A 43917-nucleotide genomic window follows, 5' to 3' on the forward strand; every position below is an offset into this window, starting at 1 on the left:
CGATTGCTGGCAGCTCGATCACGCCGTGGGGTGCCATAAAGGCGAGTAACTCGGCCAGTTCGACTTCGGTGCGGGCGACAACACCGATGGCGAGTCCGTTGAACGCGAGCGTGACGATTGCCGGGACGACCGCGAAGAACCCGGCGAACGCCATCGTCAGTGCGACCGTCCAGTTGTTGCCGAAGAACTCGGCCGCGGCGACTGGTGCCGAGTGGCCGACCAGCCGTCCGGCGATAGAACTCTCGACGGCGCCCGCGAGTGGTGCTGCGAGGAACCAGCCCGCGACGACACCCCCGACGAGCGTCACCGTCGCGATAGTGTGGACGCCGGGCGCCGCCTTGACGAACCCGAATAGTTCGCGCAGACTCCGACCGAGGCCGCGTACCACCTGACCGACGAGCGACCGCTCGACCCGGGCCGGCGGGTCGATGGCGAACCGACCGCCCCCGTAGAGCGTCGTCTTTACGAGGTCGAGCAACGGGAGGACGAATAGCGCGTAGCCAAGCCCCGTTCCGGCTGCGACGCCGAGGCGCCCGAGTGCAGCCGTGACGACGCCGAACCCGACGAATGCGACGATCGCGACGAGGTAGTACCCGGCGGCCTCGATCGGTCGGTGTCGCACGTAACTGGCTGCGTATCGCAGGCCCGAGAGGGCGCCCGTCTCGTCGACGACGACGGCGACGGGGGCGAACGCGAAGATCGCACGGACCGAGATGGCGCCGACGAGCCAGCCGAGGACGGCGACGAGGACGCCGATCGGACCGGCCTGCGCGAGGAGGACGGCCAGCAGCGTGAGACCGATCCAGGCGACCAGTTCGAGCACGTACAGCGCGAGGATCGAACGCCAGTACCGTCTGGCACCGGCGAGGCCGGCCACGAGGCCTCGCTCGTCCCGGAGTCGACCGAGGCTGCCGGCGAGCCGACCGGCGGTGACAGCGGCCGTGGTCAGGACGGCGACGAGCACGACGGCGAGGGCCGTCCCGATCCCGATCACGCCGACGGGAAGCGTCATCGCCGGTTCCAGGGCTGCCCCGAGTGATTCGGTCCACGCGGCGAACGCGTCGGGCGCGCGCTCGGGGTCTGGTGGGCCGCCGAGTCTCGAGAAATTGTCCCGAATCGTCTCGAGCCGGCCGGTCAGCGAGAGGTAGAGGCCGATCAGTGCGGCCCCGAGAAGGACGCCCGCCTGCGTGAGCCCGCCGATTGCCAGCCCGAGGACGTACAGCGGAAGCAGATCCGACGGCCGATTTCTCAGTACGTGCCAGGCCGTCGAAACGGCACGATCCAGTCGCATAGCGGGGGTTGGACGAGCCGACAGTTAAACTATCCGTCCGATTTCGCCGGGCGACGTGTGGACAAGTGTCCGTGTCCGGACGGACGATCGGCGACGGATCGCCAGCAATCGCGTGGTAGAATCCCTCGCAAACGGCAACTCTTTTCCACTACCGACCGAAAGTCAATGGTATGGCTGACGAGCTCACCAAAGGGCTAGAAGGTGTACTCGCCGCGGAATCCGAGCTGAGCTCGATCGACGGCGACGCGGGCCGGCTGATCTACCGTGGCTACGACATCGAGGACCTGGCGGCCGAGGCATCCTTCGAGGAGGTGCTCTTCTTGCTCTGGCGGGGCCACCTCCCGACGCGGGACGAACTCGACGAGTTCACGGCCGCGATGGCCGACGAACGGGCGATCGACGCCGCCGTTCTCGAGACGATTCGTTCGCTCGCGGCGGCCGACGAGGAACCGATGGCCGCGATGCGAACCGCCGTCTCGATGCTCTCGGCGACCGACGGAGACGCCGACGCCCCCGCCGACGATCGCGAGGCGGCCCGCCGGAAGGCCCGCCGGATCGTCGCGAAGACGCCCACGATCCTCGCTGCGTACGATCGCGTGCGCCAGGGGGAATCGCCGATCGATCCCGACCCCGACCTCGGGCTCGCGGCGAACTTCCTCTACATGCTCACCGGCGAGGAACCCGACGACGTGGCCGCCGAGACGTTCGACCAGGCGCTGATCCTCCACGCCGACCACGGCCTCAACGCCTCGACGTTCACCGCGATGGTCGTCGGCTCGACGATGGCGGACATGTACGCGGCCGTCACGGCCGGCGTCGGCGCCCTCTCCGGCCCGCTCCACGGCGGGGCGAACCAGGACGTCATGGAGGTCATGTTCGAGATCGACGAGAGCGACCTCGGCCCCCGCGAGTGGGTGCAGCGCGCGACCGACGAGGGCCGACGCATCCCCGGCTTCGGCCACCGCGTCTACAACGTCAAAGACCCGCGTGCGAAGATCCTCCAGGCCCGGAGCGAGGAACTCGCCGCGAACGGCGACGATACCTGGTACGAGATCACGACGACCATCGAGGACTACCTCTCCGAGGAAAAGGGCCTCGTCGAGAAAGGAATCGCTCCCAACGTCGACTTCTACTCCGGGTCGGTCTACTATCAGCTGGGCATCCCGATCGACATGTACACGCCCATCTTCGCGATGAGCCGCACCGGCGGCTGGACCGCACACGTCCTCGAATACCAGGCGGACAATCGCTTGATCCGCCCGCGCGGACGCTACATCGGCCCCGAAGAGCGGGAGTACGTCCCGATCGACGAGCGATAACGATCGCTGGCTGTACCGCCCGTCGCGGTCGTCAGGATGCGAGCGCCGACACGCCTATTGTCGCCCGTCTACACGTCCCCGTATGGCCTCCGAGCACCCGGTCATCGAGTCGCGGCCGCGACGTCTGCTCGCGTACCTGCGGCACAACGGCGGTCGGATCGTCGCCGACGCTGCCCTGTTACTCGGCTGGATGTTCGTCGCGTCGGCGACGTTCGACTGGCTCGAACAGCCCTCCTGGTTGCTCTACGTCGTCATCTTCTCGGGCGTCGTGCTGTACACGCGGGTGACGCCCACCTGGGAACGTCCGTACCGAAGTCCGGATTGAGGTCGTCGACCCCGTTCACATGCCGAGATAACGAAGCAGCGGGATGCACATCGCGGCGGCCCACAGCAGAACGCCGGTCCGGACGTGCCCCGGCTCTACGACCGGCGATCGGGCGGTCTGGGAGGCGCCCGCAGCGACGAACCCGAGTGCCGTCGCGAGAGCGGCTTGGTGGACGATCGTGTTGAGCGGGAGTGTCGTTACGCCCATGCTCGTGTAATCGAAGAACATCGCGACGACGAACCCGAGCGACGCGGCGGTAAAGGCGTGCGTCGCCGAAAGCTGGCGTGCGCTCAGGTAGGTGACCACGGGGAGGCCGAGGACGAGTGACGGATAGAGGACGGCCACGATCACCTTCGGCGGGGCGTCTACGAGGAACTGCTCGGCCTCGACACCGGCTACTCTGATCGCCGTGTAGAACGCGACGATGGCGGTTACGACGACGAGCGCCCGCACGCTCTCCTGAACACTATCGTTGTTCCACCAGTCAGTGAGCGATTCGCGTCGCCAGGAGTGGAGCGAAATCGAGCCCAGCAGTAACAGCGAGAGTGCCGCCTGCGATCCGCTTCCACGCAGTTTGACGACGGTCATCCAGCCGTCGGCGTCGGCGCTGCGGTCGTTGCCGACGTGCTGGCGATTCAGTTCCTCGACGAACCAGCGATCGAGGAACTCCGATTCGACGTACGACTGGGAGTCCTCGATGCCGTGGACGGTGTGGCGAAGCTGGAACCAGTCCCAGTGCTCGCGGTGGGCCTGCATCGCCGTCCAGTTGCCGTTCGCCGGATCGGTGTATGCCCGGATGTGGTGACGGTCGCCGAGGTACGTCCCGTCTTTGAGCTGGTAGGACTCGGGGAGCCAGTGGCCGGTCCCCGAGGGCGTCTCGACGTAGGCGTAGCGGTTTGCCCCGTCCGCCTGCCCCCAGGCGGTCGTCGACTCGTTGTTCGTCGCGGGGACGGCCTCGTCGTCGGGGGCGACGTCTCTCGATTCCGGTTCGAGCTCCTCCCAGTTGCCGGTCGAACGTTCTCGCAGGTATCGTTCCGTCACGTCGGCGTCGCCGTAGACGATGACGTTGAGTGCCAGCGTGCGCTGACCCGTCGTCTCGCCGCGACTCGTGTACGGCCAGAGTTCCGAGCCGTCTTCCAGCGGTTCCGTCGTGATCTCGCCACGCTGAGCGGGTTCGTCGAGTTCCGAACTCGCGATCGACCCCCCGACGGTCAGTAACAGGACGGCAAAGAGCAACGCGACCGCCAGCTGGGGTCGAATTTCGATCCGCACGACCGTGCGTATGGAGGCATTCGCCGAAAACCTTTCCCCATATCTTGGCCCGTCTCTCGTCGAACTGTCTCTACCGGACCGATCAGCTGCGTTCCGAACTCGTGCGTTCGTCCATCATCCGCGCCGCCTTCCCGGCCCAGTCGCCGTACCTGAAGCCGACGGTGACGACGAGCAACGACCAGGCGAAGTAGCCGACGATGCCGGCGCCGACGCCGGCCGCGCCGTAGCCGAGGGGGATGGCGGCGACGTACGAGCCACAGAGGTAGAACAGGAAGAGTCCGCTCGCCCGGGCGACGAACGGAATCTTCGTCTCCCCGGCGCCCTGGAGCGCGCCGGCGATGACGATGTAGGTGACCAGGAACGGCGCCCCGAGCCCGTAGGCGACGGCGAAGGTGATGGCGTACTCGACGGTCTCGGTGTCGTCGGTGAAGATTGCCACGAACGTGTCAGCCTCGAGGGCGAGTCCGATGCCGATCACGCCGACGGTCGCGAGGCCGAGCGCGGCGATCGCCCACCCCTCGAACCGCGCCTGTTCTGGTTTCCCCGCCCCGAGCGACTGCCCGACCACGACGCTCGCAGCGACGTTGTAGCCCCGGCCGAGCGGGCTCGTGATCTGCTGGTACACTCGCCGACCGACCTGATAGCCGGCGTTCACCTCGGTCCCGAGGAGGAGCAGCAGGGAGTTGAAGGGAAACTCGATGGCCGTCGCGACCATCCCTTCGCCGACGCGCGGCGTACTCACCGCGACGAGCTGTTTCGTCACGACCCAGTCCGTCGGGCGGACGAGGCGTCCCTGCCGGAACGGGCTGGCGATGACGCCGACGAGGACGATGGCGGTGAAGACGTTGGCGACGGCCGTCGCGATCCCGACGCCGACGATCTCCAGGCGGGGCGCGCCGAAGAGGCCGAGTCCCAGAACGACCGACCCGGTGACGTTGGCCACGTTCGCGACGACGTTGACGACCATCGGCGAGACGGTGTCACCCGTGCCCTGCAGCGCACGGGCGGCGATCAGGCCGACGTGCCGTGCCGGCGCCGTCACCATGACGAGTGCGAGGTAGACCGACCCGTAGGCGACGACGGCGGCGTTTCCGCCGAGAACGCTGATCGCGAACTCGGAGAGGACGAGCCCGAAGAGGACGAACGGAACGCCCGCGATCGCCCCGAGCACGATCGCCTGCGTGATGGCCTCGTCGCGGGTATCGCCCGCTCCGCGGCCGGTATCCTGACTCGACAGGGCGATCGCGCCACCGCCGAGACCGAGGCCGATGCGAAGCGGGAGGCGCGCGTAGAGGTCCGCCAGTCCGATCGCGGTGATCGCCGCCGGCGAGAACATGCCGCTGATGATGATGTCGACCGTCCGCATCAGCGTTCGCGTCGTCTGCTCGGCCATGATCGGCCACGCGAGGCCGATGACGCGCTTCCAGACGGCGAGCATCCGCGAGCGAACGCCCCCATCGCTCATACGATCCGAAACATCGGTGGTGATTTGAGTGTGCCGATAACGGAAAGTGGGGTGGCGTTCACCCTCCGATAGTGACGTTCGAACACACCTGCTTCGTGTACGGTACGCTCACCGAGCCAGCACGCGTCGAGACCGTCGTCGGTCCCGCCGATGCCGCGCAACTGGGACCCGCGATACTCGACGGACTCCACTGCGTCGAAGGCGAGTACCCGACGCTTGCACCCGGCGGGTCCGTCGAGGGATCTCTCCTTGCCGTCGACGATCCGGGCCTCAACGCGCTCGACGAATACGAGGGCGTCGACCGCGGGCTGTACGTCCGCGTCGCCGTCTCGTGTTCACATCCCGATATCGACGCTGACCGCGTCTGGACGTACGTGGGAGAGCCGTCCCGTCTCGACGCTGACGCCGAGTGGCCCGGTGACCGATCCTTCGAATCGCGGGTCCAGGACGAGGTCGCCGACTGCGACGTCGTCGGGCCGCGGTCGTAACGTCCTGCGTGTCCGTTGATCGGTTCCACCGCTCTCTGTATTGCCATCACGAATGACGGCCGTCCGCTTTCCGTCTGACGATCGATTTTCCCCGACGCCGTCTTCCGGTTTCACTTTCACTCCGGGGCCCCTACGTTTATGTGGGCCCCGGCCCCGAGTACAGATGCACGACACACGCCGTGCATCCAGTATTCCCTCTCGCACGTGAACCGACCCGCAATCCTGTCTGATCCGGGTCACCACACTGGGGGTGGGCGGGCCTGGCGCTATCGGGCTACGCCCGCACCGACTACAATCCTTAACAGTGACCTGTGTGTAGGCTACGGTATGCTCGAACTCGCAGACATCGAGGCCGCCCGTGAGCGCGTGGCCCAGACGGCCCGCGGGACACCCCTCGAGTATTCACACACCTACACCGCGATGACCGGCGCGGAGGTCCACCTCAAACACGAGAACTTCCAGCGCACCGGCGCGTTCAAGATTCGCGGCGCGACCAACCGCATCGCGACGCTCTCCGACGCGGCGAAGGAGAAAGGCGTCGTCACCGCGAGCGCCGGCAACCACGCCCAGGGCGTCGCCCTCGCCGCGACCCGCGTCGGTGTCGACTCGACCATCGTCATGCCCGAACACGCGCCCACGGCGAAAGTCAAGGCCACCGAGAACTACGGCGCCGAGGTCGTCCTCCACGGGGCGAACTACGACGCCGCGGCCGAACGCGCCCACGAGATCGAGCGCGAGGAAGATCGCACCTACGTCCACGCCTTCGACGACGAGCAGGTCATGGCCGGCCAGGGAACCCTCGGCCTCGAGATCGTCGAGGAGTGTCCCGACGTCGAGACCGTCGTCGTCCCGATCGGTGGCGGCGGCCTCATCAGCGGCATCGCGGCCGCCGTCAAAGGCATCGACCCCGACATCCGCGTGATCGGCGTCCAGGCCGCCGGCGCCTCCAGCGCCGCCCCCTCGCTCCAGAAGGGCGAACGCGTCGTCATCGACGACGTCGAGACCATCGCCGACGGCATCGCCACCCGCTCGATCGGGGATCGGACCTTCGATCACATCCGGGAGTACGTCGACGAGGTCGTCACCGTCACCGACGCCGAGATCGCCGTCACCATGGTCTACCTCTTAGAACGCTCGAAGACCGTCGTCGAGGGCGCTGGGGCGGTCGGTCTCGCCGCCACCATCTTCGACGCCTTCGACTACGACGAAGGCGAAGTGATCGTCCCGCTGCTCTCCGGCGGCAACGTCGACATGAACACGCTCACGACCGTCATCATGCGCGGCCTCGTCGAGATGGGGCGCTATCTCAAACTGCGCACCGTCCTCAAGGACCGCCCCGGCTCGCTCGAAGAACTGCTCGCCATCGCCGCCGACCACGGCGCCAACATCTACTCCATCCACCACGACCGCACCTCCCGCGAGATCGAACTCTCGGACGCCGAGATCGAACTCGAACTCGAGGTCCGCGGCCACGACCATGCCGACGCCCTCGTCAACTCGCTCCGCGAGTCGGGGTACGAGGTAGAACAACTCGACTAACAACCTTTTGCGCTGCGGGCGCGGCACGGCCGCGCCCTCGGCAAAACGTTGATGAAAAGCCTCCTTCTTCCCCGCCAGCGCCGCGAAGCGGCGCTTCTGGGTCAGTCGTCGGCCCGCTCACTCGTCCGCAACGCGGACTCGCTCGCGGTGAAATCGCCAGTATCTACCTGCCTTTCCCCGTGCTCGCGCGGATCGCTGTCGCGATCACGCGCTCCCGGCCATCCCGTCTCTCATTTATATAAGTTCAGAAACAAAAACACGGTTCAGGGAACGATTTTGTTATCTGCGCTGGTGCTTGTTCGCATGGAATCAGATGCGAACGAGGCTGATGCGGACGGGTTCGTCCCGGTCGTCGACGCGGCAGCACTCGAATCGGAGGGTCGGAAACTCGTCACGCCGGAGGGGACGGCTATCGCGCTCTTTCATCACGAGGGAGCGGTGCGAGCGGTGGATAATCGATGTCCGCACATGGGGTTCCCGCTGTCGGACGGAACCGTCGAGGAGGGCATCCTCACCTGTCACTGGCATCACGCGCGGTTCGAACTGTCTTGCGGGGACACGTTCGATCCGTGGGCGGACGATGTGCAGACCTACCCCGTCGAGATTCGCGACGGGACGGTCCACGTCGATCCAAATCCACCACTCGACCGACCGCCTGCGGAACACTGGGCGGACCGGCTGGAGAGCGGCCTGCAGGAGAACCTCCGGCTCGTCGTCGCGAAGTCGACGATCGGGTTGCTCGACGCCGACGTCGATCCGCAGGACCCGCTTACCACGGCGCTTGAGTTCGGCACTCGGTATCGCGAGGACGGCTGGTCGTCCGGACTGACGATTCAGGGTTGTATGGCGAACCTGTTGGGCGTGCTCGACGAGGACGACCGCAAGCGGGCCCTGTATACCGGCATTCGCCACGTGGCGGCCGACTGTGCCGGCCAGCCCGCCAAATTCGACCAGCCGTCGTTCTCGACGGATGAGGTATCACTGGACAGGCTTCGCTCCTGGTTTCGCGACTGCATCGAGGTCCGTGATCAGGATGGCGCCGAGCGCTGTCTGCGGACCGCCGTCGCCGCCGGATACGACGACGCGGCGCTCGCCGACCTCGTCTTCACGGCGGCGACCGATCACCCCTACCTTTCGACGGGCCACACGCTCGACTTCGCGAACAAGGCGTTCGAGAGCCTCGACACGGTGGGGTGGCCCGACGGCGGCCGAGTCGGGACAGAAGCGGCGGATGCGAGCGCGGCCGGCACAGGAGCCGGCTCGTCCGCCACCGGCAGCGGTGACGGGCTGGTCGCCGACACGCTCGCCTCGCTCGTCGAGCCGCTCGCGACCGCGACGCGCAGTGACGAGTCCTCGTCGTGGCGCCAGCCCGTCGATCTCGTCGCCCTCCTCGCCGAGGTCTACGGCGGCGACGTGACCGAGACGAGCGGAATCGAGTCGCTCGTCGAAGCTGGGCAGGGCGAATCGTGGTCTCGCTCAGACGGCTTCCGGGAGACGCTCCTGGGCGACGATCCGGCGGCCATCGTCGAGACGCTCACCGATGCGATTCGAGACGGCGCGACAACTGCGGACCTCGCCGCCGAAGTCACGCGAGCGGCCACGACGCGGGTCGCACAGTTCGGCACCGCGAACGAATTCGGCGACTGGAACACGGTCCACCACACGTTCACCTACGCGAACGCGGTCCACCAGGCGGCCCGCCGGACCGACGCCGTCGCGCTCTACCGCGGCGTGTTCGACGCCGCACTGAGCGTCTACCTCGACCGCTTCCTGAACACACCGCCGGCCCCGATCCCGGAACCCGGTGACAACGAGACCGGTCGCAACCCGGGCGACGTTCGCGACGACCTTCTGGCGACCTTCGACGAGAAGGGACGGGTGAACGAGGCGGGTCGACTCGTCGCGGAGTACTTCGACTGCGGCGGGGAGCCGGCCGACCTGCAACGCACGCTCGGTCACGGACTCCTCCGCGAGGACGCCGGCTTCCACACCCTCCAGAACGTCGAAGCGGCGTTTCGCCAGCATTCGCTCGCGGAAACCGACGCGGACCGACGGCTCCCGCTCGTCGCGACGGCACGCTACATGGCTGCTCACTTCCCGACGAATCGGGAGGCCGAACAGACGTTCGCCATCGCGGCCCGGTTGAACCGTGGCGAGCGCGTTCACGAGGGGTGAGCGCCACCGGCGGTTCGGCTACCCGACCAGTCGGAACCGACTCGCTTTTCGCCCGCGGCCCGTAGGACCACACGTGGAGGGGCAGGGATAGTGGAGGTCCACGTTTACTACGAGGGCGACGACGACCCGAAGAAGTGCACGGCTCGGCGGCTGGAGCGCTTCGACGAGGCGATCCTCCATCGTTCGATGGGGCAGGTTCCCTACGGCGTCGTTCTCAATCCCCACGCCGAACGGGCGCTGTCGCCCGCCGACCGGGATGGAGCGCTCGAGACGCTCGTCGCGCTCGATTGCTCGTGGGAGTCCGCCGGCGAAGCGGCCTTCTCGATGCCCGGCGAACACCGCGCACTGCCCTTCCTCGTCGCGGCCAATCCAGTCAACTTTGGCCGGCCGTTCCGCCTGACCACCGTGGAGGCGCTGGCCGCCGGGCTGTGGATCCTCGGCGAACAGGGCCACGCCGAGGAACTGCTCGACCCGTTCCGTTGGGGCGAAACCTTCCTCGAACTGAACGAAGAGCCTCTGCGACGGTACGCCGACTGCGCGGATTCGAGCGAGGTCGTCGCCGTCCAGGACGAGTATCTCGTCGACGAGTGAACGTCTCGGCGCGGTCGCAGCCTGTGCGTCCTGAAATTATTTCAACGTGTATCGCATAGCGACACGCATGGTGAGCCTCGGCCGCGGTGACTCTTCGACGATCGGGACCGCACTCGGTGCACTCGTCGCGATCATCGCCGTCGTCGGCACGCAGTTTCTCGGCTGGGAGTGGGGCGACGGCCAGCTCGTCCCGACGATCATCGGCGTTCTCGCGGCAGCGGTTGCGATCGTTCTTCTCAGTCGTCGGTTTCTGTAGCGTCGCGTGGCAGCCGGAACGACGGTAAAAAACGCGTGTCGGTGACAGGCGTCTGTGTCCCTACGCCGTCGCTTCGAGTTCGTCCAGACTCTCGAGTGCCTGGACGACGGCCTGGCGGTAGTTCTCGACCGGGGAGTCGTACTCCTCGCGGGCGAGCTGGGCGTACTCGTTCGTCGGGGCGGTCGAGCCGCCCTCGGGGTCGTCGCGCTCGGCCTCCCACGCCTGGAAGGCCTCGATGCGGTCGAGCGTGCGTTCTGCGGTCTCGACGACCCAGCGGTCGCGGGTGGTCTCGTCGACGATCGAGATGGACTCGGGTCGCAGCGAGACGGTGACCGATCCATCGTCGGGTTCGTAGGTGCGCGGTTTGCCGACGACGGCGACGTACTCGGGCGCCTCGGCCTCGCGGAGGACGGCGGCGGCCTCCGGCTGGTACTGGCCGGCGTAGGCGAAGAAGGTGCCCGTCGGGTCGACGACGCGGCCGCGCCAGTATTCCGAGTCGTCGCCGACGTCCTCGGTCTCGGTGAGGGTGCCGACGGCGAAGACGCGGTTGGCCCGATCGCCGGTGGGCAACAGCGCGTAGTTGGGCGCGCGTTCGTCGTCCGATTCCTTGAACGTGTACGTCGCGTCGTTGAATTCCGAGGCGAAGACGCGGCGGGCGACTTCGCGCGAGAGTTCTGCTTGGCTCATGTTACATCGACCTCGCTCTGATCAGCAGGGGATCCGGATCCGCCGGCTCGTCGAGCTCCGTGACGTCGTCGGCGAGGACGTATCGACCGAACGTCGGCCCCTCGACGCGGTAGTAGGTGCCGATGATCTCGTCCGCGATCTCGTCGGCGACGATTGTCGTGTCGAGCGCGTCCATCGCCATCTCCTTGGCTTCTTCGAGGGTGATTCCCGTGAGTGCTTCTGTCGCCTCCTGGTCGAAGATGACCTCGTGGGCGTCGATTCCGTCGTCGACGACGCCCTTGATCCGGAGGTCGAACTCACCCTCGACCTCGCCGTGTTCCGAACAACGGCCGTTCTGGAGGACGCGCGTACAGTCGTCCTCGGGACAGCGCTTGATGAGGCCGGAGCCGCTCTGCATGGCGACCATCGCGCCCTCGATCTCGGAGGTGTCGGTGCCGACCTCGATGTCGTCGTCGAGTTCCTCGATGACGGTCGTCTTGTTCAACTTGACCGAGTACCGGCCCTGGTACTCGTCGGTGACCACGTTCTCGAGGCGGTAGACGCCGCCCTCGTCGAGTGTCGGGAGCTCGGATTTGGCCCACTTCGTGAATTTGATCGTCCCGCTCGGGTCGCCGAGGAGGCCGACCTGTGCGACCGAATCGCTCCGGGGATCCCAGAGCTCGATCACTTTCACCGTCACGTCGACCCACTGCTCGGGCTCGTCGATCTCGGCGAGTTCGACGGATTCGCTGCCGCCGCTCGCGATGTCCTCGCGTTCGAGGCCCGCCTGTTCTAAGTAGTGATTGGTGACGCTGCGTCGGGCCTCCTCGATGGGGACCTTGTACTCGTCGACGAGCGTCGTGAGTCTGTCCTCGACGTCGTCGACCGAGACGTCGAGATGGTCTGAAAACTGCTCGTGTATGTCTGCCGCGTGCTGGCTAACGTCGCTCATAGTGCTCGCCTCCTCTTGTGTTCAACGGGAGGCATACGCCGATTGGTGCCCGATCGTATTTAAAGTGCCGTAACCGGGGCGAAAGTGTTTCTGTCGGGCGATTCGGTGCGGACCCGCCGACCGGACGGGACTCGACACGAACGCCCGGCCAGGCGACGACGCGCTCGGCTGGGAGACGCTCTCTGACTGGATCGTCCCGGACGTGCTCCCTGCGGAGCTTGACCCGTTCTGACCTGCTGAAACCGTTCGATGCGCGGCCCCTATCGACGTTTTGGGCTGCGAATGCGCGGGGCGGCGACGGGCCTATGTGGGTGCCGGACGAAGGGATGGCATCGACATGTCCAACCGGCGACGCCTGAAGCGGCTCCTCACACGGAAACTGCAGGAGGCAGGTCGGCAGTACGAGTCGTTACGGCGCTCGACGGACGACCAACTCGCCGAGGCCCGTGAATCCTACCAGCACGCCAGGAACGCCCGTGGCATTCCCTCGGACGAGGAGGGCCGGGCCAAGATCGTCTGCCGTCGCCACACCGAACGCCGCGCCGCCCTGCTCGACGAGGAGTTCCGTCCGGCGTGTTTCGAGGCGGGCCACCCGGACTGCGAGGGCTGTGCGGAGGACGTCCGTGCCGGGCGGATCGAGACGTGGTGAGACGGGGACAACACTATCAATCCGTTAGGACGTTGTAGCGCCATGGCTCGCGACGAACGGTCCGAGACGTCCTCCGAGGCGGCATCCGACGATGACGATCCGAAGGAAGGGAAATACGACAACTACGTCGACAAACTCCTCGACGTGCTCGGTCTCCTCACGTAGCGGGCGCTCGTCGCTCGTCAGTTGTCGGGAGTCGCAGGTTTCGCTTTTCCTATTGTGGGTCTCACATTCCGTTTTCCTCCGCCGACTCGACGATTCCCGTTTCGAGAACGTCGAGGTCACCGGTCATCGTCACGCGAAGCTCGTCGCCGTCGAGGGGCATTCGGACCGCGAGGCGGGCCGGTTCGCGTTCGACGAGCTCGGTGTACTCGTCGGAAACGCACCACGGGAGCGTCCAGTACGGTCGTTCTTCGAGACGGACACCACGTTCCTGATGGAAGTTTACGACGGTCGAGTGATCGAGCAGGCGCAGGCCCGGAGCGGAGCAGAGGGTGTGCCCGCACTGGGAGCACTCGTGGTCGACGCGCGTGCTGGCGCCGAGACAGCAGTCGGCGTCGGCCTCGACGACGCGAGTCTCCATGCGGCCGCTGCACTCCGGACAGACGCCGTCGGCGGCCAGACAGTGCAAGTGGCGCACTCGCTGATCGAACGCCTCGGCGATCTCGACGCGGGAGCGGTCGCCGAGGCCGCCCGGCGGAAACTGGTACTCGCCGTGGCCGTGCCCGCACGCGGTGCAGGTGATCGCCAGGTGCTCCTCGCCGTAGCTCGCCTCGAGTTGGCCGTTACAGTCGACACATCGCCCCTGCACGGTGAACGGCTCGATCGTCGGGTGTTCGTTGAACGAGCCCGCGATGACCGACCGGACGACCTTCTCGCCGGCGTGTTTGAAGTCGTACCCGGTGGCGCCGTCGGCGTCACCGTGGTGAGCGCCCCCCGATTCGCCGCGGCCGTCGGCCCGGCTTCCGCCGTCGACCTTGGTGACGAAGTGCCCCTCGAGTTGCTGGAGATGGTAGTTGAACTGCGCCGAATCGCGAACGCCCACGGCTCGTCGCAGGTCCGAGAATGCGACCGGCCGTTCGTCGGCGGCCCACAGCGCTTGCAGGATGCTCAGTCGGGTTTCGTTGGCGACGAGCGCGAAGGCGTCGGCCGGGTCGAGACAGTCCGTGCACGCGAAGGCTGGATCGTCCGCCGGGACGGCGTCCTCGGCGAACGGATCGAACTCCGAGTGGTCCGTTCCGCTCATACCGGTGCCTCTCACCATACCAGGTAAAAGGTTCGCCAAAGCACAGTTACGTTGTCTAGATTTCATTTCTCTCCGAACCGCCAGTCCCGCAACCGCACCGGAACAGTAGGTTTATCAATCGCAGACGGCGAAAACCCGGTAGAGATTACTCTCGTCTTATGTCAGGAAACGATCAACCGGAGGTGAACATCGGACTCGTCGGCCACGTCGACCACGGCAAGACCACGCTGGTGCAGGCACTCTCGGGCGCCTGGACGGACCAGCACTCGGAGGAGATGAAACGCGGTATCTCCATCCGCCTCGGCTACGCCGACGCGACGTTCCGGCAGTGTCCGGACGTCGACGAACCCGAGTGTTACACCGTCGAGGAGGAGTGTCCGGACGGCTCGGAAAGCGAGCCGATGCGGACCGTCTCGTTCGTGGACGCGCCGGGTCACGAGACCCTGATGGCGACGATGCTCTCTGGGGCATCGCTGATGGATGGCGCCGTCCTCGTCGTCTCGGCGAGCGAACCTGTCCCCCAGCCCCAGACCGAAGAGCACCTGATGGCGCTCGACATCATCGGGATCGACAACATCGTCATCGCGCAGAACAAGGTCGACCTCGTCGACGGCGAGCGGGCGCGCGAGAACTACGAGGAGATCCAGGAGTTCGTCGCCGGCACCGTCGCCGAGGACGCTCCCGTCGTTCCGGTCAGCGCCGGACAGAACGTCAATATGGACCTGCTCATCCAGGCTATCGAGCAGGAGATCCCCACGCCCGATCGCGATCCCGAGGCCGATCCGCGGATGCACGTCGCCCGTAGTTTCGACATCAACAAACCGGGAACGACGGCCGCTGATCTCGCCGGTGGCGTACTGGGCGGCAGTCTCGTCGAGGGTGAACTCGCCGTCGACGACGCCATCGAGATCCGACCCGGTCGCGAAGTCGAGGAAGGCGGCCAGTCCGAGTACGTCCCGATCGAGACGACGATTCGCTCGCTGCAAGCGGCGGGCGACTCGGTCGAGACGGCCACCCCCGGCGGCCTGCTCGGTATCGGGACCGGCCTCGACCCGGCGCTGACGAAGGGCGACGCACTGGCTGGCCGCCTCGCCGGCCCGCCGGGCTCGCTCCCACCGACGTGGCAGTCCTTTACGATGTCGGTGGAACTGCTGGATCGCGTCGTCGGAGCCGACGAAGCCGACGGCGAGATCGACGAGATCTCGACCGGCGAACCGCTCATGATGACCGTCGGCACGGCGACGACCGTCGGCGCCGTCACCAGCGCGCGATCGGGCGAGTGCGAGGTCAACCTCAAACGGCCGGTCTGTGCCGAACCGGGCGCGAAGATCGCGATCAACCGCCGCATCGGCGCGCGGTGGCGACTGATCGGCGTCGGCACCCTCACTGACGAATGACGACACGCGTGGCCCTCGATACGAGTGCGCTCATGATGCCCGTCGAACTCGACGTGCGGCTGTTCGACGAACTCGATCGCCTGCTCGACGGCGGGCCACGTCCGATCGACCTGCAGGGAAACGAGGAACTGGCGGCGGGCGGCTACGAGCCGGTCACGCCGCAGCCGGTTCTCGAAGAGCTCCGCCGACTTGCCGAAAAAGGCGGGACCGAAGGGACGGCCGCATCCGTCGGCCACGACCTGGCGACCGAGCGCTGCCTCCCCGTCGACACGGAAGAATCGTACGCCGACGACGCCCTGGTCGAGCTCGCCGAAGCGGGGATGGTCGACGCCGTCGTCACGAACGATCGGCCGCTGCGTGAGCGCGTGCTCGCGGAAGGGATACCGGTACTTGCATTACGCGGGAGAAACAAATTGGGACTCACTCAACCATAGATGTACAAACGGGTCAGACTGAAAGACACGGTCGAAGTACCGCCGGAGGCTCTGGGCGACGTCTCGCCCGACCTCGTGAAGCGATTGCTCCAGGACAAACTCGAGGGACGGATGGACGAAGAAGTCGGCTCCATCGTCTCCGTCGTCGACGTCGACGACATCGGCGAGGGGACGGTCCTGCCGAACGAACCCGGCGTCTACTACGAGGCCGAGTTCGACGCCGTCACGTTCGATCCGAAGATGCAGGAAGTCGTCGACGGAACCGTTGTCGAGGTCGTCGAGTTCGGCGCCTTCGTCGGCATCGGCCCCGTCGACGGCCTGCTGCACGTCTCGCAGATCTCCGACGAGTACCTGGCGTTCGATCGCGAGAACCAGCGTCTCTCCTCGTCGGAGTCCGATCAGGCCCTCGGCGTCGAGGACGCCATCCGCACCCGGATCGTCACGAAGAGCATCGACGAGCGCAACCCGCGCGACTCCAAGATCGGGCTGACGGCCAAACAGCCCGGCCTCGGCAAGCACGGCTGGCTCGAGGAAGCGCGCGACGAGCCGGAAGCCACGGCGGGTGAGTGACGATGGCGTCGAACCGACTCGTTTGTCGCGAGTGCCACCTCGTCAACGATGCCGACGCGGAGACCTGCGCGTCCTGTGCGTCCTCTTCCCTCACCGAAGACTGGGCGGGCTACGTCGTCATCGCCCACCCGGAAGAGTCCGAGATCGCGACGGAGATGCAGGTCGACGAACCCGGCGCGTACGCGCTCAAGGTCCGGTGAGCACACCGCTCACACAGTACCAGTGACAGATTCGTCTCCATCAGACGCCGACGACGCTTCCCCACCGGAGCCGCTGGTCTCGCTGCCGACGTCCCTCCGACACGAACTCAAAGACCCAATCGGGCCCGTCGAGACGGACCCCCACTCACTTCTCGAGGCCGCCGGCGAGCCGCTCGTGACCGTCGGCGACGTCGTCACCTACCACGTTCTCGAGGCCGATCGGACGCCTGACGTCGCTCTCGTCGACGGCATCACCAAACGCGAGGCGGTCGACGCCGTCATCCGCGAGACCGTGACGGCCGGCGAGACGGTCGACGTCGAAAATCCACAGGGTGCGCTCACCGACGCGCTGATTCGGGCGCTCGTCGCGGCGATCGACGACCCCGACCCGGTGACGATTCTGGTCGACGGCGAGGAAGACCTGGCGACGTTGCCGGCGATCGTCGCCGCACCCGAGGGCGCGAGCGTCGTCTACGGCCAACCCGACGAGGGGATGGTCCACGCGGTCGTCACCGACGAGCGGCGCGCAGCGATCCGATCGCTGCTGGCTCGCTTCGACGGCGATCCCGAAGCGCTGTTTTCGATTCTCGATCGCTGAGTCGCGGTCGTGGTGACTCTGCGAGCCGCCAGGGCGCCGATCAGGAGTCGACGAACGGGTTGGCGCCGTCGACGAGATTCGTCTTGTACACGCCGCGGGTCGTCGCGAGTCGCCGATCTTCCGCGTCCGTGAGTTCGACCTCGACGACGCCGGTGTCGCTGCCGTATCTGACGACCTCCGCGGCGCCGTAGATGTCGCCGGTCGCGGGACGGAGGTAGTCGATCCGCACGTCGAGGGTCGGTCCTGGCGTCCCCTCGACCGAGGCGATCGCCGCCGCGGAGAGCGAATCGGCGAGGCCGAACGGGACGGCGCCGTGGGCCAGTCGCGTCGATTCCGAGAGCGAGTGGTGGTCGTCGAGTTCGAGTCGGCCTTCGACGTAGCCCTCCTCGACGTGCGTGAGTTCGATGCCGAGGTGCTCGCCGAACGGGTAGCGGTCGTTGAAACGTTCGAGAACGTCCATAGTCGGAACTCGAACCGGTCTGATATTATTGTTTCTCCATATTGAACGAAAATCCGCGGGGCCACGCCGATGACAGTAGCTGTCGAAGCTGCTTACGGAGCGCCAGCCATGACGAATGTGCTCGTCGTGTCGCCGTTTCGGATCTGCCGTGTCTCCTCTGGCGCCAGCCGAATCGCGTCGCCCGGTTCCATCGAAATCTCCTCGCTCTCGACCGTGACCGTAGCGTTGCCGTCGACGAGGTAGTAGACCTCCTCCTGGCCGTCCTCGGCGTGGTCGTGTTCCATCCCCTCCCACTCCGGGTCGCACTCGAGGACGCTGAACCCGAGTTCCTCGCAGTCCAGTTCGTCCCGCATGAAGTGCAGTGCGCCCGCGGTCGCGTCGACGTCGGTGTAGTTGGCTGTCGTTGGCATCGTCGCCTTCCGATTTGAGCGCCAGCGACAAGAAGGTGCGGCTGATCCGCCGCCGTCCGTCGCGGTTATTTGCGGCTGATTCCCCACTGCTGTCGAGATTTTCACCGCTTTCCCGCGATCGCTCGTCGGTCGCCGGGAGCTCTCGTCCCGCGTCGCGCCACCTACGTTCGCATCGCCGCCAGCAGGGCCGTGGCTCCGAGGAGGACCAGCGCGACCGCCGAAACGGGTTGCTCGGACGGACCGGCGAGGAAGGCTGCGTATCCGACGGCGACGCCCACCAGTCCGACAGTTGCGCTGGCGATGGCGTGTGCGAGTTCGATCCGGATCGTCGAGGCCGCACGGCCGAGTTGCTCGCCGACGGTGATCCCGTACCGACCGACGTCCCAGGCGACCGTCGCACAGAACGCGCCGCAAACCAGTGCGAGGGCCGGGACGCCCTGTAGCCCGCCGAGCAGCAGTCCGAGCGTGAGCACTGCGAACCCGTATCCGACCGAGCGGCGCGAGCCGGTGATCGCCCCGCCGGCGAGGAGCACGACGCCCGGGAGTCCGAAGAGCTGGGCCGTCTGCGTCGGGACGAGGAGCGCCGTCACCACCGACAGCGCCGTCGCGAGCGCGGCGCTCGTTCGTCCCGGTCTCCGATCGATCGATCGGGCCGTCCCTTCGGACCGAGCAGGTGCGGGTCGACCGATCGCATCACGTACTTGTCGGGCCCTCCGTTCGAGCCACGACTCGGTCGTCCCGCCGTCGCTTCGCGACGCGGTCATCGGCTCCACCCCGCCGCTTCGGCCAGCGTCCGTTCGAGCGGTTCCCCCGCGGCCCAGTCGATTACCGTCAGTTCTTCGCGCCTGAGCGCGTCGAGACGGTCTTCCCGCTCGAAGCGAGCGAGGCGAGTGTGGACCGAGGTTGCGACCGTCGGATCCGGGCTGATCACCGTCACCGCGCGGCCGTGGTCGCGAAGCCGGCGAGCGACCGTCGCCGGCTCGTCGTCACAACACGGTGAGAGGACGAGTAGTTGCGTCTCGGCGGGGAGGCGCCGATGGAGGCGATCGATTCGACCGCGTAACCGCCGATTTCTGGCCTCGGCCGACGGGGGTCGCGACCGGTCTCGGTCCGGTGGCTGGCTCGACAGGGCGGGGTGGGTGTTCAGGAGCGTCCGGCCGTGCGTCCGGTGAGCGTCGCCGGCGGCCGGTTCGAGCCAGCACTCGTCGTCCCGGCCGAGTGCGGTGATGCCGACCTGATTTCCGGCGTCCAGCAGCGCCGTGAAGAGGCGGTCCGCGGCCTCGACGCTCTTGTCGACGGCGTGGGTCGCTGTCGGGCCCGGCGAGCGATAGGCTCGCCGACGGGCGTCGAGCACAATCATCACGGTCGCCGCTCGTTCCTCCCGGAAGTCGATCGTTCCCAGTTCCCCGGTTCGAGCGCGTCGGTGCCAGTCGATACGGGTCCGCGGGTCGGACGGTCGATACTCACGCGTCGAGTGAAATTCGAGGCCCGACCCGCCCGTCTCCGTCTCGACCACTCCCGGGAGCCAGTCCGTGACCGCCCGCCGGAGCGTGGCGTCGTGACCGTCGTCGGGAAGCGTACAGTGAAGTCGCGTCTCCCGGGAGACGGTGATCGTCCGCTCGGTCGCGCCGAGCGGATCAGCGAGGGTCACGGCGGCGCCGTCCCACTCGTGTTCGCCACGTCGAGCCGTGACCGTGTACGAAAACGTCGACCGGGCGCCCGGCCGCAGGACGGTCCCGTGACGGGGTGAGCCGTCGACGACAGCGAGTCCGTCCGGGACGCCGTCGACGACGCGCACGTCCGAACAGAGGCCGGCCCCGTCGTTCCGAACGCCGACCGTGACGGTGACTTCGTCGCCGGGGTCAGGCGCCGGGTCGTCGAGGTGACGGTCGATCGCGAGTACCGCCCCGCCGTCGTCGTGGGTGGCGACCGGTTCGGCGATCCACGCGTAGCCGGCGAACCCGACGAAGACGACGCTCGCGAGGACGAGTCCCGGGTTCGCGGCCATCGCGCCGACGCCGCCAACGACGAAGGCGACGGCGGCGATCCCGCTCCAGTGAAAGGTCTCCCGTTCGGCGTCGAGTTCGCCGGTCGCGTCGGTCACGACTCTCTCACCTCCCCGTTCGTGACCTCGTTCGCCCCGTCCGGCGGCTGTCCAGTCTCGTCAGTCGCCCGCCTGCTCTCGTTCGCCGCCGATCGGGCCTCTCCGACGGCGACGTCGAGTTTTCGGTTCCCGTCTCTGAGCGAGGCGATTTCGTCCATCACCCGTTTGCGTTCGCGGTCGTCGATGTCCGAACGGGTGAGTCGGGCGCGCAGCCGGGACCGAAGCGGCGGTCGCACGTCCTCGCTTATCGCGGCCGCCGCGAGTCGGTCGTTCGTCCAGGAGCCGTCATCGATTCGCTCTTCGGCGGCCGTAGACGAGAGTCCCGTCGCGTCGACCAGTGAGACGACCGCTCGCGTTCTGATTCGGTCCCGGAACTCGTGCTGGGGGAGCGTCTCGAACGCGTCGCCCGGAACCGGGAGCTGGGTCCCCGGCTCGGGATCGCGCGGCTGCCAGAGGCGTGCGTTCGTGACTCGCTGGTCGGCGGCGGAGAACAGCCCGAAAACGATCGTGACCGTCGCGACGCCGGCCACGAGGAGTCGGTTGTCGGTTTCGAGCACCGCGACGCTGGGACTAATGAACAGCACGATCCCCGCGACGAGTAGCGCCAGCCCGATGATCGGCAGACGGCCCAGCCCACCGCGGTCCTCGTCGGCGACGCCGACTCTTGAGTCAGTCCAGTCGCCCTCGTCGGTGGTGCCGGCTCCTGAGCCCGTCCGGCCGTCCTCGTCGGTGGCGACGGCTTCTGGGCCCGTCCAGCCGCCCTCGCCGTGACCGTCGTCGAGGGCGCCCTCGGTTTCGCTCGCCTCGTCCGCATCGGTCGTCTCGTCCACAGCGGTTGGGGCTCCCGATTCGGCGTCGGTTGTCCCCCGCTCGCTCATTCGTCGGCCTCCGCGTATTCTCGCTCGATTCGTTCGAGCGCTGCGACCGCTCGGTCCGTTCGGCTCGCCGGGTCGCGTTCGCCGTAGCGGACGTCCCTGAAGAGTCGTGTGATCTCCGAGACGTCACCGGGGCGCATTCCCGCTTCGATCGCCAGCCGTTCGAACTCGGCGGGCGGTATCGTTTCGGGACGGACCATGCCGAGATGGTCGGTCATCTCGAGCCAGGCGCGGTACACTTCGTTCTCGACGTCCGCCTGCGCGTCGATCCGGGCCGCGGCCGTCCCGGCGGACGCGGCGATCGCGTCCAGATCGACCGGGCGGTCGGGTTCGACGTGGCGCTCGTCGACGGCCACGTCGTCACGGTCCGCGCTGATCCAGAGGAACCCGACAGTCCCGATCAGGCCGATCACGACGGCGGCGAGGACGAGTAGCGGCGACGGAGCCAGTCCGGCGAGCCAGGTCGTTCGAGGGTCGGCGCCGACGAGCGACGAACACCCGAGCGACCAGAGGATCGTCGGAACGCCGACGACGAGGACGGGGATCGTCGAACCGAGCAGTCGATACCCGGCGGCCATGCCGAGTCCGACGATGCCGAGAGCGGCGGCGAGTCCGCCCGGCTCGTCGAGGGCCGCCGGACAGAGGCTGCCGTCCGACTGGCCGCTGGGGAACTCGAGGTATTCGAGCAGTTCGAGATTGGGGGAGAACGAGCCGCCGTCGCCTCCGCTCTCGGGAACGGTTCCGGTATCGATCGTCGCCGCGACCAGTCCGACGGCACAGACGAGCACGATGACGGCGGCCACGCGGGTGCGGTCGCGTGCCATCGTTACTCGGGTGCCGGAGTGTCTGACCGCGAGACGGTTGGGACCGGCACGGACTCGAGCGCGTCGGCGAGGATCGCGCGTTTGGAGACGTCCTCGACCGCCGCCTCGGGCGTCAGGACCAGTCGATGAGCGAGGACGGACGGGGCGACCGTCGTGATGTCGTCCGGAGCGAGGTAGTCCCGCCCGTCGAGGACGGCTTTCGCCCGCGACACTTCGAGCAGGCGTTGCGTCCCGCGCGGAGAGACCCCGACGCGGACCCGTTCGGCCCGTCGCGTGGCCGCGGTAATCGCCGTCATGTAGGGTATGAGGTCGTCAGTCACGGTGACTGCCTCCGGCGCCGCCTGCAGCGCCCGAACGTCGTCGGCGGACGAGCAGACGGCCGAGACGGACGGCAACTTCTCCGTCCGATCCGTTCGCTGGCGTAACAACGTCGCCTCGCCGTCCTGGCCGGGGTAGCCGATCGCCGTCTTCACCGCGAAGCGGTCGACCTGCGCCTCCGGCAGGGGGAAGGTCCCCTCACTCTCGACCGGGTTTTGCGTCGCGATCACGACGAACGGGTCCGGCAACGACATTGTGTCGCCGGCGACGGTCACCTGGCGTTCGCTCATCGCTTCGAGGAGGGCGGCTTGCGTCTTCGGCGGGGCGCGGTTGATCTCGTCGGCCAGCACGACGTTCGCGAAGAGCGGCCCCTCGGTGAACTCGAAGGTCGCCTCGTGTTCGTCGTAGATGTGGGTCCCGGTTACGTCCGCCGGGAGCAAGTCCGGCGTAAACTGGATGCGGGAGAACGGGAGGTCGAGCGCCGATGCGATGGATTTCGCGGTGAGCGTCTTCCCCGTCCCCGGGACGTCTTCGAGCAGGACGTGCCCGCGAGCGAGCACGCCCACGAGGACCGTTTCGAGGAACTCCCGATCGGCGATCACCGCCTCGCCGATCTCGTCCAAGAGCTGTTCGCACGTCGATGCGGCCGCGGATGGATCAGTGACGTTCATCGGTAGTAGGGAGGGGTCGTCGACAGGGAGCCGACGTTCGTTGGGCGTTCCGTCGACCGAGCGGAGACGGTCGCGTCGATCGCCGCGGATAACTCGAACCGATCGCACACGGTGAGCGATCGAGCGCTGTTTTGACGGACGATTGGGATGGGAACGACCGATCGAAGTTTCGCGGCCGATCGATTCGGTATCGTCACCTAAAAATTACACCCTGGTGACGTAATCCTTTTGATCAGTTTTTCAGTCCGGCTGGGGTCGTCGAGAAGCTATTTATCCGTCGCGGCAGTCACTCGATCCATGTACGACTTCGCGGTCGTCGGCGTCGGCCCCGCCGGCGCACGGTTCGCCAGACGGGCGGCCGCCGCCGGTCACGACGTCCTCGCCCTCGAACGCGGTCAGATCGGCACCCCGCTCGCGTGCTCCGGCCACGTCAGCACGGATATCTGGCAGTTCACCGGCGACGGTGCCCGTACGCACCTGTTGCAAAACGAGGTGCGCGGCGCCCGCTTTCACGTCGACGGGCCCGGAAGCGACGCGTACCCGTTCTACCGCGACGAACCGGTCTCGAACGTCGTCGACCGCGTCGAACTGGATCGCCACCTCGCCGACCTGGCTCGCGAAGCCGGCGCGGACGTCCGCGAGGGCCATCGGGTGACCGACGTCGAGGAGCGAGCCGACCGGGTCGTCCTGACGGTCGCCGGGCCGGACGAGACACACGAATTCGCGGCGAAACTGGTTGCGGGCTGCGACGGCCCCCGGTCGCGAGTCCGCGAGGCACTTTCCCTCCCCGAACCCGACGAGTTCCTCCACGGGGTACTGGCGTTCGCCGACGACCCCGATCACGACGACTTCGTCGACGTCCACCTCACGGCGCCGACCTTCTTCGCCTGGCGGATCCCCCGCGGCGACGCCGGCGTCGAGTACGGGCTGGCCGCGCCGCCGGGCGAGGCAGTCAAACACCACTTCGACGAGCTCGTCGCCGACTACGGCGTGTCCGTCTCTCACCGCTGCTCCGGCGCGATCCCTGTCGGTCCACCCGACCGCGTCACCGCGGATCGAGCGTTCCTGCTCGGCGACGCGGCCGCCCAGACGAAGCCGTTCACCGGTGGTGGAATCCTTTACGGGATGCGCTGTGCCGACCACGCCGCTCGCGAGATCGATCCCGACCATCCCTCAACCGTCGCCGCCTACGAACGCGCCTGGCGGCGCGACATCGCCACCGACCAGCAACTGGGCCACTGGATTCGGCGTGCCTACTCGTTCCCCGAACCGGTCCAACACGCGGGCCTCAAAACCTTCTCCGGCGAGATCGGCGTCCACATGGATCGCCCGACGTCGGTGTTCTCGACCGAGCACCTTCGGGCGATGCTGTCCCGGTAGTCGGGCCCGAATTCGATGGATGACCGGGAGGATTCCTATCCGTCTCCGATCGGTCATCAGTTTCGCTTGTTCACCTGTTGTGGATGCGTTCCTGGGTACCGAGTGGTCGAATCGTCCCGCGCGCGGTTGATGACAGCACCCGTACCGATCGTGGTGATGATGAACCTGCCGAGGCCGCCGAGGATCGGGACGCTCCTGCTGAATGCGACGACAACCGTGACGAGGCAGTCGCTCACCCACCACTCGATCAGCCAGCGACCGAATGCGAGTCCGCCTGCCCAGTCGCGTCGGTCGGCCGACCGGGACGAGATCAGGGGTAACTAGGCAGCCGCGCGGACCGTTCCGATCCGTCGACGAACGGCAACTCGGTCGCAGTCGCAGGGAGCGCTTCGCCGTCGACACGGACGGTGAGGGACGACGCGTCGAGGTCGAAATCGACGAGCGCCAGCGCGATGGGCGTCTCGAGTGTCGGGCTCGTCATCGACCGCGTCACCTCGCCGACGACGCTGTCTCCGTCGAAGACGGCGGCGCCGGGTTCGGCCGTCTGGTCGGCTGCATCGGCCGATTCGGCTGTCCCGTCGCCCGTTTCGGCCGTTTCGGTCGAGTCGCTTACCGCGGTCGTGTCGTCTGCCTCTCCCGTATCGCCGTCAGTTCCGAGCGTCAGCCCGATCAGGCGGCGGCTCGGCTGGCCGCGATTCTCGACCCGTGAGACGACCTCCTGGCCGACGTAACAGCCCTTGGCGAAGTCGAGGGCGTTCCGGAGTCCGAGGACGTTGGGAATCGTCCCCGCCAGTTCGTGTTCGAAGAGCGGTGTTCCGGCTTCGAGCGTCAGCGATCCCCAGGTCTGGTAGCCGAACGGCGCGGCGTTCATTCCCTGCACGGAGAGCGCTTCGAAGACGGCAGGTGCGTCCGTGACGTCGCAGATAATTTCGTATCCCTCCTCGCCAGTCGGCGCGTCGGTTCGGATCACGCTCACGCCGGCGTCGGCGATCGAGCCGCGGACGAACGTGAGCGGTTCGTCGGGCGTCGCCGAACCGTGGAGGACGCTCGCGACTTTCTCGGTGGCTTGCGGGCCGTGGACGCCGAAGATCGCGAGGTCGTCCGTGACGTCGTCGATCTCGACGTCCTGGATGAACACCTTCTCGGCCCACTCGTCGGCGAGTGCCTCGGCCCGGCCTGGTGGCGTGAAACACAGCACCCGCTCACCGGCGTTGTAGACGTACAGATCCGTTTCGATCCCACCCTGGGGGTCGAGCAACAGTGCGTAACAGCCCTCCCCTTCCGAGGACGGGACCCGATTCGAGAGGACGTTGTCGACGTAGTCGATCCGATCGTCGCCCCGGACGGAGACGACGCCGACGACCCGCTCGATCAGTCCGACGCCGTTTCGAACGGCGCGATGGGCCCGCTCCGGGCGCCCGTAGTGAGAGACGACCGTCCTGTCGCCTCGAGTGGCGAACGTCGCCCCGTGATCGGCGTGAGTCGACTCGATGCTCATCATCGTCACTAGTCGGGGATACGGACCCTTTTACGTGGCGATCCGTCGTGACGGCCGCCCAGCGTCGACGACCGGTCTGGGGCGACGATCTCGGGCGTCTGCTACCGTCCGGCCCGGACCGTCGGGGCGGTATCCGTCACGGGACGCCGACTCAGAACGGGAACCGCTCGCGCACCCACTCCACGATCGACCCGTCGGACTCGGCCGCGCCCGGTTCCGGGACGACCCGGGGGGCGGGTTTGATCACCGTCTCGCTCGCACTGTTCTCGACGACGATCAGGTCCTCGTCGTTGAGGCTGGCGAGTGCGGTCTCCAGGCGATCGATGTCGATCGAGACGGCGGCCCGGAGCTCGAAGACGGTCATCCCGTCTTCGTTCCGGTCGACGAGGGCGTCGAGTATCGTAACCTGTGTCTCGTCGCGGTCACGATACTCCCGCTTGGCTCGCATACTCGCCCCTTCGTGCCCGCAGGGTTTGACGTTTGTCGTCCTCGGTGGGGCTGGGTGAGACGCCCGTCAGACACCAGGCGGTACGTTTTTCACTCCCGCGCGGGCTACCCAACTCAATGGCTGTTCGATGTTCGCTGCTCGGTCACGACTTCGGGGCGACAGAAGTCGAACGCGAGCGCGAAGAACGCGGAAGTGAAGTCGTCGTCACCGTGACGGAGTACGAATCCTGCACACGGTGTGGCGAACGAACCGTTATCAGCGAGAACACCGAAGTCCGGGGGATCGAGCCGGCGGACGACCCCGAGCCGGCGACGGCCGCCGGGGCCGCTTCGGAGTCGGTCGACGACGCGACGGCGCCGGCCGAATCGACCCCCGCGGCCGATTCCGAGACGCCCGCGGGTGACTCACGGCCGTCCGAGCCCGAGTCGGAACCACTCCCGACCGACGAGCACGGCGAACCGATCACCGACGACGCGGAGATTCTGGATGAACCAGCCGCCGAACCCACCGCCGAGGCCGATCGTGACCGGGCGCACGGTGCGTGGCCCGACTCAGACGACGTCGGCCAGGACGACGCGTCCGACAAACCGACCGAATGGCCGGCGGCTGCGTCCGACGAGACCGCCGCTCCCGAGGCCGACCCGATCGACGAAGGCGGCTCACCGGAGGCAGTCTCGACGGCAGCTGATCGCGAGACGGCGACGGCCACCAGCGGGATTCAGCGCGCGGGGACTGCCCCGGCACCGGGCGAGACCGGCCCGCGCGACGACGTCCCCGTCGAGTTCTTCTGCCCGCGCTGTTCGTTCGTCGCGCCGGGCGACCGCAGCTCGCTTCGCGCGGGCGATATCTGCCCCGAGTGCAAGAAGGGCTACCTCGGCGAACGCGAGCGCTGAAATCCTCGTTCGTCGCGGATGAAAAGAGGTAAAGAGCCTCCCGTATTTCCAACGAGCCATGAAGGAGTACAAGATGCGCCGCGGTGAGTACCTCGAAGAACGGATCCCCGACATGGAAGCCTCCATCGAGGACTACTTCGGCCCGATCACCGGGACGGAGGAGTTCAAGGGCAGTGCACTGCACGTCGTCGCGGAACCCGACAACCCCGTCTTCGAGCGAATCGTCGTCGGCGCCGTCGAATACTCCGGGAAGAAGGACAAACTCGCCGTCGAGTTCCACGAACGCGACCCGACCGAACTCGGTCCGGACGAACTCGAAGCCGCTGCCGACGCCGTCGACGCGAAGAACGACTTCCTCCTCGAAGCGACCGGTCGCGACGCGAAAGCCCGACGCGACTCCCTCAAACGCGCCGTCGAAGACGACCCCGACCACGACGTCGAGTAACGCCGATTTTCGACGACTGTCCGTACAGATCACTCACGAGTCTGTGAGCGATGCTGCGAGGAGCGTCTGTCAGTCCGCACTGCAGGTCTCCGATACCGATCTGAAAATTGCGCAGCTGTCGTGGGAGTCACGCCGACGGCCGTCGAGCCTCGTCCGGTCCGTTCAAGCCGTTGCCCGGTCAGGCCGTCCGGCCGGCGTCGACGTCGATCGCGTCGACCGGACAGACGTCGACACAGAGCATACAGTCGATGCACTGGGCCTCGTGGGTCGGGTCGGCTTTCTTCTCACTCTCGGGGTGTCCAGGCGTGTCGACCCACTCGAAGACGTCGACCGGGCAGTCCTCGAGACAGGCGCCGTCGGCGAGGCAGATGTCGAAGTCGACGGCGACGTGGGTCCCGTGGATGCCGAGTTCCTCCGGCTCGTCGACGGGGCCCCAGACGCTGTGTCCCTCGTGTTCGTCTACCTGGTCGCGGTTCTCGTGAAATTGTGGGTCGATGGCCATCGCTAGCAGAGGTGACTGGCCGGCAGCCCTTAAATCTATGTCCGGCTCGAACGGCGACGCGTACGCTGGTGAGCGATCATTCCATCGACGTAGTCCACTCCCCACAACCGTGTCCCTCAGTAGCGACCGCCAACCGCGCGATTTCCGAGGATCGCGGCACAGACAACGACGAGCAGCGCCGTGAGGACGCCGAACGCGACGCCCCAGCCGAAGGCGTCGGCGAGGAGGCCCGTCCCAACGGAGCCGAGCGCGCCGAGCATTCCGTAGACGGTCCGGACGAACCCGAATCCTGCCCCTTCCTCTTCGGGTGTGAACACGTCGAAAAAACGCGGGAGGAACGCCGCCGACCAGCTCAGCCCGACGCCCAGTGTGACGACGGCGAACCCGGTCGCGAGCCAACCGGGAACGGCGACGAGGGCGACGAATCCCAGGGCCGCGATCGCCAGACTGACCGCCGTCGTCTCGTCGCGCCCGTAGCGGTCCGAGGCCGTCCCGACGAGCGGGCTGGCGACGCCCTGAACGAGAAAGTACGCGGAGAAGATGCCGCCGGCGACCGGCTCCGGGTAGCCGCGAAACTCGTGGAGGAACGTCGGCAGGAAGGAGGCCGTCGCCTGCCAGACGAACGCGGAGAGTATCGAAATCCCGATCGCGAAGGCGATCGGCGGCCGCCGAAGCAGTTCGAGCAAGGGGCCGCCCTCGAATCGTTCGCGCATCGGCTGGTCGGGTCGCTGGGGCTCCGTCGGCCGGACGAACCGGGCGAAGAGCACGAACACGACGCCAGCGACGACGGCCCCGATCGCGATGGCCGGTTCCCAGCCGTAGCGGACGCCGACCCACGCTGCGATCCCGGGAACCGCCAGGCCCGCGATCGGGCCGCCGGCCGTGTGAACGCCGATCGCCTTCCCGACGTCGTCGTACGTCCGCGTGAGCAACGTCGTCCCGACGCTGTAGTGGAGCCCGGCTAGCGCTCCGAGCGCGAGCGTTGCCACCACGAAGACGGAGAAGACGGGCGAGAGCGCGAGTGCGAGACTGGCGAGCGCCGTCCCGCCGAGCGAGAGCAAGATCACCGGCCGTTCGCCGAACCTGTCGGCGAGCACGCCGCTGGGAAACTGCGACAGAAAGTACGACATCCACAGGCCCGTCAGCGCGACCCCCACGACGGTGTTCGAGACGCCGAAGTCGGCCCGGATCTGCGGCACGACGGGGCTGATGACCATCCGCGCCGCCATCGTCGCGAAGAACGCGAGCGTGGTCAGCGCGAGCACCGTCCGTCTGTATGGCCAGCGCATGTCGTGGAGTCACCAGTTACGGTCGGGTCTACCGACTCCTCGTCACCGGCGGGAAAAAGCGTCGTTGATACCGGTCGTCACCGCCGCCATTCCCGTGGGTAGTGTCCACCGTCAGTTTTCGCTCTCACTGCTTTCGCTGTTCGAGCCGTCTCACGACAGGCGACGATGATTCCGCTCAAATGACTGGATATCTAGAAAAAATTTATTATGGTTAATATTGCATATTATGGCGTATCGGTTCGAGGTAATACCATGAACTCCAACGCTAATTCAACCGAAGCCAGCCGTCCCGGCGATGAAACCGCGAGCGCCACGCGACGCGACGTGTTGCGGGTCGCGGGTGCAACGACTGTCGCCTCGGCGATCGCGAGCGTCGTCCCCGCTACGACGGCTGCACAGAGCGACGATATCCGAGAAATTGACTTCCGGGACGGGACGCCGCCGGTATCGGACGGGCCACAGGGCCGAACCGAGGTCGTCTTTCACGCACACGGCTACACGCAGTCGGGCAACAGCGTGGACGAGGCCGCGCAGTTCCGTTCGAACGCGCGAGAACTCGGGTACGGCGGAACTGTCGCGGCGGTCACCTGGGACGACTTCGGGTTTCCGGGGACGGCCGAAGGAAACGCTCGCGACACCGGCGACGCGTTCGCCGGTTGGCTCCAGGACTTCCGCGCAGAGAATCCCGAGACGACGATTCGACTCCTCGGGTACTCGATGGGCGGTATCGTCGTGATGGAGGCGGTAGCCGGTATCGACGGCGCGTTCACGCTCGCGAACGCGGACACGATCGGCTCCTACGAGGTATCGAGCGCGCCTTGCGAGGGAGCCGGGTTCTACGACGCCATCGCGAACTCCTGTGAGGGAATGCACAACTACTGGTCGGCAAACGACTGGATCGCCCGTCTGGGATCCGCTGGCGGCGCCAGTTGCACCGACTCGGAAACTCCCACGAACTACCACGACGTCGACGTGAGCGAGTTCGTCGCCAGTCACTCCGACTACAAGGCGAGTCCCGGTTGTATCCAGGCGATCCTCGACAACTACTAGGCGGAAGGCGAACACGGGTCGAAAATCGAACTCGCAGCGTCGACGCGAGACGCTCATCTTTCTGAGCTTCTCGCGCCTACGGCACTCACGGGTCGTTCCTCCCCGTTCGCGTAACTGCGGTCTTCGCTACGCTCAGCCCTCGCTCGCCCCGAACCGCGCCCTACTCACGGCTCCCGCTGGTCGCCGTTCGTCATACCGAGGATTTCGCTCACTTCGTTCGCTCAATCCTCGCGCTACTTGCGGGTCGCTTCGCTCCCCGCTCGCTTTTTCGAGGTTCTCGCGCCTACGGCGCTCACGGGTCACTCCGTTCCCCGTTCGCGTTCCCGAGGCCTCACTTCGTTCGGCCTCGCACGCTCCGAACCGCGCTCTACTCAAACGCCGCAATCCCAGTCAAATCCTGGCCGAGAATCAGCGTGTGGATGTCGTGGGTGCCTTCGTAGGTGTAGACAGTCTCCATGTTCGCCATGTGGCGCATGGGCGAGTAGTCGGTCGTGATACCGTTGCCGCCGAGCATTTCGCGGGCGACGCGGGTCTGGTCGCGAGCCATGCGGACGTTGTTGCGTTTGGCCATCGAGACGTGCTGCGGGCGGAGGTCGCCGCGTTCTTTGAGTTCGGCGAGACGGTAGGCCAGCAGCTGGGCGGTGGTGATCTGGGTGGCCATCTCGGCGAGTTTCTCCTGCTGGAGCTGGAAACGCGCGATGGGGCCGTCGAACTGGTCGCGTTCGAGGGCGTAGTCGCGGGCCTGTTCGAATGCGTCGCGGGCGGCGCCGACGGCGCCCCAGGCGATGCCGTAGCGCGCCTGGGTGAGACACGACAGTGGTCCCTTCATCCCGGAGACGCCGGGAAGGACGTTCTCCTCGGGGACGCGGACGTCGTTCAGGCCGATCTCGCCGGTGATCGAGGCGCGCAGCGAGAGTTTGTCGTCTAACTTGTTCGTCGAGAACCCGTCGCGGTCGGTCTCGACGAGGAAGCCGCGGACGGGTTCGTCGTCGGCCGAGCGGTCGCGCGCCCAGATGATCGCCACGTCGGCGATCGGCGCGTTCGTGATCCAGGTCTTCGAACCGTTGATGAGGTAGCCGTCCGCATCCTTCTCCGCGGCGGTTTCCATTCCGGAGGGATTCGAGCCGTGTTCGGGCTCGGTGAGGCCGAAGCAGCCGATGGCCTCGCCCGTCCCCATGTCTCGGAGCCACTCGTCCTTCTGGGCCTCGCTGCCGTAGGCGTGGATCGGGTACATGACGAGCGAACCCTGCACCGAGGCCATCGATCGAACGCCGGAGTCGCAGGCCTCGAGCTCCTGCATCAGGATGCCGTAGGCCGTCTCGGAGACGTTCGGGAGGCCGTAGCCCTCCAGATTCGGAGCGAAGAACCCGAGTTCCCCGAGTTCGGGGATCAGGTCGGTGGGGAAGGTCCCCGCCTCGTAGTGGTCGGCGATGTCCGGACGGACCTTCTCGTCGACGAACTCGCGAGCCGTGTCACGGATCATTCGCTCCTCGGCGTCTAAATCTGCCTCCAGGGAGACGTAATCCAGCATGCCAATTGCTGGGACGAGCGGCGTGAAAAGCGCTCCTATGTTGCCAGCGTGGCTCGCCTTCTGTCACCGTCTCGTGTTCTCGCCGAGTCGTCGCTTCGGCCGTTCATCGGCTCCCCATCTCTCCGCTGATGCGTCCGATCGGGTAGTGGTGCAGGAATCTACGCACTGATACCCGGCCATTCGTGCTGGCGCGCACCTTCCGCCATCGATGTGTCTATTTCCGGATAAATATTGATACGGGTCCCGCTCGTTTCGTTCGACGATGACCCGAACCGCCGTGGCCGCGCTCGACCACCACGATATCTCTCGCGAACGCGGCTTTCTTCCCGAAACCGACCCACTGTCTTCGTTCGATCCCGCGTCTCACGATCCGTCGGTCGGCGCGGCCCTGGAGGCGTTCGACCAGCTGAGTGCGGAACTCCCGGCCCGTCTCGACGAGGGCTCCGTTCGGCAGGCGGTCGAGACGCTTCCCGAACTCTCCGCCGACGCGATCGCCTCGCTCACAGACCGCGAGGCGATCCGGCTCTGCACCCTGAGTGGTTTCTTCGCCAGCGCGTCCGTCCACCAGGTCGACGCTGCGTCCGTCGACCGGCTCCCCGAGTCGGTCGCCGTCCCGCTCGTGGAAACGTCCCGCCGGTTCGGTCGCAAACCCATCCTCTCCTACGACCAGCTCTGTCTCCACAACTGGCGCCGCCGCGAACCAGATGCCGCGCTCACCGAGCCCACGAATCTCGAGGCGCTCGTCCAGTTCACCGACCACGACGACGAGCGCTGGTTCGTCGTCATCCACGTCGCGATCGAGGCACGGGCGGGGCAGGCACTCTGGGCTGGCGCGAACGCGCAGGAGGCTGTCCGCACCGCCGATCCCGACGCACTGGTCGACGAACTCGAGACCCTCGCCGACTCGATCGACGCCCAGACCGAGATCATGCGCCGGATGACCGAGCGCAACGACCCCGAGGTCTTCGCTCGCGAGTACCGTCCGTACTACGAGGGGTTCGACGACGTCGTCTACGAGGGCGTCGACGGCTTCGACGGCGAGACGCGCACCTACCGCGGTGGGTCCGGCGCCCAGAGTTCGATCCTCCCCTCGCTCGACGCTGCCCTCGGTGTCGACCACGCCGCGACCGAACTCATCGAGAAGCTCACGGACATGCGCAGCTACATGCCCGAATCTCACCGCGAGGTGATCGACGCGTTCGACCGCGGACCGGCGATCGGCGCGTACGTCGACGAGACGGGCCGCGACGATCTCCGCGCGGCCTACAACGACTGCACCGACTCGCTCGCTACATTCCGCCGGGTCCACTTCGGGCAGGTCATCCAGTACATTCGGGCGGTGACCGGCGACACGACCGGCACCGGCGGGACAGACTACATGGAGTTCTTGCAGGTGATGCAAGAGGAGACGGCAGCGCAGACGCGGTAGTTCGAACGGGTTGGCGTATCGTGGTTTGTCGATCACAGCGCCGTTTCAGCGTGCTGATTCGTCACTGGCCAGCGGACCGGTCACGTCACGTCGCCGGCCGCCTCGTACGCCTCGTATCGTTTCTCGTCGATGATATCGGCCACGATCTCGACGACGTCGTAGACGTCCTCGTAGCGCACGTACAGCGGCGCGGGGGCGACGCGGATCACGTTCGGTGGGCGGAAGTCGACGATCACCTCGCGGTCGCGAAGTGCCTCGCTGATTCGCTCGGCTTCGGGGTGTTCGAGGGCGACGTGGCCGCCGCGGTGGGCCGGGTCGCGGGGCGTCCCGATCGAGACGCCCCGGTCGGCGAGGTGCTCGTCGACGAGGTCGATCAGGTACTCGGTGAGGGCGATCGACTTCTCGCGGACCGCCTCGATGCCGGCGTCGTGGGTGAGTTCGAGCGCGCCGAACAACGGGGCGGCGCTGAAGACCGGGATCGTCCCCGCCTGCCAGGCGCCGGCGTCGTCTGCGGGCGTAAAGTCGAGGTTCAGCTCGAACTGTGACTCCTTGTCGTGGCCCCACCAGCCCGCGAGTGCGGGCTCCTCGCCGAAGTGTCGCTCGTTGACGTAGAGGCCCGCGACGGCCCCCGGTCCCGCGTTTAAGTACTTGTAAGAACACCAGACGGCGAAGTCGACGCCGATCGCGGAGAGGTCGTGGGGCACGACGCCGATCGAGTGTGCCAGGTCGAACCCGACTAGGACGTCCCGCTCGTGGGCCGCCTCGGTGATCGCCTCGATATCGAACAGCTGCCCGCTCCGGTAGAGCACCGAGGGCATGAAGACGATGCCGACGTCGTTTGCGTCCATCGCGTCGATCACGTCCTCGGTTTCGATGGTCCGCCCGTCCCTGCTCTCGACGAGGTGGAGGTGTTCGTCGGGGTCGAGTCCGCGCTGGCGCAGCTGGGACTGGATCGCGTAGTGGTCCGTCGGGAAGTCGAGGTCGTTGACGAGGACGCCGCGGGGCTCGTCCGGCTCCTGCGCGTCTACGAAGGTTCCAACGAGCGTGTGGATGTTGATCGTCGTCGAGTTGCCCACGACGACCTCGTCGGGGTCCGCGCCGACGAGCGGTGCGAGTTCGCCGCCCAGCCGTTCGCCGTACCAGAACCACGGGGGCTCCGAGTCGGTCCAGCCGCGGATGGCCTGGTCGCGCCACTGGTCCACGGCGCGCTGCAGGCTCTCCTCGGCCGCGTCGGAGATCGGTCCCAGCGAGTTGCCGTCCATGTAGTAGTCGTCGGGAATCTCGAAGCGCTCGCGGAAGTCGGCGAGCGGATCGGCCTGGTCGCGTTCGCGGGCGTCGCGGCGACCCGCGTCGGCCACGGCGTCACCGTCGCTTTCGCTGTCAACCATGGTGTCGGCTGTCGTGGTCGACCTACAGGTAGCTTTCGACGCCGGAACGATCGGATCCCGTCGCTGGTGTGCAGGTTCGCCGGCGAGGTATCGGATTTGTGCGCCGGTAGGCCGAGCGAGTCCCCCGTTCCGGGCGGTGGACTCATCTACCAGTCCGCCGATGTCCCGCGCATGGACGAGACCGCAGTCGAGTCGAGCGAGCACGACGAACCGCATCGGGAGTCGACCGACGAACTCGACCCCGAACTCGCCGCGGTCGTCGCGGACATCCAGGCGGCCGGCGTTCCCCAGTGGTCGGCGCTCTCGGTCGCGAGCGCGCGGCGAATCGAAGACGAGGTGTTCTCCGGCGGAGCCAGCCCCGACCTGCGGACGGTGCGGGATCTCCGCATCGACGGTCCCGGCGGCGACCTGCCGATCCGCGTCTACCGGCCCGACCGTGAGGACCCGCCGACGCTGGTCTTTACCCACGGCGGCGGCTGGACGCTCGGGACGCTCGACTCGTCGGACAACATCTGTCGCGAACTGGCGAGCCGTGCGGGCGCCCTGGTCCTGTCGGTCGACTACCGACTCGCGCCCGAACACCCGTTCCCGGCCGCGACGGACGATGCCTACGCCGCCCTGGAGTGGGCCGGCGCACACGCGGCCGAACTGGGTGGCGATTCCGACCGGCTCGGCGTCGTCGGGACGAGCGCTGGCGGGAACCTCGCGGCTGCGTCGGCGATCCGGGCGCGGGATACTTCGGTCACCCTGGACGGCCAGTTCCTCCTGTATCCGATGACGGACCGGCGATTCGACCGCTCGTCCTACGACGAACACGGTGACGGCCCGCTGCTCACCGAGGCCGACGTCCGCTGGTTCTGGGACCAGTACCTCCGCAGCCCGGTCGACGAACACAACCCGTTCGCGACCGTCTGCCGCGCGCCAGACCTCGCCGGCGTGGCACCCGCGACGGTGGTGACCGCCGGCCACGATGTCCTTCGGGACGAAGGCGCGGCCTACGCGGAACGACTGGCCGACGACGGCGTCACGGTCGACCACGATCACTATCCGTCGATGACGCACGGCTTCCTGAGCCTGACCGACAGCGTCTCGCGGGCGGACGAGGCGATGGACGCCCTGGCGGCTGCGATTCGGGACCGACTCGGCTAACCCATCGAGACTGGGCGCCGTCCAGGTGTTGGGTGGTGTCCATGGCGATAATTGTCCCACTGATTACGAACTAACCTTCGCCATTCTTAACCACGATAATTTATACTCGCCGAGACAGATTTCGACGTATGCACGACGAACACGCCAACTCGGTCCTGTTCTATCTCAACTCGATCCGGTCTGCCGTTGCGGCGCTGGCACTTGCCGTCTTGTCCGCCACGTTCGTCTTTGGTGGCAGTGATGGCGTTGGTTTCATTTTCGCCATCTGTAGTCTTCTGTTGCTCCTATACGCGTTCGCGCCGGCAGCGGACTTGTAATTCGGCGACACCATCGACGGACGGGACGGTACGGAGGCCTGCGCAGTTCTCGGACGAGACGCCCTCGACTGGCGGCCGTCCGCTGCGCTACCCAGTGGTGTGAGGACGGGTCCGTAATCGGAGCTGCCGGTACGCGCCGGGTCACTTCGTTCGCCGGTTACAGTCCGTCGTCTCGCCCTCTGCCTCGAAAGCCGACCGGTCGCTGTGTCCAGTTCAATCGTCGTCGGCGGGTCATCGTCACACCACCGAACCCCGTTACGACCTGGCATGTGCCCGTCTCTCCTAGGCAGTCACTTACTTAGCCGATCGACGGTGCGTCTCTGGGCGATGCAGCCCGATCGCCGGCACCTCTCCGCGCGACTCGTCCCCGACGAGGACCTTCGCGTCGTGACCGAGGGGCGACTGGTCGACGAGTCGGTCCGCGGACCGCTCTCGATCGGCCTGACGGACCGTCGCGTCGTCTGTCTCTCCGCGGCGGGCGACGTCGTCGAGGTCGAGTACGCGACGATCAGCACGATCCGGAGCTTCACGCGATCTCGGCTGACGGTGGAGGGGGTCGACCGGCGACTCCTCACCGTCGTGTTCGGTGGCCTGTCGATTGCCTTCCTAACCTTCACCCTCTCGCTCACGACGGGCGCGTGGACAGCCGAGGGATCGGTCCCGCAGACTGCATTCGTCGTTCTCGCGACGTGTTCCGTTCTTCTCGCCTTCTTCGGTAGTCGCCTGCTCCCGACCGGCGCGATCGGCCTGACGACCCGCTGGATCGGTGATCGATGGACCACGCTCGCGACGACGTACCGACGGCTCGCTGGGGCGTGGGCTGGCCTCCGTCTCGCGGGCACCGACCGCGTCTCGTCGGCGGTCCGATGGCTTCGCCGACGCGGCGTCGGGCTCGCTCGGTGGACCGCCGACCGGACGCGATCGTCGTACTGGGAGGCCCACTCGCGCGGTTCGACGGCGATGTGGTGGCTCGGGGTACAGCTACGAGCGTTCCCGGCGCGGATCGAGACGACCGCGGACGCCGGCTATCGGCTGTACGCGACGCGGACTGATCGTCCGCTCGCGCCACTGGCACGGTCGATGCGTCTCGCGTGGCGGTCACGACCGGCTCGAACGATTCGACGCGTCGCTCGGCAGGCGTGGCGTGGGTTGAGAACGGCCTCCGTCAGGATTACCGGCCTCGGGCGGACGTGGCTGTCAGTCGTCGACCGTCGACGATCGACCGTCCGACGTCTGGGACGGCGAGCAGGTGTCGGACGACTGGGGCGGCGATTCCGTTCGACGGTGCGCGTCGCTCGAACGTCCACGACACACGCCGTCCGCTCGCGAGTGCCTGCCGTGGAGCGTTCACGTCGGTCGCGTCGGCTGGGACGATCGCTTCGCTCGCTGTCCGCTCCTGCCCCATCGACGCGAGGGTGGTGGGTCGCCCGCGGGTTGGCGGGACTGCTCGCCGTCGCCTCGGTCGGTTCGCTCGTTGTCATCGAGACCGCCCCGCTGGTCGTTCTCGCCCTCGTCGTGGCTGTCGGCTGTCTCTGCCTCGTGGCGATCGCACGCCGGTACGGGACCGAGTGTGCCGGGGTCCAGTTCACCCGGCGACGGGAGACGGAGCTCTCGATTCACACCGTCGACGGCGACGTGGTTCGCCTCCTGCTCGACCCGGAGACCGATCTCGACGTGGAACTCAGCCGGTCGGCCGCGTCCGTGTCGCGAACCCCTCTCGACGGCCAGCGGTCGGGTTCCGTCGCCGAATGAGTGTGGGCCCGATCACCCCCAGCCGGGGCTCAGTCCGCGCCGGCGCGTTCGACACCGCCTTCTCCGTCGGCGTCCCCTCGAACGCCCTCGACGTACGCCACGAAGTTCTCGAAGAGCTGTTTCGATTCGGCGGCTCGCCGGGCGTTCTCGTCGGTGATACCGGCAAGGACGCGCTCGCGACGGTCGTCGTCCAGTTCCTTCTCCATCGTCAGATCGCGGGCGCTCTGGGCGTCGTACTCAGGATGGAACTGAACGCCGAAGACGCGATCGCGGCGGAAGGCGTGGTTCGAGTACTCGTTTCTGGCGAGTTCGATCGCGTCCGGGGGGAGGTCGACGACTGCGTCAGAGTGGGTCGTGAAGGCGAGGAACGTCTCGTCGATGCCCGCTAGCAGGACCGACTCGTCGGTCGTCCGGTCGATCTCGTGGTAGCCGATCTCGTAGACGCCCATGTCGGCGACCTCGCCGCCGAGTACGTCGGCGAGTAGCTGGTGACCCCAGCAGACGCCGAGGCAGGGAACCCCGCGGTCGATTGCACCTCCGACCCACGCCTTCGTCGCCTCGATCCAGTCTTCGTCCCAGTAGACCGACGATCGCGAGCCGGTGACGACCACGCCGTCGACATTGTAGTCCGCCGGCAGCGACCCCGCCGTCACGTCGAATTCGGCGAGCGAGGCCGAAAGCTCGCGGCGGTAGTTCCGTGGGACGTTCTCGTCTCCGTGGCTGGCATCGAGCAGGGCGAGTCGCGGTCGGCGCATTCGAGTCGTAGTTGGGTTGCCGGCTCAATATGCGTTGTGCCGGTGTGCTCTGATCGTCACCGGTCGTCGCTGGGACCCGGCTTCGCCGCGGCTCACTATTTGTCAGGGCGTCTCGTCCATGTCCGTCTCCAGCGCATATCGACCGCGTTCGTCGCGCCGAAATCGGGTGCCCGACCGTCGCCACCGTCGTGGGTGCGCGCCGTCCCTCCCGTCCTCGCCGGGGACCACGTCGTTGGCCACGACCGGCCCGGACACGGCAAGTTCACCGGTTCCCGCACCCGCCACGACGGTCCCGTCGTCGACCAGTCGGGCGTCGACGTCGAGGAACGGGCGGCCGATCACCTGTGGGTGGAAACTCGCGTGCTGGTCGTGTGCAGATTCGGACGTCTCGCGGTCGCTCGCGAGCGCGTTCGGACAGCCCAGCCAGCCGAACGATCGGTCGACGGTCCCGGCGCACGCGTCGAGTGAGTCGAGGAGCTCGCCGTCGGTCCGCCCCGAGACGACTGCTCGATCGACGGCGGAAAGCGCCGCAGCGCCGCCGTCGCTCGCGAGGATCGACCGATATTCGTCCGCCGTTCCGACGAGGTGGGTCGCTCCGTGGGCCGCGATCGCTTTCGCCGCGTCGGCCGGGTCGAACGCCCGGTCGATAGCGAGTCGACCACCCGCGTAGAGGGTCGGCAACGCGACGGCCAGGAGTCCGTCCGGTCGCGAGAGCGGCCGGAGGAGGATCGTCCGATCGGTCGGCCCGAGTCCCCACGTCAGGACCGCCGCGAGACAGTTCGCCTCGACCGTTGCGGCCGAGTACGCGGCGATCGGCGCGCCGTCGCTTCCGTGGAGGGCCAGCAGTGGGGCCGCTTCGCCGTCGTCCCCTCGATTCGGGCCGCCTGTTGATGGCGATTCGTCGGGCGGGTCGGCGGCAGTGTCGGCCGAGCCATCGTCCGCGCCGACGGTCGTGTCGGACGGGTCGCCGTTCGCTCCGACGGTCGTGCCGGTCCCGCCACCGTCGGCGTCGAAGAGCGATTCCAGCGCGACCGTCCGGGCGCCATCGACGCTTCGGACGAGGTCGCGCTGGGCGGATTCCGCGAGCACGATCGCCGGGTCGAGCAGCGAGAGCGGCGTCTCCACGCTGACGGGGGTCAGTCGGTGCGAGATCGGGGCGAACGTGGCTCCGAGGCGCTCGCAGGCGAAGAGCAGCGCGACGCCGGTGATTCGGTTGCGCGAGAGGAGTGCGACCGTCTCGCCAGCCTCGACGCCCTGGGTTGCGAGCGCGTCGGCGAGCCACGACGACAGGGTGGCGAGCTCGCCGTAGGTCAGGCGATCGTCGTCGATGGTCCCCGCCGGGGCGAACCGGTCGGTCTCGGCGACGTCGACGATTGCGGTTCGGTCGCCCCACCGGGCGGCCCGCGCGTCGATTGACACGTTGGAAATCACGACGGCGATCCCCGTCAAACCGGCGGGCCGGATTCGCCGGGACGGGTATGACGTGGTGCTGCGCTACCGCTCACGCTACTCGTCGTCGGTCTGGTCCGCCAGAAACCCGAGTAGATGATCGTTGACCGCCCGCGATCGTTCGATCTGTGGCAGGTGGTCGCTACCGTCGATCGATCGCAACTCGCCACGGGGGAGCGACTCGGCGAGGCGGCGACCGGCGTCGTGGGGAACGACCAAGTCGTCGCTCCCGTGGAGGACGAGCGTCGGCGTCGTCAGTTCGTAGCCCCACGCCGTCGCGTCGAACCCGGAGGCGGCGTCGAGTTGGGCGCGCGTGGACGCCGGATCGGCGTCACCGTCCTCGCGCCACTCGACGATGCCGTCGACGACGTCCGGCTGCTCGGCCCGGAAGGATGACGAGAGGAGCGATTCGGTCGACGCCCGGAGGGCGGTTCGATCCCGGTCGACGACGAGCGCGTCACGATCGACCGCCTCCGCCCGTGCGGGCGTCCCGATCACCGTGAGCGTCTCGATTCGTGTCGAGTCGCGGGCGGCCTGCAGCGCGACCACGCCGCCGAGGCCGGCCCCGACGACGTGTGCGTTGCGAGCGTCGAGCGCCTGGAGGATCGCCTCGAGATCGTCGACGAGCGTCTCGAGTTCGTAGGGCCCGTCGGGAGCGTCGGAGCGGCCCGTCCCCCGGAGGTCCCAGACGACGCTCCGGTAGGGGCCCGTGACGGCCCGGTGTTGCCACCCCCAGGACCAGCCGCCGAAGCCCGCTTCGTTCACGAAGACGACCGGCGTCCCCGCTCCGTCGACCTCGTAGTGCAGCGAGACGCCGTCGTTCGAAACCGTCGGCATGCGTGATCCGACGCACTCGGCTCAAAGGTTCCTTTCGATCTCGTGCGCTGTCTCCGTCAGCTACTGTCCGATCCCACACCCGAGCGCACTGTCGCTCGCCCGCCGGCTCACACCTGGTCCCACACCTGGGCGCGCGGCGTCTCGCAGCCGTCACAGACCACGGCCCGGTTGCCCTTGTAGGGTTTCAGGACGAGCGTTCCGTCCTCACAACTCGGACACGAATGTCCGCGTAACCGCCACAGTATCGCGTCTCCGTCGGATACAGCCTTCGCCATATCGTCTCCGGTCGCCGGGTCGACGCATACCGATTCGGCCTGTGTATGCAACCCGTACCGCTCGGAATCGGGACACCTATCCGCCCCGTCCGCGACCGAGACGGTATGCGCCAGTTCGTCTGTCTCGCCCACGAGGTGCCGACGACGCCGTCGTTCTCGCTCGACGACCTCGCGGGCGGCGCCGGTCGCTTGGACGCCCTCTGCAGATCGCTGACGGCTGCCCTCCTGCGTTCGCACGGCATCCGCGAAGACGTCCGCGTCCACCTCGTCCTGCAGGACGAACTCACAATCACCGTCGACGGGCGCGAGGTCCGCCGGCTGAACCCCGACGAGCGCTCGACGGCCGCCCGCATCAGGACGGCGCTCGAACACCGCGACGAGGCCATCGGCGCGCTCCCGGCCGAACCGAGCCCCGGCTTCGAGGTGTATCGGCGCGGCTTCGCGGAAACGCTCGACGAACTCGCCGCCGAGGCGACGATCGTCCACCTCCACGAGGACGGCGACCCGCTGGTCGCGGGCCCGCTCCCCGAGGAGCCGGCGTTCGTCCTCTCCGACCACGGCGACTTCACCGACGCCGAACGCGAGACGCTCGCCGAGTACACCGATCGCCGCGTTCGCCTGGGTCCGCACGCGCTGCACGCCGACCAAGCGATCACGGTCGCCCATCACGCGCTCGACACGGACGGCTACGAGCGATTCTGAGATCGGGGACTCGTGGGACACAGCGTTCTCTGGCCGGGCGTCGGTCTCCACCGTTCGAATTCGCGCTGGCTCACTCTCTTTCCTCCAGCCCGCGGGACGACTTGAGTGAGGCTTCAATCGGCCGAGAGCGACGACTCGGTGCTCGCCTCCGGGATCCACCGGCGGACGATCGGGATGGGTCGTCCGAGGGCGTCTTCGAGGACGTCGATCACGACAGCGTCGTCGGGTTCGAAGCCACCGACGAGGCCGACCACGACGAGCGAGCACAGTCCCGTGCCCGCGAGGAACGGGAGGACGGTGACCGGCGTGATGGTGAGCCACTCGGCCGCGAGCACCGTCACGGGGAGTATCGCTACTGGAAGGGCGAGATACGTCCGGGTCGCTTCCGTGGAGAAAGGCGTGATGTCGTACTGGACGGCGAGGACGCCGCAGATGACGACGTGGACGGCGACCAGCGAGGTGACCGAGGCGACGCTGGCGCCCAGGATGCCAAAGCGTGGGATCAACGCGAGGTTGACGACCACGTTCAACAGGAGGCCCGCACCGTTCCCGACGGCGATCCAGGTGGTCGACCCGAGTGCGGAGAGGGTCTCCCGGTCGCGGCCGGCGGCCGCGGAGACGAAGAAGCCGGCGGCGAGGATCGGGAGGACGGTCGCCGCGTCGGTGTATGCCGGGCCGAAGACGAGCGCGAGGACGTCCGCCGGGAACACCGCGAGCAGGACGAACGCGGGGAAGGTGACGACGTAGACCCACTTCGTCGTCGTGGCGTAGATCTCGTCGACGGCATCGCGTTCGCCCGCGGCGTCGAGTCTGGAGGCGATGGGAAGGTAGAGAAAGCCGAAGGCGGTGAGCACGACGAGCAGGCCCGCCGCCAGCGGATAGGCGGCGCTGTAGAGGCCCACCTCGGCTGAACTTCTGAAGTAGCCGAGCATGACGGTGTCCGTCTGGGTGAGGAGTGTGCCGACCACCGTCGCGACCACGAGCGGCGCGGAGAAGGTGATCAGTTCGCGCACGTGGGTGCGGACGGGACCACGGAGGGCCACGAGCCGGGAGAGCAACAGGTGGGCGACCACGACCGTCGCGCCCGCTGCGACCAGGTAGGCGACGCTCGCGGCGACGATCCCCCAGCCAAGGACCAGCAAGAGCGCGATCAGGCCGATTCGCAGCGTCGGGTCGAGGAGGTCCCTGGCGACGGTACGATAGACGGTGTTCTCGTACCCCCGGATCGCGGCGACGGCGACGCGGAAGCCGACGAGGAACGGCAGTGCGAGTGCGAGCACGCGGAGGAAGGGGACCGCCGCCTCGGTTTCGAACAGATGCGCGGCGAACCACTCCGCACCGACGAACAGGATCGCCCCGGCCGCGAGCGCGAGCGTCTCCGTGACGAGCAACCCGCTCACCCAGACGCCCCGCCGGTCAGCGGGGTCGGTGTACCGCGGGACGAACCGGGAGACGCCCTGGGTACAGCCGGCGATGGCGAACGTGGCCGCGAACGTCAACAGTGCGAGGCCGATGCTCACCTCGCCGTAGGCGTCGGGCGAGAGCAGCCGGCCGATCACCACCCGCTCGCCGAGTTTTGCCACCGAACCGACCATCCCGCCGGCGATAACGAGCGCGGCGCTCGAGAGCAGTGCCGAGAGTTCTCGCGCCCGATCGGCCATCAGATGTACCCGAGATTTTCGAGACGTGCGGTCACCTCGCTGCCCGTCGTTCCGTCGTCGGCTTCGCCGTCC

General features: G+C 67.3%; 48 protein-coding genes (1 of these 48 running past the window's edge). 23 read left to right on the forward strand and 25 right to left on the reverse strand.

Annotation, left to right across the window (positions count from 1 at the left end):
• Positions 1–1291, reverse strand: the 5' portion of a protein-coding gene (locus C479_RS11590; protein ID WP_007702608.1) for a stage II sporulation protein M. 194 nt of this gene lie to the left of the window's left edge; the window shows 1291 of its 1485 coding nt (coding positions 1–1291); the start codon lies at positions 1289–1291; its stop codon lies beyond the left edge, outside the window.
• A gap of 170 nt (positions 1292–1461) precedes the next feature.
• Between C479_RS11590 and citZ the strand changes: the two genes are divergently transcribed.
• Positions 1462–2610 (forward strand): citrate synthase, encoded by a 1149-nt coding sequence (gene citZ, locus C479_RS11595; RefSeq protein WP_007702611.1) that lies wholly within the window; start codon positions 1462–1464, stop codon positions 2608–2610.
• 82 nt (positions 2611–2692) lie between these two features.
• The gene (locus C479_RS11600) at positions 2693–2935 is read left to right on the forward strand and encodes a hypothetical protein (RefSeq protein ID WP_007702613.1); all 243 of its coding nucleotides are present in this window, start codon (positions 2693–2695) and stop codon (positions 2933–2935) included.
• Positions 2936–2950: 15 nt separating this feature from the next.
• Here the strand turns inward: C479_RS11600 and C479_RS11605 are convergent, their stop codons facing one another.
• Complete coding sequence (locus C479_RS11605) at positions 2951–4207, reverse strand: hypothetical protein (protein ID WP_007702616.1); 1257 nt, start codon at positions 4205–4207, stop codon at positions 2951–2953.
• An 82-nt stretch (positions 4208–4289) separates the two neighbouring features.
• On the reverse strand, positions 4290–5672 hold the full coding sequence (locus tag C479_RS11610; RefSeq protein WP_007702618.1) for an MATE family efflux transporter: 1383 nt from the start codon (positions 5670–5672) through the stop codon (positions 4290–4292).
• A gap of 71 nt (positions 5673–5743) precedes the next feature.
• On the opposite strand from C479_RS11610, the gene C479_RS11615 reads away from it, so the two are divergent.
• The 5 genes from C479_RS11615 (at position 5744) to C479_RS11635 (ending at position 10721) form a co-directional block, all read left to right on the forward strand.
• Positions 5744–6160, forward strand: coding sequence for a gamma-glutamylcyclotransferase family protein (locus tag C479_RS11615; protein ID WP_007702620.1), 417 nt, complete (start codon positions 5744–5746; stop codon positions 6158–6160).
• Positions 6161–6487: 327 nt separating this feature from the next.
• Positions 6488–7699 (forward strand): threonine ammonia-lyase, encoded by a 1212-nt coding sequence (gene ilvA, locus C479_RS11620; protein WP_007702623.1) that lies wholly within the window; start codon positions 6488–6490, stop codon positions 7697–7699.
• 303 nt (positions 7700–8002) lie between these two features.
• Entirely contained in the window at positions 8003–9874 is a 1872-nt protein-coding gene (locus C479_RS11625; RefSeq protein WP_007702628.1) for a Rieske (2Fe-2S) protein, read from the forward strand.
• 90 nt (positions 9875–9964) lie between these two features.
• Positions 9965–10465: a DUF367 family protein gene (locus tag C479_RS11630; RefSeq protein ID WP_007702630.1), complete on the forward strand. Its 501-nt coding sequence runs from the start codon at positions 9965–9967 to the stop codon at positions 10463–10465.
• 67 nt (positions 10466–10532) lie between these two features.
• On the forward strand, positions 10533–10721 hold the full coding sequence (locus tag C479_RS11635) for a hypothetical protein (RefSeq protein ID WP_007702633.1): 189 nt from the start codon (positions 10533–10535) through the stop codon (positions 10719–10721).
• A gap of 60 nt (positions 10722–10781) precedes the next feature.
• Here C479_RS11635 and C479_RS11640 read toward each other — a convergent pair whose 3' ends face one another.
• Positions 10782–11408: an RPA family protein gene (locus C479_RS11640; protein ID WP_007702640.1), complete on the reverse strand. Its 627-nt coding sequence runs from the start codon at positions 11406–11408 to the stop codon at positions 10782–10784.
• Between the two features lies 1 nt (position 11409).
• A complete protein-coding gene (locus tag C479_RS11645) occupies positions 11410–12339 on the reverse strand; it encodes a nucleic acid-binding protein (protein ID WP_007702642.1) in 930 nt (309 codons plus the stop codon).
• 337 nt (positions 12340–12676) lie between these two features.
• On the opposite strand from C479_RS11645, the gene C479_RS11650 reads away from it, so the two are divergent.
• Positions 12677–12988, forward strand: coding sequence for a DUF7091 family protein (locus C479_RS11650; RefSeq protein WP_007702644.1), 312 nt, complete (start codon positions 12677–12679; stop codon positions 12986–12988).
• A gap of 42 nt (positions 12989–13030) precedes the next feature.
• On the forward strand, positions 13031–13153 hold the full coding sequence (locus C479_RS16940) for a hypothetical protein (protein ID WP_275039666.1): 123 nt from the start codon (positions 13031–13033) through the stop codon (positions 13151–13153).
• A 61-nt stretch (positions 13154–13214) separates the two neighbouring features.
• Here the strand turns inward: C479_RS16940 and C479_RS11655 are convergent, their stop codons facing one another.
• The gene (locus C479_RS11655; protein ID WP_007702646.1) at positions 13215–14234 is read right to left on the reverse strand and encodes a winged helix-turn-helix domain-containing protein; all 1020 of its coding nucleotides are present in this window, start codon (positions 14232–14234) and stop codon (positions 13215–13217) included.
• A gap of 158 nt (positions 14235–14392) precedes the next feature.
• Between C479_RS11655 and C479_RS11660 the strand changes: the two genes are divergently transcribed.
• From C479_RS11660 to C479_RS11680, 5 genes are read left to right on the forward strand one after another with little or no spacing between them, the layout of a single operon-like run.
• Positions 14393–15631: a translation initiation factor IF-2 subunit gamma gene (locus C479_RS11660; protein ID WP_007702649.1), complete on the forward strand. Its 1239-nt coding sequence runs from the start codon at positions 14393–14395 to the stop codon at positions 15629–15631.
• Positions 15628–16065 (forward strand): PIN domain-containing protein, encoded by a 438-nt coding sequence (locus C479_RS11665; protein WP_007702655.1) that lies wholly within the window; start codon positions 15628–15630, stop codon positions 16063–16065. Before C479_RS11660 ends, C479_RS11665 begins: the two co-directional genes overlap by 4 nt.
• A complete protein-coding gene (locus tag C479_RS11670) occupies positions 16066–16635 on the forward strand; it encodes a DNA-directed RNA polymerase (protein WP_007702661.1) in 570 nt (189 codons plus the stop codon).
• A gap of 2 nt (positions 16636–16637) precedes the next feature.
• Positions 16638–16835 carry a transcription elongation factor subunit Spt4 gene (spt4, locus tag C479_RS11675; RefSeq protein ID WP_007702662.1) on the forward strand — a complete coding sequence of 66 codons (198 nt, stop codon included), beginning with the start codon at positions 16638–16640 and terminating at the stop codon, positions 16833–16835.
• 22 nt (positions 16836–16857) lie between these two features.
• Complete coding sequence (locus C479_RS11680) at positions 16858–17433, forward strand: GTP-dependent dephospho-CoA kinase family protein (protein ID WP_007702663.1); 576 nt, start codon at positions 16858–16860, stop codon at positions 17431–17433.
• 40 nt (positions 17434–17473) lie between these two features.
• Here C479_RS11680 and C479_RS11685 read toward each other — a convergent pair whose 3' ends face one another.
• The 7 genes from C479_RS11685 to C479_RS11715 form a co-directional block, all read right to left on the reverse strand.
• Positions 17474–17893 carry a PaaI family thioesterase gene (locus tag C479_RS11685; RefSeq protein WP_007702664.1) on the reverse strand — a complete coding sequence of 140 codons (420 nt, stop codon included), beginning with the start codon at positions 17891–17893 and terminating at the stop codon, positions 17474–17476.
• 92 nt (positions 17894–17985) lie between these two features.
• Positions 17986–18303, reverse strand: a complete 318-nt coding sequence (locus C479_RS11690; RefSeq protein WP_007702665.1) for a cupin domain-containing protein — start codon at positions 18301–18303, stop codon at positions 17986–17988.
• 161 nt (positions 18304–18464) lie between these two features.
• Positions 18465–19067, reverse strand: a complete 603-nt coding sequence (locus C479_RS11695) for a DUF7519 family protein (RefSeq protein WP_049907257.1) — start codon at positions 19065–19067, stop codon at positions 18465–18467.
• The gene (locus tag C479_RS11700) at positions 19064–20407 is read right to left on the reverse strand and encodes a DUF58 domain-containing protein (RefSeq protein WP_007702667.1); all 1344 of its coding nucleotides are present in this window, start codon (positions 20405–20407) and stop codon (positions 19064–19066) included. The genes C479_RS11695 and C479_RS11700 overlap by 4 nt, the downstream gene beginning before the upstream one ends.
• Positions 20404–21285: a DUF308 domain-containing protein gene (locus C479_RS11705; RefSeq protein ID WP_007702669.1), complete on the reverse strand. Its 882-nt coding sequence runs from the start codon at positions 21283–21285 to the stop codon at positions 20404–20406. The genes C479_RS11700 and C479_RS11705 overlap by 4 nt, the downstream gene beginning before the upstream one ends.
• Positions 21282–22106 (reverse strand): DUF4129 domain-containing protein, encoded by an 825-nt coding sequence (locus tag C479_RS11710; protein ID WP_007702670.1) that lies wholly within the window; start codon positions 22104–22106, stop codon positions 21282–21284. Before C479_RS11710 ends, C479_RS11705 begins: the two co-directional genes overlap by 4 nt.
• 2 nt (positions 22107–22108) lie before the next feature.
• Positions 22109–23095 (reverse strand): AAA family ATPase, encoded by a 987-nt coding sequence (locus C479_RS11715; RefSeq protein WP_007702671.1) that lies wholly within the window; start codon positions 23093–23095, stop codon positions 22109–22111.
• Positions 23096–23392: 297 nt separating this feature from the next.
• On the opposite strand from C479_RS11715, the gene C479_RS11725 reads away from it, so the two are divergent.
• The gene (locus C479_RS11725; protein ID WP_007702673.1) at positions 23393–24475 is read left to right on the forward strand and encodes a geranylgeranyl reductase family protein; all 1083 of its coding nucleotides are present in this window, start codon (positions 23393–23395) and stop codon (positions 24473–24475) included.
• 56 nt (positions 24476–24531) lie between these two features.
• On the opposite strand, the gene C479_RS16270 is transcribed toward C479_RS11725, so the two are convergent.
• The 3 genes from C479_RS16270 to C479_RS11740 form a co-directional block, all read right to left on the reverse strand.
• On the reverse strand, positions 24532–24711 hold the full coding sequence (locus C479_RS16270; RefSeq protein WP_049907258.1) for a hypothetical protein: 180 nt from the start codon (positions 24709–24711) through the stop codon (positions 24532–24534).
• Between the two features lie 74 nt (positions 24712–24785).
• Positions 24786–25976 (reverse strand): CAF17-like 4Fe-4S cluster assembly/insertion protein YgfZ, encoded by a 1191-nt coding sequence (ygfZ, locus tag C479_RS11735; RefSeq protein WP_049907259.1) that lies wholly within the window; start codon positions 25974–25976, stop codon positions 24786–24788.
• A gap of 148 nt (positions 25977–26124) precedes the next feature.
• Complete coding sequence (locus C479_RS11740) at positions 26125–26421, reverse strand: DUF6432 family protein (RefSeq protein ID WP_007702678.1); 297 nt, start codon at positions 26419–26421, stop codon at positions 26125–26127.
• Positions 26422–26537: 116 nt separating this feature from the next.
• Between C479_RS11740 and C479_RS11745 the strand changes: the two genes are divergently transcribed.
• Positions 26538–27314 (forward strand): DUF7093 family protein, encoded by a 777-nt coding sequence (locus C479_RS11745; protein ID WP_007702680.1) that lies wholly within the window; start codon positions 26538–26540, stop codon positions 27312–27314.
• A gap of 58 nt (positions 27315–27372) precedes the next feature.
• On the forward strand, positions 27373–27759 hold the full coding sequence (locus C479_RS11750; protein WP_007702694.1) for a DUF5611 family protein: 387 nt from the start codon (positions 27373–27375) through the stop codon (positions 27757–27759).
• A gap of 178 nt (positions 27760–27937) precedes the next feature.
• On the opposite strand, the gene C479_RS11755 is transcribed toward C479_RS11750, so the two are convergent.
• Both C479_RS11755 and C479_RS11760 read right to left on the reverse strand, forming a co-directional pair.
• A complete protein-coding gene (locus C479_RS11755) occupies positions 27938–28261 on the reverse strand; it encodes a 4Fe-4S dicluster domain-containing protein (protein WP_007702698.1) in 324 nt (107 codons plus the stop codon).
• Positions 28262–28377: 116 nt separating this feature from the next.
• Positions 28378–29550, reverse strand: a complete 1173-nt coding sequence (locus tag C479_RS11760) for an MFS transporter (RefSeq protein WP_049907260.1) — start codon at positions 29548–29550, stop codon at positions 28378–28380.
• A gap of 252 nt (positions 29551–29802) precedes the next feature.
• Here C479_RS11760 and C479_RS11765 point away from each other — a divergent pair, with 252 nt between their 5' ends.
• Positions 29803–30600 (forward strand): cutinase family protein, encoded by a 798-nt coding sequence (locus tag C479_RS11765; protein WP_007702704.1) that lies wholly within the window; start codon positions 29803–29805, stop codon positions 30598–30600.
• 367 nt (positions 30601–30967) lie between these two features.
• Here the strand turns inward: C479_RS11765 and C479_RS11770 are convergent, their stop codons facing one another.
• A complete protein-coding gene (locus C479_RS11770) occupies positions 30968–32131 on the reverse strand; it encodes an acyl-CoA dehydrogenase family protein (RefSeq protein WP_007702706.1) in 1164 nt (387 codons plus the stop codon).
• A 262-nt stretch (positions 32132–32393) separates the two neighbouring features.
• Between C479_RS11770 and C479_RS11775 the strand changes: the two genes are divergently transcribed.
• Positions 32394–33560: a hypothetical protein gene (locus C479_RS11775; protein ID WP_007702709.1), complete on the forward strand. Its 1167-nt coding sequence runs from the start codon at positions 32394–32396 to the stop codon at positions 33558–33560.
• 80 nt (positions 33561–33640) lie between these two features.
• Here C479_RS11775 and kynU read toward each other — a convergent pair whose 3' ends face one another.
• Entirely contained in the window at positions 33641–34948 is a 1308-nt protein-coding gene (kynU, locus tag C479_RS11780) for a kynureninase (RefSeq protein WP_007702713.1), read from the reverse strand.
• A 171-nt stretch (positions 34949–35119) separates the two neighbouring features.
• On the opposite strand from kynU, the gene C479_RS11785 reads away from it, so the two are divergent.
• The 3 genes from C479_RS11785 (at position 35120) to C479_RS11795 (ending at position 38166) form a co-directional block, all read left to right on the forward strand.
• Complete coding sequence (locus tag C479_RS11785; RefSeq protein ID WP_007702716.1) at positions 35120–36097, forward strand: alpha/beta hydrolase; 978 nt, start codon at positions 35120–35122, stop codon at positions 36095–36097.
• Positions 36098–36225: 128 nt separating this feature from the next.
• Positions 36226–36414, forward strand: a complete 189-nt coding sequence (locus C479_RS11790; RefSeq protein ID WP_007702718.1) for a hypothetical protein — start codon at positions 36226–36228, stop codon at positions 36412–36414.
• 327 nt (positions 36415–36741) lie between these two features.
• Complete coding sequence (locus C479_RS11795; protein ID WP_007702721.1) at positions 36742–38166, forward strand: hypothetical protein; 1425 nt, start codon at positions 36742–36744, stop codon at positions 38164–38166.
• 29 nt (positions 38167–38195) lie between these two features.
• Here C479_RS11795 and C479_RS11800 read toward each other — a convergent pair whose 3' ends face one another.
• From C479_RS11800 to C479_RS16565, 4 genes are all read right to left on the reverse strand, one after another.
• Complete coding sequence (locus tag C479_RS11800) at positions 38196–38921, reverse strand: type 1 glutamine amidotransferase (RefSeq protein WP_007702724.1); 726 nt, start codon at positions 38919–38921, stop codon at positions 38196–38198.
• A gap of 102 nt (positions 38922–39023) precedes the next feature.
• The gene (locus tag C479_RS11805; RefSeq protein ID WP_152415886.1) at positions 39024–40340 is read right to left on the reverse strand and encodes an AMP-binding protein; all 1317 of its coding nucleotides are present in this window, start codon (positions 40338–40340) and stop codon (positions 39024–39026) included.
• 87 nt (positions 40341–40427) lie between these two features.
• Positions 40428–41207, reverse strand: a complete 780-nt coding sequence (locus tag C479_RS11810) for an alpha/beta fold hydrolase (RefSeq protein WP_007702729.1) — start codon at positions 41205–41207, stop codon at positions 40428–40430.
• A gap of 107 nt (positions 41208–41314) precedes the next feature.
• Entirely contained in the window at positions 41315–41482 is a 168-nt protein-coding gene (locus tag C479_RS16565) for an HVO_A0556 family zinc finger protein (protein ID WP_169317779.1), read from the reverse strand.
• Positions 41483–41587: 105 nt separating this feature from the next.
• Here C479_RS16565 and trmY point away from each other — a divergent pair, with 105 nt between their 5' ends.
• The gene (gene trmY, locus C479_RS11820; RefSeq protein WP_007702734.1) at positions 41588–42184 is read left to right on the forward strand and encodes a tRNA (pseudouridine(54)-N(1))-methyltransferase TrmY; all 597 of its coding nucleotides are present in this window, start codon (positions 41588–41590) and stop codon (positions 42182–42184) included.
• Positions 42185–42297: 113 nt separating this feature from the next.
• Here the strand turns inward: trmY and C479_RS11825 are convergent, their stop codons facing one another.
• Positions 42298–43845 (reverse strand): flippase, encoded by a 1548-nt coding sequence (locus C479_RS11825; protein ID WP_007702737.1) that lies wholly within the window; start codon positions 43843–43845, stop codon positions 42298–42300.
• Positions 43846–43917 lie beyond the last annotated feature (72 nt).

Origin of the sequence: Halovivax asiaticus JCM 14624, from assembly GCF_000337515.1 — an archaeon.
GTDB lineage: Archaea > Halobacteriota > Halobacteria > Halobacteriales > Natrialbaceae > Halovivax > Halovivax asiaticus.

Bases quoted from the DNA above. Each gene is read 5' to 3' on its own strand.
- C479_RS11635 (WP_007702633.1), top strand. From the start codon at position 10,533: ATGGTGAGCCTCGGCCGCGGTGACTCTTCGACGATCGGGACCGCACTC.
- C479_RS11760 (WP_049907260.1), bottom strand. From the start codon at position 29,550: ATGCGCTGGCCATACAGACGGACGGTGCTCGCGCTGACCACGCTCGCG.
- C479_RS11685 (WP_007702664.1), bottom strand. From the start codon at position 17,893: ATGGACGTTCTCGAACGTTTCAACGACCGCTACCCGTTCGGCGAGCAC.
- C479_RS11825 (WP_007702737.1), bottom strand. From the start codon at position 43,845: ATGGCCGATCGGGCGCGAGAACTCTCGGCACTGCTCTCGAGCGCCGCG.
- C479_RS11745 (WP_007702680.1), top strand. From the start codon at position 26,538: ATGGCTGTTCGATGTTCGCTGCTCGGTCACGACTTCGGGGCGACAGAA.
- C479_RS11810 (WP_007702729.1), bottom strand. From the start codon at position 41,207: ATGCCGACGGTTTCGAACGACGGCGTCTCGCTGCACTACGAGGTCGAC.
- C479_RS11790 (WP_007702718.1), top strand. From the start codon at position 36,226: ATGCACGACGAACACGCCAACTCGGTCCTGTTCTATCTCAACTCGATC.
- C479_RS11600 (WP_007702613.1), top strand. From the start codon at position 2,693: ATGGCCTCCGAGCACCCGGTCATCGAGTCGCGGCCGCGACGTCTGCTC.
- spt4 (WP_007702662.1), top strand. From the start codon at position 16,638: ATGGCGTCGAACCGACTCGTTTGTCGCGAGTGCCACCTCGTCAACGAT.
- ilvA (WP_007702623.1), top strand. From the start codon at position 6,488: ATGCTCGAACTCGCAGACATCGAGGCCGCCCGTGAGCGCGTGGCCCAG.
- C479_RS11645 (WP_007702642.1), bottom strand. From the start codon at position 12,339: ATGAGCGACGTTAGCCAGCACGCGGCAGACATACACGAGCAGTTTTCA.
- C479_RS11670 (WP_007702661.1), top strand. From the start codon at position 16,066: ATGTACAAACGGGTCAGACTGAAAGACACGGTCGAAGTACCGCCGGAG.
- C479_RS11795 (WP_007702721.1), top strand. From the start codon at position 36,742: ATGCAGCCCGATCGCCGGCACCTCTCCGCGCGACTCGTCCCCGACGAG.
- C479_RS11665 (WP_007702655.1), top strand. From the start codon at position 15,628: ATGACGACACGCGTGGCCCTCGATACGAGTGCGCTCATGATGCCCGTC.
- C479_RS11710 (WP_007702670.1), bottom strand. From the start codon at position 22,106: ATGGCACGCGACCGCACCCGCGTGGCCGCCGTCATCGTGCTCGTCTGT.
- C479_RS16940 (WP_275039666.1), top strand. From the start codon at position 13,031: ATGGCTCGCGACGAACGGTCCGAGACGTCCTCCGAGGCGGCATCCGAC.
- kynU (WP_007702713.1), bottom strand. From the start codon at position 34,948: ATGGTTGACAGCGAAAGCGACGGTGACGCCGTGGCCGACGCGGGTCGC.
- C479_RS11715 (WP_007702671.1), bottom strand. From the start codon at position 23,095: ATGAACGTCACTGATCCATCCGCGGCCGCATCGACGTGCGAACAGCTC.
- C479_RS11655 (WP_007702646.1), bottom strand. From the start codon at position 14,234: ATGAGCGGAACGGACCACTCGGAGTTCGATCCGTTCGCCGAGGACGCC.
- C479_RS11660 (WP_007702649.1), top strand. From the start codon at position 14,393: ATGTCAGGAAACGATCAACCGGAGGTGAACATCGGACTCGTCGGCCAC.
- C479_RS11785 (WP_007702716.1), top strand. From the start codon at position 35,120: ATGGACGAGACCGCAGTCGAGTCGAGCGAGCACGACGAACCGCATCGG.
- C479_RS11640 (WP_007702640.1), bottom strand. From the start codon at position 11,408: ATGAGCCAAGCAGAACTCTCGCGCGAAGTCGCCCGCCGCGTCTTCGCC.
- C479_RS11690 (WP_007702665.1), bottom strand. From the start codon at position 18,303: ATGCCAACGACAGCCAACTACACCGACGTCGACGCGACCGCGGGCGCA.
- C479_RS11725 (WP_007702673.1), top strand. From the start codon at position 23,393: ATGTACGACTTCGCGGTCGTCGGCGTCGGCCCCGCCGGCGCACGGTTC.
- citZ (WP_007702611.1), top strand. From the start codon at position 1,462: ATGGCTGACGAGCTCACCAAAGGGCTAGAAGGTGTACTCGCCGCGGAA.
- trmY (WP_007702734.1), top strand. From the start codon at position 41,588: ATGCGCCAGTTCGTCTGTCTCGCCCACGAGGTGCCGACGACGCCGTCG.
- C479_RS16565 (WP_169317779.1), bottom strand. From the start codon at position 41,482: ATGGCGAAGGCTGTATCCGACGGAGACGCGATACTGTGGCGGTTACGC.
- ygfZ (WP_049907259.1), bottom strand. From the start codon at position 25,976: ATGATGAGCATCGAGTCGACTCACGCCGATCACGGGGCGACGTTCGCC.
- C479_RS11740 (WP_007702678.1), bottom strand. From the start codon at position 26,421: ATGCGAGCCAAGCGGGAGTATCGTGACCGCGACGAGACACAGGTTACG.
- C479_RS11625 (WP_007702628.1), top strand. From the start codon at position 8,003: ATGGAATCAGATGCGAACGAGGCTGATGCGGACGGGTTCGTCCCGGTC.
- C479_RS11770 (WP_007702706.1), bottom strand. From the start codon at position 32,131: ATGCTGGATTACGTCTCCCTGGAGGCAGATTTAGACGCCGAGGAGCGA.
- C479_RS11650 (WP_007702644.1), top strand. From the start codon at position 12,677: ATGTCCAACCGGCGACGCCTGAAGCGGCTCCTCACACGGAAACTGCAG.
- C479_RS11705 (WP_007702669.1), bottom strand. From the start codon at position 21,285: ATGAGCGAGCGGGGGACAACCGACGCCGAATCGGGAGCCCCAACCGCT.
- C479_RS11695 (WP_049907257.1), bottom strand. From the start codon at position 19,067: ATGACCGCGTCGCGAAGCGACGGCGGGACGACCGAGTCGTGGCTCGAA.
- C479_RS11755 (WP_007702698.1), bottom strand. From the start codon at position 28,261: ATGGCCATCGACCCACAATTTCACGAGAACCGCGACCAGGTAGACGAA.
- C479_RS11765 (WP_007702704.1), top strand. From the start codon at position 29,803: ATGAACTCCAACGCTAATTCAACCGAAGCCAGCCGTCCCGGCGATGAA.
- C479_RS11775 (WP_007702709.1), top strand. From the start codon at position 32,394: ATGACCCGAACCGCCGTGGCCGCGCTCGACCACCACGATATCTCTCGC.
- C479_RS11750 (WP_007702694.1), top strand. From the start codon at position 27,373: ATGAAGGAGTACAAGATGCGCCGCGGTGAGTACCTCGAAGAACGGATC.
- C479_RS11800 (WP_007702724.1), bottom strand. From the start codon at position 38,921: ATGCGCCGACCGCGACTCGCCCTGCTCGATGCCAGCCACGGAGACGAG.
- C479_RS11610 (WP_007702618.1), bottom strand. From the start codon at position 5,672: ATGAGCGATGGGGGCGTTCGCTCGCGGATGCTCGCCGTCTGGAAGCGC.